54 protein-coding genes, 3 tRNA genes and 1 pseudogene (1 of these 58 cut by a window edge) are annotated in these 55,597 nt (G+C 71.3%); 21 read left to right on the top strand and 37 right to left on the bottom strand.

Annotated features, from left to right (window positions below; translation table 11 throughout):
• Both RM812_RS06685 and RM812_RS06680 read left to right on the top strand, forming a co-directional pair.
• A protein-coding gene (locus RM812_RS06685) for a MerR family transcriptional regulator (RefSeq protein WP_311571461.1) crosses the window boundary here: on the top strand, positions 1-155 show its 3' end. 202 nt of this gene lie to the left of the window's left edge; 155 of the gene's 357 nt are visible here — the last part of the coding sequence; its start codon lies beyond the left edge, outside the window; its stop codon occupies positions 153-155.
• A gap of 104 nt (positions 156-259) precedes the next feature.
• Positions 260-1,390 carry a dipeptidase gene (locus RM812_RS06680; RefSeq protein WP_311571460.1) on the top strand — a complete coding sequence of 377 codons (1,131 nt, stop codon included), beginning with the start codon at positions 260-262 and terminating at the stop codon, positions 1,388-1,390.
• A 12-nt stretch (positions 1,391-1,402) separates the two neighbouring features.
• Here the strand turns inward: RM812_RS06680 and RM812_RS06675 are convergent, their stop codons facing one another.
• Positions 1,403-1,795: a VOC family protein gene (locus tag RM812_RS06675; RefSeq protein ID WP_311571459.1), complete on the bottom strand. Its 393-nt coding sequence runs from the start codon at positions 1,793-1,795 to the stop codon at positions 1,403-1,405.
• 40 nt (positions 1,796-1,835) lie between these two features.
• Positions 1,836-2,195, bottom strand: coding sequence for a VOC family protein (locus RM812_RS06670; RefSeq protein ID WP_311571458.1), 360 nt, complete (start codon positions 2,193-2,195; stop codon positions 1,836-1,838).
• 111 nt (positions 2,196-2,306) lie between these two features.
• Here RM812_RS06670 and RM812_RS06665 point away from each other — a divergent pair, with 111 nt between their 5' ends.
• Complete coding sequence (locus RM812_RS06665; RefSeq protein ID WP_311571457.1) at positions 2,307-2,813, top strand: CGNR zinc finger domain-containing protein; 507 nt, start codon at positions 2,307-2,309, stop codon at positions 2,811-2,813.
• Positions 2,814-3,508: 695 nt separating this feature from the next.
• Entirely contained in the window at positions 3,509-3,742 is a 234-nt protein-coding gene (locus RM812_RS06660) for a hypothetical protein (RefSeq protein ID WP_311571456.1), read from the top strand.
• Positions 3,743-3,746: 4 nt separating this feature from the next.
• On the opposite strand, the gene RM812_RS06655 is transcribed toward RM812_RS06660, so the two are convergent.
• Entirely contained in the window at positions 3,747-5,090 is a 1,344-nt protein-coding gene (locus RM812_RS06655; protein WP_311571455.1) for a UDP-glucose dehydrogenase family protein, read from the bottom strand.
• Between the two features lie 179 nt (positions 5,091-5,269).
• Here RM812_RS06655 and RM812_RS06650 point away from each other — a divergent pair, with 179 nt between their 5' ends.
• From RM812_RS06650 to RM812_RS06635, 4 genes are all read left to right on the top strand, one after another.
• Complete coding sequence (locus RM812_RS06650) at positions 5,270-6,442, top strand: acyl-CoA dehydrogenase (protein WP_311571454.1); 1,173 nt, start codon at positions 5,270-5,272, stop codon at positions 6,440-6,442.
• Positions 6,443-6,642: 200 nt separating this feature from the next.
• Positions 6,643-6,993 (top strand): ArsR/SmtB family transcription factor, encoded by a 351-nt coding sequence (locus tag RM812_RS06645; RefSeq protein WP_311571453.1) that lies wholly within the window; start codon positions 6,643-6,645, stop codon positions 6,991-6,993.
• Entirely contained in the window at positions 6,990-7,262 is a 273-nt protein-coding gene (locus tag RM812_RS06640) for a hypothetical protein (RefSeq protein WP_311571452.1), read from the top strand. The genes RM812_RS06645 and RM812_RS06640 overlap by 4 nt, the downstream gene beginning before the upstream one ends.
• A gap of 74 nt (positions 7,263-7,336) precedes the next feature.
• Entirely contained in the window at positions 7,337-8,050 is a 714-nt protein-coding gene (locus RM812_RS06635) for a DUF4097 family beta strand repeat-containing protein (RefSeq protein WP_311571451.1), read from the top strand.
• Between the two features lie 75 nt (positions 8,051-8,125).
• Here the strand turns inward: RM812_RS06635 and RM812_RS06630 are convergent, their stop codons facing one another.
• The gene (locus RM812_RS06630) at positions 8,126-8,692 is read right to left on the bottom strand and encodes an acyl-CoA thioesterase (RefSeq protein ID WP_311571450.1); all 567 of its coding nucleotides are present in this window, start codon (positions 8,690-8,692) and stop codon (positions 8,126-8,128) included.
• Positions 8,693-8,812: 120 nt separating this feature from the next.
• Between RM812_RS06630 and RM812_RS06625 the strand changes: the two genes are divergently transcribed.
• Complete coding sequence (locus RM812_RS06625) at positions 8,813-10,099, top strand: LCP family protein (RefSeq protein WP_311571449.1); 1,287 nt, start codon at positions 8,813-8,815, stop codon at positions 10,097-10,099.
• A 30-nt stretch (positions 10,100-10,129) separates the two neighbouring features.
• On the opposite strand, the gene RM812_RS06620 is transcribed toward RM812_RS06625, so the two are convergent.
• Positions 10,130-11,653 (bottom strand): LCP family protein, encoded by a 1,524-nt coding sequence (locus RM812_RS06620; protein WP_449657839.1) that lies wholly within the window; start codon positions 11,651-11,653, stop codon positions 10,130-10,132.
• A gap of 152 nt (positions 11,654-11,805) precedes the next feature.
• Here RM812_RS06620 and RM812_RS06615 point away from each other — a divergent pair, with 152 nt between their 5' ends.
• Positions 11,806-12,852 carry a glycosyltransferase family 2 protein gene (locus tag RM812_RS06615; RefSeq protein WP_311571447.1) on the top strand — a complete coding sequence of 349 codons (1,047 nt, stop codon included), beginning with the start codon at positions 11,806-11,808 and terminating at the stop codon, positions 12,850-12,852.
• Between the two features lie 6 nt (positions 12,853-12,858).
• Here the strand turns inward: RM812_RS06615 and RM812_RS06610 are convergent, their stop codons facing one another.
• From RM812_RS06610 to RM812_RS06585, 6 genes are all read right to left on the bottom strand, one after another.
• On the bottom strand, positions 12,859-14,529 hold the full coding sequence (locus tag RM812_RS06610; RefSeq protein WP_311571446.1) for an LCP family protein: 1,671 nt from the start codon (positions 14,527-14,529) through the stop codon (positions 12,859-12,861).
• 73 nt (positions 14,530-14,602) lie between these two features.
• On the bottom strand, positions 14,603-16,351 hold the full coding sequence (locus tag RM812_RS06605) for an LCP family protein (RefSeq protein ID WP_311571619.1): 1,749 nt from the start codon (positions 16,349-16,351) through the stop codon (positions 14,603-14,605).
• 205 nt (positions 16,352-16,556) lie between these two features.
• Positions 16,557-18,230, bottom strand: coding sequence for an LCP family protein (locus RM812_RS06600; RefSeq protein ID WP_311571445.1), 1,674 nt, complete (start codon positions 18,228-18,230; stop codon positions 16,557-16,559).
• Between the two features lie 196 nt (positions 18,231-18,426).
• The gene (locus tag RM812_RS06595; protein WP_311571444.1) at positions 18,427-20,190 is read right to left on the bottom strand and encodes an LCP family protein; all 1,764 of its coding nucleotides are present in this window, start codon (positions 20,188-20,190) and stop codon (positions 18,427-18,429) included.
• Positions 20,191-20,432: 242 nt separating this feature from the next.
• Positions 20,433-21,662, bottom strand: coding sequence for an LCP family protein (locus RM812_RS06590; protein ID WP_394816425.1), 1,230 nt, complete (start codon positions 21,660-21,662; stop codon positions 20,433-20,435).
• A 501-nt stretch (positions 21,663-22,163) separates the two neighbouring features.
• Positions 22,164-22,928 (bottom strand): TIGR03089 family protein, encoded by a 765-nt coding sequence (locus RM812_RS06585; protein WP_311571442.1) that lies wholly within the window; start codon positions 22,926-22,928, stop codon positions 22,164-22,166.
• A 139-nt stretch (positions 22,929-23,067) separates the two neighbouring features.
• Here RM812_RS06585 and RM812_RS06580 point away from each other — a divergent pair, with 139 nt between their 5' ends.
• Positions 23,068-24,429, top strand: a complete 1,362-nt coding sequence (locus RM812_RS06580; protein ID WP_311571441.1) for a peptidoglycan recognition protein family protein — start codon at positions 23,068-23,070, stop codon at positions 24,427-24,429.
• Between the two features lie 104 nt (positions 24,430-24,533).
• Positions 24,534-25,616 (top strand): mannose-1-phosphate guanylyltransferase, encoded by a 1,083-nt coding sequence (locus RM812_RS06575; protein WP_311571440.1) that lies wholly within the window; start codon positions 24,534-24,536, stop codon positions 25,614-25,616.
• Between the two features lie 346 nt (positions 25,617-25,962).
• On the opposite strand, the gene RM812_RS06570 is transcribed toward RM812_RS06575, so the two are convergent.
• Positions 25,963-26,559 carry a TetR/AcrR family transcriptional regulator gene (locus RM812_RS06570; RefSeq protein ID WP_311571439.1) on the bottom strand — a complete coding sequence of 199 codons (597 nt, stop codon included), beginning with the start codon at positions 26,557-26,559 and terminating at the stop codon, positions 25,963-25,965.
• 98 nt (positions 26,560-26,657) lie between these two features.
• Here RM812_RS06570 and RM812_RS06565 point away from each other — a divergent pair, with 98 nt between their 5' ends.
• On the top strand, positions 26,658-27,290 hold the full coding sequence (locus RM812_RS06565; RefSeq protein WP_311571438.1) for an NAD(P)-dependent oxidoreductase: 633 nt from the start codon (positions 26,658-26,660) through the stop codon (positions 27,288-27,290).
• A gap of 10 nt (positions 27,291-27,300) precedes the next feature.
• Here the strand turns inward: RM812_RS06565 and RM812_RS06560 are convergent, their stop codons facing one another.
• The 9 genes from RM812_RS06560 to RM812_RS06520 all read right to left on the bottom strand — a co-directional run bounded on the left by RM812_RS06560 (position 27,301) and on the right by RM812_RS06520 (position 32,686).
• Positions 27,301-28,356, bottom strand: a complete 1,056-nt coding sequence (locus RM812_RS06560; protein WP_311571437.1) for a UDP-N-acetylmuramate dehydrogenase — start codon at positions 28,354-28,356, stop codon at positions 27,301-27,303.
• Between the two features lie 139 nt (positions 28,357-28,495).
• Positions 28,496-28,876 carry a DUF3291 domain-containing protein gene (locus tag RM812_RS06555; RefSeq protein ID WP_311571436.1) on the bottom strand — a complete coding sequence of 127 codons (381 nt, stop codon included), beginning with the start codon at positions 28,874-28,876 and terminating at the stop codon, positions 28,496-28,498.
• Positions 28,877-28,925: 49 nt separating this feature from the next.
• The gene (locus RM812_RS06550) at positions 28,926-30,407 is read right to left on the bottom strand and encodes an MFS transporter (protein ID WP_311571435.1); all 1,482 of its coding nucleotides are present in this window, start codon (positions 30,405-30,407) and stop codon (positions 28,926-28,928) included.
• Positions 30,408-30,506: 99 nt separating this feature from the next.
• Complete coding sequence (locus RM812_RS06545) at positions 30,507-31,082, bottom strand: TetR/AcrR family transcriptional regulator (protein ID WP_311571434.1); 576 nt, start codon at positions 31,080-31,082, stop codon at positions 30,507-30,509.
• Between the two features lie 123 nt (positions 31,083-31,205).
• Positions 31,206-31,658, bottom strand: coding sequence for a MaoC family dehydratase (locus RM812_RS06540; protein WP_311571433.1), 453 nt, complete (start codon positions 31,656-31,658; stop codon positions 31,206-31,208).
• 7 nt (positions 31,659-31,665) lie between these two features.
• Entirely contained in the window at positions 31,666-32,118 is a 453-nt protein-coding gene (locus RM812_RS06535; protein WP_311571432.1) for a MaoC family dehydratase N-terminal domain-containing protein, read from the bottom strand.
• A 122-nt stretch (positions 32,119-32,240) separates the two neighbouring features.
• Positions 32,241-32,405: a 50S ribosomal protein L33 gene (gene rpmG, locus RM812_RS06530; RefSeq protein ID WP_003948671.1), complete on the bottom strand. Its 165-nt coding sequence runs from the start codon at positions 32,403-32,405 to the stop codon at positions 32,241-32,243.
• Between the two features lie 89 nt (positions 32,406-32,494).
• A tRNA-Met gene (locus tag RM812_RS06525) sits at positions 32,495-32,567 on the bottom strand.
• Between the two features lie 46 nt (positions 32,568-32,613).
• Positions 32,614-32,686 (bottom strand) — tRNA-Thr (locus RM812_RS06520).
• 288 nt (positions 32,687-32,974) lie between these two features.
• Here RM812_RS06520 and RM812_RS06515 point away from each other — a divergent pair.
• Positions 32,975-34,243 (top strand): amidohydrolase family protein, encoded by a 1,269-nt coding sequence (locus tag RM812_RS06515; RefSeq protein ID WP_311571431.1) that lies wholly within the window; start codon positions 32,975-32,977, stop codon positions 34,241-34,243.
• Positions 34,244-34,365: 122 nt separating this feature from the next.
• Positions 34,366-35,022 carry an SDR family oxidoreductase gene (locus RM812_RS06510; protein ID WP_311571430.1) on the top strand — a complete coding sequence of 219 codons (657 nt, stop codon included), beginning with the start codon at positions 34,366-34,368 and terminating at the stop codon, positions 35,020-35,022.
• 22 nt (positions 35,023-35,044) lie between these two features.
• Here RM812_RS06510 and RM812_RS06505 read toward each other — a convergent pair whose 3' ends face one another.
• Positions 35,045-35,263, bottom strand: coding sequence for a hypothetical protein (locus RM812_RS06505; RefSeq protein WP_311571429.1), 219 nt, complete (start codon positions 35,261-35,263; stop codon positions 35,045-35,047).
• Between the two features lie 124 nt (positions 35,264-35,387).
• Positions 35,388-35,469, bottom strand: a tRNA-Tyr gene (locus RM812_RS06500).
• 263 nt (positions 35,470-35,732) lie between these two features.
• Between RM812_RS06500 and RM812_RS06495 the strand changes: the two genes are divergently transcribed.
• Positions 35,733-36,221 (top strand): YajQ family cyclic di-GMP-binding protein, encoded by a 489-nt coding sequence (locus RM812_RS06495; protein ID WP_311571428.1) that lies wholly within the window; start codon positions 35,733-35,735, stop codon positions 36,219-36,221.
• 119 nt (positions 36,222-36,340) lie between these two features.
• Here RM812_RS06495 and RM812_RS06490 read toward each other — a convergent pair whose 3' ends face one another.
• On the bottom strand, positions 36,341-36,607 hold the full coding sequence (locus RM812_RS06490; protein WP_217143371.1) for a GlsB/YeaQ/YmgE family stress response membrane protein: 267 nt from the start codon (positions 36,605-36,607) through the stop codon (positions 36,341-36,343).
• A 142-nt stretch (positions 36,608-36,749) separates the two neighbouring features.
• Here RM812_RS06490 and RM812_RS06485 point away from each other — a divergent pair, with 142 nt between their 5' ends.
• Positions 36,750-37,994, top strand: coding sequence for an APC family permease (locus tag RM812_RS06485; RefSeq protein WP_311571427.1), 1,245 nt, complete (start codon positions 36,750-36,752; stop codon positions 37,992-37,994).
• Positions 37,995-38,358: 364 nt separating this feature from the next.
• On the opposite strand, the gene RM812_RS06480 is transcribed toward RM812_RS06485, so the two are convergent.
• The 13 genes from RM812_RS06480 to RM812_RS06420 all read right to left on the bottom strand — a co-directional run bounded on the left by RM812_RS06480 (position 38,359) and on the right by RM812_RS06420 (position 50,926).
• A complete protein-coding gene (locus RM812_RS06480) occupies positions 38,359-38,949 on the bottom strand; it encodes an SMI1/KNR4 family protein (protein WP_311571426.1) in 591 nt (196 codons plus the stop codon).
• Between the two features lie 76 nt (positions 38,950-39,025).
• A complete protein-coding gene (locus tag RM812_RS06475) occupies positions 39,026-39,442 on the bottom strand; it encodes a YccF domain-containing protein (protein WP_311571425.1) in 417 nt (138 codons plus the stop codon).
• A complete protein-coding gene (gene htpX / locus RM812_RS06470; RefSeq protein ID WP_311571424.1) occupies positions 39,439-40,302 on the bottom strand; it encodes a zinc metalloprotease HtpX in 864 nt (287 codons plus the stop codon). Before htpX ends, RM812_RS06475 begins: the two co-directional genes overlap by 4 nt.
• 264 nt (positions 40,303-40,566) lie before the next feature.
• Positions 40,567-42,114: an NADH-quinone oxidoreductase subunit N gene (locus RM812_RS06465; protein WP_311571423.1), complete on the bottom strand. Its 1,548-nt coding sequence runs from the start codon at positions 42,112-42,114 to the stop codon at positions 40,567-40,569.
• Complete coding sequence (locus RM812_RS06460) at positions 42,111-43,685, bottom strand: NADH-quinone oxidoreductase subunit M (RefSeq protein ID WP_311571422.1); 1,575 nt, start codon at positions 43,683-43,685, stop codon at positions 42,111-42,113. The genes RM812_RS06465 and RM812_RS06460 overlap by 4 nt, the downstream gene beginning before the upstream one ends.
• 6 nt (positions 43,686-43,691) lie before the next feature.
• The gene (locus RM812_RS06455) at positions 43,692-45,686 is read right to left on the bottom strand and encodes an NADH-quinone oxidoreductase subunit 5 family protein (RefSeq protein WP_311571421.1); all 1,995 of its coding nucleotides are present in this window, start codon (positions 45,684-45,686) and stop codon (positions 43,692-43,694) included.
• The gene (gene nuoK, locus RM812_RS06450; RefSeq protein WP_311571420.1) at positions 45,683-46,075 is read right to left on the bottom strand and encodes an NADH-quinone oxidoreductase subunit NuoK; all 393 of its coding nucleotides are present in this window, start codon (positions 46,073-46,075) and stop codon (positions 45,683-45,685) included. Before nuoK ends, RM812_RS06455 begins: the two co-directional genes overlap by 4 nt.
• Positions 46,075-46,755: an NADH-quinone oxidoreductase subunit J family protein gene (locus RM812_RS06445; RefSeq protein WP_311571419.1), complete on the bottom strand. Its 681-nt coding sequence runs from the start codon at positions 46,753-46,755 to the stop codon at positions 46,075-46,077. Before RM812_RS06445 ends, nuoK begins: the two co-directional genes overlap by 1 nt.
• On the bottom strand, positions 46,752-47,444 hold the full coding sequence (locus tag RM812_RS06440) for a NuoI/complex I 23 kDa subunit family protein (protein WP_311571418.1): 693 nt from the start codon (positions 47,442-47,444) through the stop codon (positions 46,752-46,754). Before RM812_RS06440 ends, RM812_RS06445 begins: the two co-directional genes overlap by 4 nt.
• A gap of 2 nt (positions 47,445-47,446) precedes the next feature.
• Positions 47,447-48,415 (bottom strand): complex I subunit 1/NuoH family protein, encoded by a 969-nt coding sequence (locus tag RM812_RS06435; protein WP_311571417.1) that lies wholly within the window; start codon positions 48,413-48,415, stop codon positions 47,447-47,449.
• Positions 48,412-49,863: an NADH-quinone oxidoreductase subunit C gene (locus RM812_RS06430; RefSeq protein ID WP_311571416.1), complete on the bottom strand. Its 1,452-nt coding sequence runs from the start codon at positions 49,861-49,863 to the stop codon at positions 48,412-48,414. The genes RM812_RS06435 and RM812_RS06430 overlap by 4 nt, the downstream gene beginning before the upstream one ends.
• Positions 49,860-50,495, bottom strand: coding sequence for an NADH-quinone oxidoreductase subunit B (locus RM812_RS06425; RefSeq protein WP_311571415.1), 636 nt, complete (start codon positions 50,493-50,495; stop codon positions 49,860-49,862). The genes RM812_RS06430 and RM812_RS06425 overlap by 4 nt, the downstream gene beginning before the upstream one ends.
• Positions 50,486-50,926, bottom strand: a complete 441-nt coding sequence (locus RM812_RS06420) for an NADH-quinone oxidoreductase subunit A (protein ID WP_311571414.1) — start codon at positions 50,924-50,926, stop codon at positions 50,486-50,488. The genes RM812_RS06425 and RM812_RS06420 overlap by 10 nt, the downstream gene beginning before the upstream one ends.
• Positions 50,927-51,112: 186 nt before the next feature.
• Between RM812_RS06420 and RM812_RS06415 the strand changes: the two genes are divergently transcribed.
• The 4 genes and pseudogenes from RM812_RS06415 to RM812_RS06400 form a co-directional block, all read left to right on the top strand.
• A complete protein-coding gene (locus tag RM812_RS06415) occupies positions 51,113-52,333 on the top strand; it encodes a sensor histidine kinase (RefSeq protein WP_311571413.1) in 1,221 nt (406 codons plus the stop codon).
• Between the two features lie 365 nt (positions 52,334-52,698).
• The gene (locus tag RM812_RS06410; protein ID WP_311571412.1) at positions 52,699-54,066 is read left to right on the top strand and encodes a sensor histidine kinase; all 1,368 of its coding nucleotides are present in this window, start codon (positions 52,699-52,701) and stop codon (positions 54,064-54,066) included.
• Between the two features lie 307 nt (positions 54,067-54,373).
• Positions 54,374-55,033, top strand: coding sequence for a response regulator transcription factor (locus tag RM812_RS06405; protein WP_308408691.1), 660 nt, complete (start codon positions 54,374-54,376; stop codon positions 55,031-55,033).
• A gap of 314 nt (positions 55,034-55,347) precedes the next feature.
• A pseudogene (locus RM812_RS06400) lies at positions 55,348-55,597 on the top strand (2-oxoacid:acceptor oxidoreductase subunit alpha); the annotation flags it as partial.

Below are 55,597 nucleotides of genomic sequence, written 5' to 3'. Positions count from 1 at the left end.
GCATGCGGGAGGGGGACGGCGGGCCCTCGGCCGTCGCCACTCCGAAGCTGGTCGCCGAGCTCACCGCGGAACGCGCCCGCATCGACCGGACCATCGCCGACCTGCTCCGCTCCCGGGACACCCTGGACGAGGTGATCGACGCGGCCCGCGGCTGAGCGCGGGCCCCGGGCACAGTACCCCCGAACGCCCCGCCCACCAGGAAGCCCCCTCCGCTGCGTGCCACGGTGGCCGTAACGCACGACGACCGTACGGAGCCGCCATGGCAGACCTCCAGGACGACCTGCACACCGGTGCCGAGGCGGGCGAGCTCGACGGCCTGTCCGTGCCGCCTGTCACGGAGGTCCTCCCGCCGCAGCCCCACGCGCCCGTGTCCGACCCCGACGACGAGCCGCCGGCCCGGGCCCACGCCGTGCTGGCCGCCCACCCCGTCGCCGACGGTTACAGCGGACTGCCCTGGGCGCTCAAGCACCTTCCCTGGTACGACCTGGAGCTCGGCGAGAGCGCCGTCGAAACCGACGTGCCCCGGCTCCGCGAGGGGCACGTGGGCGCCCTGTTCTGGTCGCTGCATCTGCCCGAGGCCATCGCCGGGGACCGGGCCGTCGGCGCGACCCTGGAGCAGCTGGACCTGGTGAGGACGGTGGTGCGGGCGCACCCCGAGGGCCTGCGCCTGGCCCACGACGCGGGGCAGGCCATCGACGCCCGCAACTGCGGCCGGGTCGCCGTGCTGGCCGGCCCCGCCGCAGCCGCCGCCCTCGGCGACAGCCTCGGCGTCCTGCGCTCGCTGCACGCCCTCGGCCTGCGCGTCCTCACGCTGACCGGGGTGTCCTGGGCGAGCGGGGCGGGGCTGACCCGGTTCGGCGAGGAGGTCGTCCGCGAGATGAACCGGCTCGGCGTCGTCGCCGACCTCTCCGGGGCCTCGGCCGAGACCGTCCGCCGAACCTTCGCCGTGTCCAAGGCGCCGACGCTGTGCACCCGCTCCGCCGCCCGCGCCCTGCGCCCGCACCCCGCCAACCTCCCCGACGACCTGCTCGTCGAGCTGGGCGCGGCCGGGGGCCTGTGCATGGTGCCGCTGACCGCCGAGCAGACCGGGCCGACCGTCCGGGACGTCGCCGACCACCTCGACCACGTCCGTACGGTGGCCGGCCCGCAGAGCGTCGGTCTGTCCGGCACCTACGACGCCGGCACCGCCCACCCGCTGGAACTCGGCGACGCCTCCTGCTACCCCCGGCTCATCGCCGAGCTGCTGCGACGCGGCTGGGACGAGTCGGAGGTGGCGCTGCTGACCTGGGGCAACGTCCAGCGCGTCCTGCGGGGCGCCGCCTTCACCGCGCGGGCGGCACAGCTGCGGCGCCAGCCGTCGACGGCGACGATCGCCGAGCTCGACGGCTGACCACCGGCGGCGTCAGGTGTGCTCGATCCGGCACAGGCAGAACGGATGCCCCGCCGGATCGGCGTACACCATGAAGTCCTTCTTCTCCCGGTCCTCCAGGTCCAGCGGCCGGGCGCCCAGCGCGAGCACCTTCTCGTGCGCCGCGTCCATCTCCTCCCAGGTCGCCCCGCCGTCGAAGTCCAGGTGGAACTGCTGAGCGTTCCGGTCGGCGCGCGGCCACTCCGGCGGGGTCAGACCGGGCGCGCGCTGGAAGGCCAGCCGCGGCCCGCCCGGCACCTGGAGCACCACCCAGTCGGGGTCCTGCTCCTCGGGCGTGCCGCCCCCGACCCCCGCGTAGAAACGCGCCAGCTCGCGGGGCTCGGGGCAGTCGACGACGACGGAACGGAAACGTGCCGCGGGTGACATGGGGCTCCTCCCGGTGTCGGTGGGTCGGCGGGGTCCGCGCTCAGCCGGCGCAGAGGCAGAACGGGTGCCCGGCCGGGTCGGCGTAAACCCGGAAGGTGCGGGCGCGGTCCGCCGTGTCCAACGGCTTCGCGCCCAGTTCCAGTACCGCCTTCTCCGCCGCGTCCAGGTCCTTCACGTCGAGGTCGAGGTGGAACTGCTGCGAGTGGTCGGGCGCCGGCCACTTCGGCGGCACGAAACCGGGGGCGGCCTGGAACGCCAGCGTCTGCCCGCCCGGCAGCCTCAGGTCGACCCACTCGCCCTGGTCCTCGACGGTCCCGCCGAGCACGGCGGCGTAGAAACCGGCCAGTGCGCGAGGGTCGGGACAGTCCAGGACGACGACGCCCAGTTCGGCGACAGCCATGACTTCCTCCTTGAAGTCCGCGGTCTGTGGTCACCGGCATGGTTACCGGCAAAGTACGGGTAACCAGTAACGGTTACTGCATGCTCCCCTATTGGGGGTAACGTCGCAAGCATGAGTGAGAGATCGCCCGCACCGGGAGGTCTGGAGCTGGTCCGGACCCTGGTGAACACGCTGGACATCGAGACGGGCGCCGACTCGCTGGACACACCGGAGGGCCGGGCGTGTTTCGGCCTGACGGAGGACGACATCCCCGGGGCCCGAGCGCTGCGCGAGTCCCTGCGCGCCACCCTGCTCGCCCACGCCGGCCACCCTCCGCACCGCGCGGTGCCCCCGCTGGGCGAGCTGCTGGCCGGGGCCCCGCTGGTGGTGACGGTCGACGCGGCCGACGGCTCCGCCGCCCTCGTCCCGGCGAAGGAGGGCTCCCTGCCCGCCCGCGTCGCCGCCGCCGTCGCCGAGGCGCTGGTCGCGGGCACCTGGACCCGGCTGAAGGCCTGCGAGGCCGCCGACTGCCACTGGGCGTACTACGACCGCAGCCCGGCCGGACGCGGCCGCTGGTGCTCCATGCAGGTGTGCGGAGCACGCGCCAAGATGCGCCGGTACCGGGCCAAGGGGTCGTGATCCGCGGGCGGAGGTCACCGGCCGCCGGGCCGCCCCGTGGGGCAGAATGCGACGGGCGCCGGTTCGGCCGACTGAGCCTCGGCCGAACCGGCGTCACCCGTGGCGCCGTCCCACTGACAGGTGATCGGGTTCCGTGTCACAGTGGGCGTCCGGCTGATCCGGCAGACGCGGAAAGCGCCCGGCCCTCGGGGGGATGACATGGGTCCACAGGCACGCCCGTCCCGCGAGCACCGCGTGCGCGATGTGGTCCGCCAGGTGATCGCCGACCAGGCACCCGACGAACTGCCCTTGGTGGACGGTCTGTCCGGCCTCGACGACGTGACGGCCGTCCGTCGCCTGTCAGGCCGGGGGGCAGCGGTCGGAGCCCCTCGGATTCGGCGTGGGCGAGATCGCGGTGCTCATCACCCCGGTGGTCTGGCTGGCACTCGACCAGGCGGCCCGACGCCTCACGGACGGCACGGTACAGCGGTCGACCGCTCTGCTGCACCGGCTGTTCCGGAGAGACCGGGAACCCGTCACGGTGCCGCCGCTGACCCGCCCCCAGCTCGCCGAGGCCCGTCGCACGGTGCTGGACGTCGCCGGGCAGCGGGGCCTGCCCGCCGAACGTGCCGAGGAGATCGCCGACAAGGTCGTGGCCGAGCTGGCGCTGGCGGAGCCGGACACCCCGGGCGACGACGCGACGCCGGACACCCCGGGTGAACGGCGCCTACTTCCGGGTGCCCGACCCCGAGGCCCAGGCCTCCGGGCAGGCGCTCGGCAGCCTGGCGCAGAAGGGCAGAGTGGACTGCGAGCGCGCCCCCCGACAACAGGACGACGACCTCTTCATCACCGCGATGCGGGAACTGATCGCGGCCGGCAACAGCGCCGCGGCGGTCACCGACAGGATCACCGCGATGCTGCGCGAGGCGGGCTACGCGTCCTACCGGTGAGCCCCTACGCGGTCGGGCGCCCCATCGCCCGGTACGTCCACCCGGCCTTCCGCCACACCTCGGGGTCGAGGGCGTTGCGTCCGTCGAGGACGACCTTGGCCGACACGGCCTCGCCCAGCACCTGAGGATCCAGCTCGCGGAACTCCCGCCACTCCGTCAGGTGCAGCACGACATCGGCACCGCGCACCGCCTCCAGCGCGGAGTCGGCGTAGCCGAGCGTCGGGAACAGCCGGCGGGCGTTGTCCATGCCCTTGGGGTCGTACACCGTCACCTGGGCGCCCTGGAGGTGGACCTGCCCGGCGACGTTCAGCGCGGGCGAGTCCCGTACGTCGTCCGAGTCGGGCTTGAAGGTGGCGCCGAGCACCGCGACCCGCTTGCCCAGGAAGGGCCCGCCCCCCAGCGCCTGCCGGGTCAGCTCCACCATCCGGCCGCGCTGGCGCATGTTGATCGAGTCGATCTCGCGCAGGAACGTCAGCGCCTGGTCGGCGCCCAGCTCACCGGCGCGCGCCATGAACGCCCGGATGTCCTTCGGCAGACAGCCGCCGCCGAACCCGATGCCGGCCCGCAGGAACTTCCTCCCGATCCGGTCGTCGTACCCGATCGCCTCCGCCAGCTTGGCCACGTCGCCGTCGGCGGCCTCGCACACCTCCGCCATCGCGTTGATGAAGGAGATCTTGGTGGCGAGGAAGGAGTTCGCGGAGGTCTTCACCAGCTCGGCCGTCGGGAAGTCGGTGACGACGAACGGCGACCCCTCCTCCACCGGCGTCGCGTACACCTCCCGCAGCAGCTTCTCCGCCCGCTCGCTGCGCACGCCGACCACGATCCGGTCGGGGTGCAGCGTGTCCCGCACGGCGAAGCCCTCACGCAGGAACTCCGGGTTCCAGGCCAGCTCGGCGTCGCCACCGGCCGGCGCGTGCTCGGCGAGGTAGGCGGCCAGGCGGTCGGCGGAGCCCACGGGCACGGTCGACTTGCCCACGACCAGCGCGGGGCCGCGCAGATGCGGTGCCAGCGAAGCCAGCGCGGACTCGACGTACGACATGTCACAGGCGTACTCGCCGTGCTTCTGCGGCGTGTTCACGCACAGGAAGTGCACGTCGCCGAAGGCCGCGACCTCCGGGAAGTCGGTGGTGAAGCGCAGCCGCCCGCTGGAGCCCTCGAGTCCGGCGACGTGCCTGCGCAGCAGGTCCTCCAGCCCCGGCTCGTACATGGGGACCTCGCCCCGCTGGAGCATCTCGATCTTCTCGGGCACGACGTCCAGACCCAGCACCTCGAAACCGAGCTCGGCCATGGCCGCCGCATGGGTCGCGCCGAGGTAGCCGGTGCCGATCACGGTGATCTTGAGGGCCATGAGGTGCTCCAGAGGTGTACGGCTGAGGTGCGCGCCCGAGCATATCCGGGGCCGGGGAAGGCCTTCGGCCGGCTGTCGTCAAGCTCACCTATCCACGGACGCCGACGGGCTCTAAAATTCGTGTTACTTAACGGTAGTTAGCGTGCCCAGCATCACAGCGTCCTGGAGTGTGAGAAACCTTGGCCGGATCGGCTGACTTCGACCTGTACCGCCCGTCCGAGGAGCACGACATGCTCCGCGACGCCGTCCGCGCGCTGGCCGAGGCGAAGATCGCGCCGCACGCCGCCGCGGTGGACGAGGAGGCGCGCTTCCCGCAGGAGGCCCTCGACGCCCTGACCGCCAACGACCTGCACGCGGTGCACGTCCCCGAGGAGTACGGCGGCGCGGGCGCCGACGCGCTCGCCACGGTGATCGTCATCGAGGAGGTCGCCCGCGCCTGCGCCAGCTCCTCCCTCATCCCGGCCGTGAACAAGCTCGGCTCCCTCCCGGTGATCCTCTCCGGCTCCGAGGAGCTGAAGAAGAAGTACATGACCCCGCTCGCCAAGGGCGACGGCATGTTCTCCTACTGCCTCTCCGAGCCCGACGCGGGCTCCGACGCGGCCGGCATGAAGACCCGGGCTGTCCGCGACGGCGACCACTGGATCCTCAACGGCGTCAAGCGCTGGATCACCAACGCCGGCGTCTCGGAGTACTACACGGTGATGGCGGTCACCGACCCCACCAAGCGCTCCAAGGGCATCTCCGCCTTCGTCGTCGAGAAGTCCGACGCGGGCGTCTCCTTCGGCGCCCCGGAGAGGAAGCTCGGCATCAAGGGCTCCCCGACCCGCGAGGTCTACCTCGACAACGTCCGCATCCCCGCCGACCGCATGATCGGCGAGGAGGGCACCGGCTTCGCCACCGCGATGAAGACGCTGGACCACACCCGCATCACCATCGCCGCCCAGGCCCTCGGCATCGCCCAGGGCGCCCTCGACTACGCCAAGGGCTACGTCAAGGAGCGCAAGCAGTTCGGCAAGCCGATCGCCGACTTCCAGGGCATCCAGTTCATGCTCGCCGACATGGCCATGAAGATCGAGGCCGCCCGCCAGCTCACGTACGCCGCCGCGGCGAAGTCCGAGCGCGTCGCCGCCGGAGGTGGGGAAGGTGACCTCACCTTCCAGGGCGCGGCGGCCAAGTGCTTCGCCTCCGACGTGGCGATGGAGGTCACCACGGACGCCGTCCAGCTCCTCGGCGGCTACGGCTACACCCGTGACTACCCGGTGGAGCGCATGATGCGCGACGCGAAGATCACGCAGATTTATGAGGGCACCAACCAGGTCCAGCGGATCGTGATGGCGCGCAACCTGCCGTAACGGCTGACGGTTCGCATGGCCGAAGGGCGCCCGGTGCCGGGCGCCCTTCACTCTTTCCACCATCCTCGGACAGGCGGCTGCGCTGCCCGGCCACCCTGTGCCATGGGCGGTTTCCGTTGCGCCCGCACAGTGGTCAGGCCAGCTCCTGCTGAGCGCCGCTGGCACCTGCTAAGATTTGTTGGCAGGAGCAAGGAGTCTGTATGAATCTCTCGGATCTCACCGGAGACGAGTTGACGAAGGTGCTCGCCGCTCTGTCCAACCCGCATCGGCTGCGTGTCGTCGCGGCCGTGGCCAGGGAGCGCAACTACGTGAGCCGGCTCGCCCGGGAGCTCCACATCAGCCGGGCCCTGCTGCAGGTGCACCTGCGCAAGCTGGAGAGTGCCGGTCTGGTCACCTCCACGCTCGAGGTCTCGGAGGACGGAAAGGCGATGAAGTACTACGAAGTCGTGCCCTTCGCCCTGGACCTGACTCCACGCAGTGTCATCAGGCTCGCCGAGACGATCACCGTCGCGACCGAAGAAGAGGCCGGCCAGGCCAAGGGGGAACGATGAACCACATCTACGATCTGGACGGCATCATCATCACGCTCGGCGGCCTGCTGCTGCTCACGCCCGTGATCATCGTGGGCTTGCGCCAGCTCGGCAAGACACAGCGGGCCAAGGCCGTCCTCGCCCGTGAGCAGGAGTACCGGCGGCTCACGGAAATGGCCTTGACCACGCAGGAACTGCTGGACCAGAGGCTGACGGAGATCTCCGCCCAGCTCGGCGACATGCGAGCGCGGGTCGAGTCCATGGAACGCACCCTCAAGGACGTCGAGTGACCCGGAACAGGCGACGGCTCGTCGCCCCTCGCGCCACCGATGCCCTTCCCGTCGACCCTCACGCAGGAAGAACCATGTACTCGAAGCGCGTCAGAAACAGGTCCGGGCGCCATGTCCTGGTCGCCGCGTCGGTCGTCCTCGCCGGCGCCGCACTCACGGCGTGCAGTGAGAAGACCACGGTGGACGAGTCGCGGTACCGGGTCGACGGCAAGGTGACGTCCCTGCACATCACGTCGAACGGCGGTGACGTCGAAGTGGTCGCCGCGAACAGCTCCGTCATCGACGTCACCGAGCGGATCGAGTACGCGGACGAGAAGCCGCGCACCGAACACTCCGTACGCAACGGCGAACTCTCGCTGGACGCTCCTGGCTGTGGGAAGGGCGACGCCGGTGAGTGCAGCGTCGACTACACCCTCGCGGTCCCGCACGGAACCGTCCTGTCCGTGGACACGGGCGGCGGCGACATCACCGTGCGGGACCTGGCCGGGGCCGTGGACGCGAAGACCGGCGGGGGCAACATACGGATCGACGGGTCCACGGCGAAGAAGGTCGCCGCACACACCGGCGGCGGCAACATCGACGCCTCCTTCACCGCGGTTCCCGACCAGGTCGAGACCGAGTCGGAGGGCGGTGACGTCACGGTGCGGCTGCCCGCAGGCCCCTACGCGGTGGATGCCAGGACCGAGGGCGGCGACCGTCGGGTGGACGTGGCCGGCGATCCGTCCTCCGCGCACAAGGTGAAGGCCCACACGGGCGGCGGAAACCTCACCGTCGTCACCACCGGCTGACGCCGCACGGCAGTCGGCCGCCCGGGACAGCGGCTCCGGTTCGAGGTGTGCGTCCCCGACCGCCCGTCCCGGGGCTCAGTCCTCGAAGCCCTCCGCCACCCGACGCTCCCGCAGCTCCATGATCGCGCGGCGGCGGGCCAGACGGTGGGTGCGGCGGATCTGGGCCTCCTGGTAGCGGCGCCTGTCCTTGCCGGTCTCCGGGAGCACCGGCGGGACCGCGCGCGGCTTGCCGTCGGCGTCCACCGCGGCGAAGACCAGGTAGGCGGAGCCGACCTGGGTGGCGGGCGCTGACTCGTTCCAGCGTTCGGCCAGGACCCGGACGCCGACCTCCATGGAGGTGCGGCCGGTCCAGTTGACCTGGGCCTTCACATGGACGAGGTCGCCGACGCGGACCGGCTCGAGGAACGCCATCTCGTCCATGGACGCGGTGACGGCGGGGCCGCCGGAGTGCCGTCCGGCCACCGCGCCCGCCGCGTCGTCGACCAGTTTCATGATCACGCCACCGTGCACGGTGCCCAGGAGGTTGGTGTCGCTGTGGGTCATGATGTGGCTGAGGGTGGTGCGGGAGGCCGAGGTCGGCTTGCCCGGGATCTCCGGTGTCGCCGGCTGCGCGGCCGAGGCCTGTTCTGCCTGGTCTGTCATGGCCTCCACCTTATGCGGGGTGACATCCGAGTCGTTTTTGTGTCAGCTTGGCAACAGCGACGACCCTATTTCCCGACGACCCTTGTATGGCCCGCACTGCGGACCGGCACACTGGTGCGCATGAATGATTGGCCCGAGGGATGGTCCGGTGACAACCGCGCCGGCCGGTACGGACGCGGTAGCGCGAGCGCACAGCCCGAGAGCGCGCGCGTGATGCGGCAGGTCCGCCGCGGCGCGGCGCCGCCGCCCGGCTCGGGCCCGTCGGCGCCGCCGTACGGCGGCGGGGTGCCGCAGCAGCCGTCGTACGCCGACGGCCAGGGCCACGGCGGCCAGGACGGGTACGACAGCGGCTACAACACCGGCCAGGTCTACGGCAGCCCCGGTGGCCGCGGACCCGCCTCCGGCGCTCCGGGCGCGGGACGGCCCGCGCCGAACTGGCGCCGTCGCATCAAGTGGACGTCGATCACCCTGGTGACCGCGCTGGTCGTGACCACCGTCGGCACCTACTTCTGGGCCGACTCCAAGCTCAACCGCGAGGTGGACCTGTCGAAGGTCATCGAGCGGCCGGAGGCCGGCGAGGGCACGAACTACCTGATCGTCGGGTCCGACAGCCGCGAGGGCATGACCGACGAGCAGAAGAAGGACCTGCACACCGGATCCGCCGAGGGCAAGCGCACCGACTCGATGATGATCCTGCACACCGGGGACAACGGTTCGACGCTGATCTCACTGCCCCGCGACTCGGACGTGGAGATCCCGTCCTTCGTCGGCTCCGAGTCCGGCAAGACGTACAAGGGCACCGGACGGCACACGAAGCTGAACGCCGCGTACGCGGAGGACGGCCCCGAGCTGCTGGTGCGCACCATCGAGTACAACACCGGGCTGCGCCTCGACCACTACGTGGAGATCGGCTTCGCCGGCTTCGCGAACATCGTGGACTCGGTCGGCGGCGTCGAGATGGACATACCGCAGGACATCAAGGACACCAAGTCCGGCGCCGACTTCAAGAAGGGCAAGCAGACCCTGAACGGCGAGGAGGCCCTGGCCTTCGTCCGTACCCGGTACGCGCTGCCCGGCTCCGACCTGGACCGGACGAAGAACCAGCAGAAGTTCCTGTCGGCGCTGGCGAGTCAGGTGGCCACCCCGTCGACGGTCCTCAACCCGTTCAAGCTGTACCCGACCATGGGCGCCGGCCTGGACTCCCTCATCGTCGACAAGGACATGGGCCTGTTCGACCTGGCCGGGATGTTCTGGGCGATGAAGAGCGTCAGCGGCGGCGACGGCACGTCGATGAACATGCCGATCTCCGGCAACGTCGGCGGCAACGTGAAGTGGGACACCGGGAAGGTGAAGACGCTGGTCGAGCAGTTGAAGAACGACGAGAAGGTCACCGTCTCCGCCAACTGAGGCAACCGAGGCAACGGAGGCGCCGGCGGGTCACTGCTTGCCGGCCGTCTCCCCGCACACCACCTCGTCGCCCCGCACCACCGTGTCCGACTCCTGCGACGGGTTCGCCGGCTTCACCTTCACGACCTCCCTGAAGTCGGCCCCCGCGATCACCTTCAGCGTCGGGCCCTGGCCCGCGACCGGCCGCAGCTCACTGCCGGGCAGCGCGGCGCCCAGCGACTTCGCCGAGCGGTCCCAGCGCGGGTCGAAGGTGACGACGGTCCGCCCGACGGCGCGGTCGGCGGCGTTCCTCGGCGCCCGCGTGGTGCGGAACCCGGCCGCCGCCAGGCCGTCGTCCACCCGCTTGCCGAGCCCGGCGGTGTGCGTGCCGTTCTCGACCTGGACGCGGATCTGCGCCGGGTCCACCGGGACCAGTACCGGAGCCGGGCCCTTGGGCCGCGGCTTGTGCGCGGCCAGCGGCTCGTCCTCGCGCAGGGCGTCGAAGATCCGCTCGGACTTCGCGGGGTCCCACTTCAGGGTCGAGCCGACCCCCTTCACGGCGTAGCCCATCTGCCCGATCGGCACGGTGGTGAACTCGGAGGAGGACGGCGAGAAGTTCCGCATCGCCCGCCCGAGGGCCAGCAGCTCGTCGGTGCCGAAGCCCTTGTCGGCCCGTACCGAGCCGAGTACCGCCTGGGTGACCTCGCGGAACCTGAGCGGGTTCAGCAGGAGGCCCGAGGAGGTCGCCCGGTCGATCAGGGCGGCCAGGAAGCGCTGCTGGCGCTTCATCCGGCTCAGGTCCGAGGCCCCGTCCAGGTGGCGGGCGCGGACGTACTGCAGCGCCTGCCCGCCCATCAGCTTGTGGGTGCCGGGCCGCAGGTCGAGCCCCGTGTGGCTGTCCTTGAGGTGCTCGACGGTGCAGACCCGCACGCCGCCGAGAACGTCCACCGTCTTCATGAAGCTGGTGAAGTCGACCTCCAGATAGTGGTCGATCTTCACGTGGGTCATGTTCTCGACGGTGCGGATGGTCAGCTGCGGGCCGCCCTCGGCGTAGGCCGCGTTCAGCTTGAGGGGGTGCCCTTCGTGGTGTTCGCCGGTCGTGACGTCGGTGTGGCCCGGCGTCTCGGCGTACGAGTCGCGGGGCAGGCTGACCACGCTCGCGCGCTCCCGGTCCTCCGAGATGTGCACGATCATGATCGTGTCGGTGCAGTGGCAGGGGGCGCCGCCGAGCCGGTACCTGCGCCGCTCCTCCTCGCCGATCCGGTCGCGGCCGTCGGTGCCGACCAGCAGGACGTTCATGCCGTCCCCGGCGCGCGGCCGGTTCTTCATGTCCTTGAAGGCGTCGACCCGCGCGATGTCCGCGTCCAGGCCGGAGAGCACCGCGTGACCGATCCCGGCGGAGGCGAGCACCACCACCGACAGCGCGGTCACCACCCGCATGGCCCGGCGCCGTCTCTTCCTCCGTACGGGGGGTCCCGGCGGACGGGGGGAGGGCCGCGGTCCGCCGCGCTGGGGCGGAGGCCCGCCCCGGGGGGTGGAGGCCGGAACCCGGGGGGAGCGGGGCGGCGTGGGCAAGGTGACACCTCCGCGAGGACGGGCCCTCGGGTACGGGCCCCGAGGCCGGACGTGGGATCCGTGAGCACCGTAGGCCCATACGATCTGCTGCCCGGGGCCGTGACCCCCGCGGCGCGCACCCGTGTCCCCCGTTCGCGGTAACGTGAGCACCGATGAACGCCAAGTCCGACGTGCGGCTGCCCGCCGTTTCCGTGATCATGCCCGTCCTCAACGAGGAGCGGCATCTGCGCGGCGCCGTCCGCGCCATCCTCGCCCAGGAGTACGCCGGCGAGATGGAGGTCGTGATCGCCGTCGGTCCCTCCGCGGACCGTACGGAAGAGATCGCCGCCGAACTCGTCCGCGAGGATCCGCGCGTGCACACCGTGCCGAATCCCACCGGCCGTACGCCGGCCGCGCTGAACGCCGCGATCAAGGCGTCCCGCCATCCGGTCGTCGTACGCGTCGACGGGCACGGCATGCTGTCGCCGAACTACATCGCCACGGCCGTACGGCTCCTGGAGGAGACCGGCGCGCAGAACGTCGGCGGCATCATGCACGCCGAGGGCGAGAACGCCTGGGAGGACGCCGTCGCCGCCGCGATGACGTCGAAGGTCGGCGTGGGCAACGCCGCCTTCCACACGGGCGGCCAGGCGGGCCCCGCGGAGACGGTGTACCTGGGTGTGTTCCGGCGCGAGGCGCTGGAGCGGCAGGGCGGGTATAACGAGGAGTTCATCCGCGCCCAGGACTGGGAGCTGAACTTCCGCATCCGCGAGGCCGGCGGCCTGATCTGGTTCTCGCCGGAGCTGAAGGTGTCCTACCGGCCCCGGCCGAGCGTGCGGGCGCTGGCCAAGCAGTACAAGGACTACGGCCGTTGGCGGCACGTCGTCGCCCGCTACCACTCAGGCTCCATCAACCTGCGCTACCTCGCCCCGCCGACCGCGGTGTGCGCCATCGCGGCCGGGATCGTGGTGGGCGCCGCGCTGACCCCGTGGGGCTTCGTCATACCCGGCGGCTACCTCGCGGCGATCGTCGCCGGGTCGCTCCCGGCGGGCAAGGGGCTCGGGCTGAAGGCGCGGGCGCAGATCCCGGTGGCGCTGGCGACCATGCACATGTCGTGGGGCTGGGGCTTCCTGACCAGCCCGCGGTCGCTGGCGAAGCGGGTCATCGCGTCGCGGCGCCCGGCGGTCCAGCCGGACGCCGACACCGCGGGCACCCGGTGACGGTGCTCAGGACCAGGTGAACGCCGGGTTCACGTGCATGCAGGCGCTGTCGTCCGCGCCGTTGAGCGCCTCGGCCGACTCCGGGGTCCTGTCGTCGGCCACGGGCGCCTTGTACGCCGCACCCTCGCGCCAGTCGGCGCCCACGACGAGCGTGACGCCCGAGACGTCGGTCGACCGCTGCACCGAACCCGCCGGTATGCCCAGGGACTTGGCGACCCGGTGGGCGTCGCCCTCCAGGTCGGCGCTCGGGTAGCGGACGACCGTACGGTCCTCGCTCGGCAGCACCGAGGGGTCGGCGACGGCCTTGGCGAAGCCCTGCTCCACCAGCAGCGCGGCGACCGAGCTCGCGCGTCCGGGGGCCATGGCGAGGCGGTCGGTGCGGGTGCCGTTGCGCACCTGGACCGCGATGTCGTCGTCGGCGGCGGCCGGGTCGTCCGGGACCTTCTCCGTCTCCTGCGCCTTGTCCTTCTCGGTGTCCTTGCCGTCCAGCGCGATGTCCTCGCGCACCAGCCGGAAGAGCTGCTCGGCGTCCTCCGTCGGTTCCACGCGCGCGCCCACGTACCGGTTGGGCATCGTGGTCATGGTGATGCGCTCCGGCTTCACCTTGCGCAGTTCGGTGCTGAGGTCGTACAGCTTCTTGACGGTGTCCAGGCCCGGGTCGACCGTGAGCGCCCCGGTGGCCTCCTCCGCGAGCCTGCGCAGCTGGTTCGGGTTGCTCAGGGTCGCGTTCTCGCGCAGCATCCGGACCATCGAGTTCAGGTACATGTGCTGGGCTTTCGCCCGGGCCAGGTCGCTGCCGTCCTCGAAGCCGTAGCGGGTGCGCAGCCACTGCAGTGCCTGCTCGCCCTTGACCGGGTGCGTGCCCTTCTCCAGTTTCAGACCGGAGCCGTGGCCCTTGCTGTCGCGTGAGTGGATGTTGGCGTCCACGCAGACCGGGACGCCGCCCACGGCGTCCGCCATGGACACCACGCCCGCGAAGTCGACCATCACGAAGTGGTCGATGTGGATGCCGGTCAGCTCCTGCCAGGTGGCCACCGTGCAGCCGGGGCCGCCGTGTCCGAGGCTCTGGTTGGTCATCACCCGGCCCTCGCTCGCCGGGTAGACCTTCCCGTCGTCCGGGTCGGTGCACTTGGGGATCTTCACGAGGGTGTCGCGCGGCATGCTGACGACCGACATGTCATTGCGGTCGGCGGACAGGTGCACCAGCATCTGCACGTCCGCCAGCGGCGTGGAGCCGAACGTCTCGCGGGCGCCGCCGAGTTGCTGGTTCTCCTCGCTGTCGCGCGCGTCCGAGCCGATGACGAGGATGTTCAGCGGGGTCTGCCCCGCCGCGTTCGGTGTCGGCGCGGCGACCTTGTGGTCGCCCAGGTTCAGGACGTCCTTCTTGAGGTTGTCGTTGAGGTGCTCGTAGTAGAGGTAACCGGCGCCGGCCGCGGCGACCAGGGCCACGGCGAGCGTCACCGCGGTCCAGCGCAGCACACGGAGGCCCCTGCCGGGCCTGCGTCTGCCGGCTTCGGGACGGCTGTCGCCGTCACCGGCGCTGTCGCCGTCACCGGCGCTCTCGGCGCCCTCTGCGCTTTCTGTACTTCCTGTGCCCTCGACGGTCGTCTCATCGCGCTCGGGGGCGTCCGAGGCGCCCCGTTGCGTCTCCTGCCCCTGCGTACTGCTCCGCGTCACTTCCGCGTCCCTCCCCACCCGCGCCCCGCGCGGGTCGTCGCCGTCCTGCGAGACGTACGACAGGCCTGTCAGGTCAACTGGCGCACAGCTGTTCGTCGGCCGTGGACTTCTCCAGGTCCGGTGTCTTCACGGACGTGGCGTTGAGCTTGACCCCGGCGCCCTTGAAGTCCTTGCCGAGGGTGAGGGTCATGGTGGGCAGGCCCTGGGAGTTGACGACGCTCTCGCCGGGTTTCATGGCCGCGCCGGACAGGCCGAGGATCTCGGCGAGGGCGCGGGCCTGGTCGGCCTGGTCGGGGGCGTACTCGAGGGTCGTCCTGGCGACCTCCGCGTCGGCGTTGCCCCCGTTCTCCGACTTGGTGACGCCGGCCTCGGTCTGGAGGTACCGGAGCTCCGTCTGGGCGCTGCCGGCCGGGGCGCCGCCGTTGAGGACGCGGACGCGGACCTCGGAGGGGGCGGACTTCGCGCCCTTGAGGCGGGCCGCGACGGCGGCGGCCTCCTGCTTCTGCTGCTGCCTGACCTCGGTGAAGGATATGTCGTTCCTGACCATGTCGAAGACCTGGGGAGCCTTCGTCTCGTTCACGACCACCGTCGCCTTGACCTTCTCGGCGGGGTTGTCCACCACCGGCACCGTCGTGAACGTGATGTTCTTCGTCGGCACCTTCTTCAGCTCCAGGGCTATGTCCTTGAGCGTGCCCACGTTGCCGATGGCGCTGTCCACGGTCAGTGCCTTGGTGGCGGCCTCGGCCAGTTTCACCAGCTTGGTGGGGCTGGTGAGGGTGTCGCTGGAGGACATCTTCCGCATCAGCGAGCCCAGGAACTGCTGCTGCACCTTGATGCGGTCCAGGTCGCCCTCGTTGCCGAAGGCGTGCCGGGTGCGGACGAAGGCGAGGGCCTGCTCGCCCTCGACCTTGGACTCGCCCGCGGGCAGCACGAGATGGGACTTCGGGTCGTCGACGGCGTGCTCCACGCAGACGTCGACGCCGTCGACGGCGGTGGTCAGCGTCTTGACCGCGTTGAAGTCGGCCATCATGAAGTGGTCGACCGTGATGCCGGTCGCCTCCTTGACCGTGCGCATGGTGCAGCCGGCGTCCCGGCCGCTCTCGCCGAGACTCGTGTTGAAGCGGACACCCTGTGTCCCGGGTACGACCTTCGTCGTTCCGTCCTCCTGCTTCGTCGGGCAGTCGGGGACGTCGACGATCAGGTCGCGGGGGATGCTGAGCGCGGTGGCGTTGGACCGGTCCTTGGCGACGTGCAGCAGGATGTTGGTGTCGGCGTGTCCGACGCTGCCCTTGTCGCCGTAGCCCTCGTTGCCCTCGCCGGTGCGCTTGTCGGTGCCGATGATGAGGATGTTGAAGGCCTCGTCCTTCTTGAAGCTGCTGGCGCCGGCGTTACCGACGTCCGTCGTGGCGACGTTGCCCTCGAGATGCTTCAGGTAGACGTAGCCGCCGACGCCGGCGACGAGGACGACGAACGCCGTGGTGCCGCCGGTCCACAGCAGGGCCTTCTTCGCCTTCGACTTCTTCTTCGCGGGCCGGTGTCCGCGCCGCCCCGGTGCGGGCTCCTCGGGTGCCGGACGGCGGCGCCGCTGGGGCGGGACGTCGTGGCCGGGTGTGGCGGTGCGGCCCTTCGCCCTGCCGGCGGTGCCGTCGCCGTCACCGTCGTCGGCCGCGGTGGCGCGGGGGGCAGGTCTGCGCGGCCCCGGAACGGCCGACCGCGGTGCGGAAGGGGACAGCCGTAGTTCGTATTCGCCGGTGCGTGGATTCAGTACCCACTGGTCTGCGGGATCGACATCTTCTGCCCGCCCACGTCCTTGCGCGTCCACGGTCTCCCAGTCCTCCGTCGGGGCCACGCGGCACCTTCTGCCGGAAGGCGCACGATAAAGGGTCAACATGTGCACGACGCCAGGGCGGACCTCGCAGTGGAGGCACTGGCCCGCTCACACTATCCGCCCAGTTCAGCGTCGAACGACACCGGTGACAAATTCGGCGCCCCTACAACAGGGCAATCTCTCCTATTTTCATGAACGCCTACCATCGGTAGCGCTCGTACACGTCCATGCACTTACCGGTGTCCGAGCCGTTGAGGGCGTTGCTGTTCTTCGGCAGGTCTCCCGCATCGGGCGTCTTCTGTTTCGGATACGACGCTCCCGAGCGCCAGTCCGCTCCCACGACCAGCGTGACCCCGGACACGTCCGTCGACTTCCGTACCGCGCTCGCCGGAATTCCCAGTGCGTCGGCGACCCGCCGGGCGTCGCCCGCCAGGTCCTCGCTCGGGTAGCGGACCGTGGTCCTCTCCTCGGAGAGCGCCGCCGAGGTGTCCGGCGCCGCCTTGCCGAAGCCCTTCTGAACCAGGGCCTCGGCCACCGCGCCCGCACGGCCCCTGACCGGTCCGAGCGTGGTGGAGCGGGTGGCGTTCTGGACGAGGACGCCGATCTCGGAGTCGGCGGCGGCGTCGTCCGAGGGCTTCTCGGTGGTCTTGTCCCCGGTGGCGTCCTTGCCGGTGCCCTTCCCCTTGGTGCCCTTGTCGTCGAAGGGCACGTCGTCGCGGAGCATCGCCCACATCTTCTCCGCGTCGGCGCCGTCCGGGAGCAGGTGGTTCTCGTCCTGGTCGTCCTGGATGGTGGGCAGCGTCGTCATGGTGATGCGGTCCGTCGGTACGGTCTTCAGCTGCATGCCCAGGTCGTAGAGCTTCTTGGGCGTGCCGATCTCCTTGGAGACGCCCAGGGACTTCGTGGCCGCATCGGCCAGGTCCATCAGCCGGCCGGTGTCGGTGAAGACGTTCTGGTCCTTCAGGGTGCGGATCATCGAGTTCATGTACATGTGCTGGGCGTGGGCCCGCAGCGGGTCGCTGCCCCAGGCGTGGCGGGTGCGCAGCCACTGCAGGGCCTGCTCGCCCTTGACCTTGTGCGGCCCCTTTGTCATGTACAGGCCGGATCCGCCGTCCCTGCCGGGCTTCGGACGGTCGTCGACGTTCTGGTTGACGCAGACCTCGACGCCGCCGATGGCGTCCGCCATCGAGACCACGCCCGCGAAGTCGATCGTCATCCAGTGGTCGATGTAGACCCCGGTGAGGTTCTGCCAGGTGGCCAGGGTGCAGCCGGCGCCGCCGCGGCTCAGGGACGCGTTGATGATCGTGTTGGTCGCCGGGAACTTCTCGCCGCTCTTCGGGTCGGTGCACGCGGGGATGTCGACCCGGGTGTCGCGGGGGATGCTCACCACCGCGGCGCTCTTGCGGTCGGCGGACAGGTGGATCAGCATCTGCACGTCGCCCAGCGGCGGGTTGTCGCGGTGGTCCCTGCCGCCGCCCAGTGCCACGTTCGCGTCGGAGGCACGGCTGTCGGAGCCGATCAGCAGGATGTTCAGGGGCGTCTGTCCGGCCGCGTTCGGCTCGGTCCTGTGCGCCTTGGAGTCGCCGCTGTTGCGCTCGCCCTTCTCGATGTTGTCGCTCAGGTGCTGGTAGTAGAGGTATCCGGCGCCGGCCGTGCCGAGTATCAGGACCGCGAGGGTCGTCGCGGACCACCGGAGGGCGCGGTGCCGGCGTCCGGTACGCCGTCGACCGGACCGCCTGCCTTTCCCGTGTCGCGAGCCACCGTCCCCGCCCGTGCCCGGACCGTCCCCGTCCTCACCGCCGCCCCGACCGCCCCGGGCGTGCCGGACGGCTCCCGGCCGTGTTTCCTCCCCGTGCACACTGCTCCGCGTCATGTCCCTCTCCCCACCCTCGGGCCCGTGAACGTGCCCCTGCGCGCGATGTGTTCGCACAGTTGGACGTACGGGCGCCCTCGTTGGCTGTACGGCTGTCCCGACGGAATTACTTCCGTCCCGGCGGCGACCGGCCGTACGGTCGGCCGACCGCACCGGTGAACTGTCGTACTGACAGACGGGCGTGGGGCCCTTCAGGTCACTTCGCGCACTCGACCTTGTCCGCCGTGGACTTCTCGACCCCTTCGGGCGTCTTGCCGGACGTGGCGTTGAGCTTGACCCCGGCGCCCTTGAAGTCCTTGCCGAGGGTCAGGGTCATGGTGGGCAGGCCCTGGGAGTTGACGACGCTCTCGCCGGGTTTCATGGCCGCGCCGGACAGGCCGAGGATCTCGGCGAGGGCGCGGGCCTGGTCGGCCTGGTCGGGGGCGTACTCGAGGGTCGTCTTCGCCTGGTCCGCGGGTGCGTCGCCCGCGTTCTCGGACTTGGTGACGCCGGCCTCGGTCTGGAGGTACTGGAGCTCCCGCTGGGCGCTGCCGTCGGAGGCGCCGCCGTTGAGGACGCGGACGCGGACCTCGGAGGGGGCGGACTTCGTCCCCTTGAGGCGGGCCGCGACGGCGGCGGCCTCCTTCTTCTCCTGCTGCTTGACCTCGGTGAAGGAGACGTCGTTCCTGATCATGTCGAAGACCTCGGCTGCGGGCTGCTCCTTGAGGACGACCGTCGCCGGGATCTTCTCGGCAGGGTTGTCCCTCACCGGCACCGTGGTGAACGTCAGGTTCTTGATGTCGAGCTTGCCCAGCTCCAGACCCAGGTCCTTCAGCTTGACCATGCTGTCCAGCTTGGAGTCCACGGTCAGCGCCTTGGTGCCCGCATCGGCGAGCTTCAGCATCTTCGAGGGGCTGGTGAGCGTGTCGTTGGACTTCAGCTTGCGCATCAGCGAACCGAGGAACTGCTGCTGGATCTCGATGCGGCTCAGGTCGCCGCCGAAGCCCACGGAGTGCCGGGTGCGCACGAAGGCCAAAGCCTCCTCGCCCTCGATGGTGTGCTCGCCGGCGGGCAGGTTCAGGTGCGAGTCCGGGTCGTTGATGTCCTTCGCCAGACACACCTCGACCCCCTCGACCGCCGTGGTCAGGGTCTTGACGGCGTTGAAGTCGGCCACCATGAAGTTGTCGGGCGTGATGCCGGTCAGCTCGGTGACGGTCCGCATGGTGCAGCTGGGCGTACGGCCGTCCTGGCCGAGGCTGTTGTTGAAGCGGACCCCCTGCGTGCCGGGGATGATCTTCGTCGTCCCGTCCTCCTGCTGGGTCGGGCAGTCGGGGATGTCGACGATCAGGTCGCGGGGGATGCTGAGCGCGGTGGCGTTGGACCGGTCCTTGGCGACGTGCAGCAGGATGTTGGTGTCGGCGTGTCCGGCGCTGCCCTTGTCGCCGTAGCCCTCGTTGCCGGCGCCGGTGCGCTTGTCGGTGCCGATCAGCAGGATGTTGATCGCCTTGTCCTTCTGGAAGCCACCGGTGCTCGCGCCGTCGTCGGAGACGGACGTGATGTTGTCGTTCAGGTGCTCCAGGTAGAGGTACCCGGCCGCGGCGGTGCCGAGGACGACGAACGCCATCGTGCCCCCGGTCCACAGCAGGATCTTCTTGGCCCTCGACTTCTTCTTGGCCGGCCGCCGGCGCCCGCGCCCTCCCTGCGGAGGTTCCTCGGGCGCCGCGCGGCGTCTGCGCGCGGGTGCGTCACGGCCCGGGGCGGGGGAGGGGGCGGCCGCGGAGGCCTGGGCGTCGCGGCCGCGTGTCCCGCCGGGCGGGCCGGCTGCGGGGGATCCGCCGGGCGCTGCGCTGCGAGGGCCCGGGACCCTCGACTGCGGTGCGGAGGGGGTCAGTCGCAGTTCGTAGTCACCGGTCTCCGGATTGAGTACCCACTGGTCTGCGGGGTCGATGCCATCCGCCCGCCCACGGCCTTGCGCGTCCACGGTCGTTCGAATCCTCCGTCGGGGCCACGCGGCGCCTTCCCCTCAAGGCGCCCGGTCTCGCGTGCGCGACCCCGGATGGAGCTTCGTGGCCGGTCGCACGGATCGCTCACATTAACCGCCTGGTTCGCCGTGGGGCGACGCCAGTGACGTATCCCACTTCCCTTACACCTGGACAATCCGGCCCATTCCTTGGACAAGGGTCCGCACTCTTGCGCTCCTCTTGCGCCGTCTTGGACCACGCTTTACTCGCAGACGTCCTCCGCGGCGGTGTTTCCGCTGAACGTCGGTGCCGGGGAAACGCCGTTGGAGGGGGCGCGGGGAACGGGGGAACCGGTGCCCTCGCCCCCCTCGTCCACCGTGTCCCGCGGGGGTGCCGCCTCGATGGTCACGGGTGCGTCCGTCCGCAGACGGGTGAACAGCTTCTCCGCGTCGGGCTCCACGAGTTGGTCCCGATTGGCGTCGCCCGCGTACGACTCCCGGGGGACGGTCAGGAACTGCGTCCGTTCGGTGGGAATGTGGCGCAGTCCCCGTACGAGGTCGTACAGACCGCGCAGACTCGCGAGGCCCGGATCGGTCGTGAGGGACGAGGTGGCCGCGTCCAGGACGGGATACAGCTTCACCGGGTTCAGCAGGACGTGATCGCTCCGCACCTTGCTGACGAGCGCTCCCAGGAACCGCTGCTGCCGGTCCATCCGGTCGGTGTCGCTGCCGTCACCGAGCGACTTGCGGGCTCGGACGTAGCCGAGGGCCTGCTCCCCGTCGAGCGTCACGTGGCCCGCGGGCAGCCTCAGTTTGGCGTCCTTGTCGTCGACCGGTTTCCGCAGGCACACCTCGACGCCGTCGAGCGCGTCGACCATCCGCTTGAAGCCCTCGAAGTCGACGACCACGTGATGGTCGACACGGACGCCGGTCAGCTTCTCCACCGTGCGGACCGTGCACGCCGAACCGCCCGCCTCGTAGGCGTAGTTGAACTGCGCGAACACCGGCCGGGTGCGTGACCCGTCCCGGTGGCGGCAGCCGGGCACGTCCACCATCAGGTCGCGGGGGAGGGAGACGGCGGTGGCACTGTCCCGGCCCGCGGACAGGTGCAGCAGGATCGTGGTGTCCGACCGCTCGGTCCCGTTGTCCCGCCCGTAGCGCTCGTTGCCTTCACCGGAGCGCGAGTCCGATCCGATCAGCAGTACGTTCTGCGCGCCGCGGACCAGCGAGGTGGGCCGCTCCTTCTCGTACCGGGCGAGCTCCGCCGCCGCCGCCTCGTCCGACGTGATGTTGCCGTCCAGCTTGGCGTACACCGCCCACCCGACCCCCACGGCACCGGCGGCCAGCACCACGACGACGACGCCCGAACGCCGCCACCGCCGCCTGCGACGCCGCCGCCGCAGCCCGGCCCCGGTCGCGGACGCCCCTTCCCCGGGCCCGGAGCTCCGCTTGCCGCCGCCCCCCACGGAGGGCGCGTCCGCGTCGTCGCTCACGTCTCCCTCCGTCCCGCACACGTACGTCCCTACGACCATGACCCGAGCGAGCCCGGGACGCGGAACGGGACTGAGCCGAACGGGGGCAGCCGGCGGGCATTCGTGCGGCCCCGGCCTGCGGGCAGGCACGCCGCCCCAGCCTGCGTCCAGCCGTGCCGACCCAGCCTGCGCCCAACCGTGCGGCCCCAGCCTGCGGGCAGCCGTGCGGCCCCAGCCTGCGTCCAGCCGTGCCGACCCAGCCTGCGCCCAACCGTGCGGCCCCAGCCTGCGGGCAGCCGTGCGGCCCCAGCCTGCGCCCAGCCTGCGTCCAGCCCTGCCGACCCAGCCTGCGGGCATCGTGCCGCCCAGGGCGGCACGGGTGGGCGCAGGCGGCACCCCGTCAGCGCCGGGCTCGCGTCCCACCCCGCCCCCACCCCGACGCCGGGCGCCGGATCAACGCAGGGCCCCTCCCCGCACCCCCGCCCTCACCTCGACGCCGGTCACCAACAACCCGCAGCCACCTCACCGCGCCGTGGCCGAAACCCGCTCCGCCTCGATCCGCTGGTCCACAACCCCCGCCCCCGCCTGCTCCAGATGCCGGCACAACACCACCGACCCCCCGCTTGCCAACGGCCCGTACAACCCCGCGCTCAACCCCTCCCACGTGTCGTACGGCAACCCCGACAGAATCCGCGCCCCCGGCCCCGTCAGCCCGAGCCCCGACGCCTCCGCCCGAGCCCGCTCCACGACCTCCGCCCCGCTGAACTCCCGCCCGGCCACGATCAGCGCCGGCTCCTCCGGATCCACCGGCGCGTACGGCACGAACCGGTCGCCCTGCCCCGGCACCTCCACCGCGTAGTCGACGAAGCCCTCCGGCGGCCCTGGCACGAACCGCCCCCCGAGCGGCCGCAGCGCCAGCGCGATCCGCGCACCCGAGCACGCCCGCGCCGCCTCCAGCGACCGGGGCTCCGGCCCGCTCACCACCACGTCGGCCGCCGCGGGATCCCCCGCCACGTCGGCGACGACACCCACCGACGCGCACGCCAGCAGCCACACCGCCGTCTGCCAGTGCGCGGGCAGCAGCAGCGAGACCCGGTCGCCGGGTTCGACGGACAGTTCGTCCTGGAGCAGGTTCGCGGTCTTGGCCACCCAATTGGCGAAGGTGGCCACGGACAGTTCGACGCGTTCGCCGGTGGCGTCGTCGTAGAAGGTCACCAGGGGGCGTCCCGGGTCCGCGGCGAGCGCGGAACTCAGCAGGTCGGCAGGGGTGCGGTCGGTCGCGTTCACCCGCGCAAGCGTACGCGGGCCCACGGACGCGCACCGAGCGGACGGCGTACCGCACGGCCACCGGATCGGACGAAAACAACCTACGGCACGTCAGTTCGCAAATGGACACATTTGTCTGACGGTGTCCAGGATCAGGGGCATGCGTGGATTCCTTGCTTCCTCGATCGGTGTCACCTGCGCGGCAGCTCTGGCCGTCCCGCTCGCCCCGCCCACGGCGGCGGCCACCACCCCGGCCCCGCACACGACCACGGCGGCGGCGCGGGCCGAGGCGTACGCCCCCGGCAGCACCCAGTCGCTGCCCCTCGTCCCGCTCGCCCGCGACCGCACCCCCGACACCGCAGAACAGGGCGTTCCCCGGCGCCACGTACGGCCCTTCTCGCTGGTCGGTGTCATCTGGGACGACCCGGCCACCGAACTCCACGGCCGTGTCCAGGTCCGTACGCGCGCCGCCGCCGGCGGTGCCTGGTCCGCCTGGCAGGAGCTGGAGACCCACGCCGCCGACCACGCCGCCGATCCGGACACGCCCGAGAGCACCTCGGGCCGCGTCCGGGGCGCCACCGCACCCCTGTGGGTGGGCGAATCCGACGGGGTGGAGGTACGGGTACGGCCGGAGAGCAACCCCGCAACCACCGCCCACGCCCCCGCGACCACCACCCGCACCCGCGAGGCCACCCGAGCCGCCCCGGCCGCGCCCCCGCTCCCCACCGGCCTGCGCCTGGAACTCGTCGACCCCGGCGAGGGCACCCCGCCCGCCGCGGGCCCTGGTCCGGGGGAGGGCCCCCGCACCACCGCCATGTCCGCCGAGATCCCCGCCCTGGACCGCGCCCGGACCGAGGCGGAACTCCTCGCCCAGGGCGCCGCCGGCGCGCTGAGCGCGCAACAGAAGGCCAAGCCGCGCATCGGCCCCCGCCCAAGCATCACCACGCGCCGCGGCTGGGGCGCCGACGAGAAGCTGCGCGAGAAGAAGTTCGTGTACACGAAGAAGGTCAAGGCGGCCTTCGTGCACCACTCGGCCACCGGCAACAACTACCGCTGCTCCCAGGCCCCGTCAGTCATTCGCAGTATCTACCGCTACCACGTCAAGAGCATGGGCTGGCGTGACATCGGCTACAACTTCCTCATCGACAAGTGCGGAAGGATCTACGAGGGTCGGGCCGGGGGCGTGTCCAAGGCGGTGCTGGGCGCGCACACCCTGGGGTTCAACTCCCACAGCATGGGAATCGCCGTCCTCGGCACCTACAGCTCCAAGAAGCCGTCGTCCGCCGCCGTCAAGGCGATCGCCCGGCTCACCGCCTGGAAGCTCGGTCTCCACGGCATGAATCCGCGCGGAAAGACATACCTGAAGTCCGGGGGTGGCAATCTCTACCGAAAAGGTAAGAAGGTACGACTGAACGTCATCTCCGGTCACCGCGACGGCTTCGCCACGAGCTGCCCCGGCAAGAAGCTCTACGCCAAGCTCCGCTCGGCCCGCTCGACGGCGGCCACATACCAGGGCCGCTGAGGGCGGGACACCGTACGGTCACCGAAGGCGCCAGGGAACGGTCTGCATACACTGGCCGGCCGAAAGACAGTTCGGCCGGTCCCGGCAGGAAGCAGAGACGACAGGTGACAGAAGCGATCCTCCTGGTCGGCGGCAAGGGCACGCGGCTGCGTCCGCTCACGGTGCACACCCCGAAGCCGATGGTCAGGGCGGCGGGCGTGCCGTTCCTCACGCATCAGCTGGCGCGCGCGAAGGCGGCGGGCGTCGACCACATCGTGCTCGCGACGAGCTACCTGGCAGACGTCTTCGAGCCGTACTTCGGCGACGGCTCCGCACTGGGCCTGCACCTGGAGTACGTCACGGAGGAGGAGCCGCTCGGCACGGGCGGCGCGATCCGCAACGTGGCGTCCCGGCTGCACTCCGGTCCCGAGGACCCGGTGCTGATCTTCAACGGCGACATCCTGACGGGCCTGGACATCGGCGCGCTGGTCCGCACCCACGAGACGACGGGCGCGGACGTCTCCCTGCACCTGACGAAGGTGACGGACCCGAGGGCGTACGGCCTGGTCCCCACGGACGACACGGGCCGGGTGCTGGCCTTCCTGGAGAAGCCCCAGACCCCCGAGGAGATCGTCACCGACCAGATCAACGCGGGGGCGTACGTCTTCCGCCGCTCGGTCATCGACACGATCCCGGCGGGGCGCCCGGTCTCGGTCGAACGCGAGACGTTCCCGGAGCTCCTGGCCACCGGAGCGCACCTCCAGGGCATGGTCGACTCCACGTACTGGCTGGACCTGGGCACCCCGGCCGCCTTCGTACGCGGCTCGGCGGACCTGGTCCTGGGCCGCGCCCCGTCCCCGGCGATACCGGGCCGCTGCGGCGACCGGCTGGTCCTGCCCACGGCGCGGGTCGCGCCCGACGCCAAGCTGGCCGGCGGCACGGTGGTCGGCGAGGGCGCCTTCGTGGCGGAGGGCGCGCGCGTCTTCGGCAGCACGATCCTTCCCGGTGCCGTCATCGAACCGGGCGCCGTCATCACCGACTCCCTCATCGGCACCCGCGCCCGCGTCGGCACCCGCTCGGTCCTCACCGACACGGTCATAGGCGACGGTGCCGTCATCGGCGCCGACAACGAGCTCCGCTCCGGCGCCCGCATCTGGTGCGACGCCCACATCCCCCCGGCGTCCCTGCGCTTCTCGTCGGACGCATAACACCATCGACTCAGCCCCCACGCAGCCACCGGCAGCCGTACGCCCGCAGCTACCGGCAGCCGTACGCCCGCAGCTGCGGGCAGCCGTACGCCCGCAGCTGCGGGCAGTCGTGCCTCCCCCAGTGCCTGAACAGCCTGGGAGGTACCCCCAGGGCGGCACGGGTGGGCGGTGGGGGTCCCCCCGCTCATGGGGGTCCCCCCGCTCGAGCGAAGCCGAGAGTGGGGGAGAAGCCGAGAGTGGGGGAGGCACCCGTAACGCCGGGCCGCGCACCCCACCCCGGCGCCCGCACCCACGCCGGGCGCCAGGCCCACACCCCGCCGCGCAGCGACCCGCGCCGCTCGCCACCTCAGCAGAGCCCCACCCGCAGCGCCCGCGCCACCCGCCGGGCGAAGTCATCGACCGGCGGCCGCGTGCCGTCCCGCGTCGCGTCGTACGCGAACGCTCGCTGCGCGCACGCCCCCAGCAGCAGCGACGCCGCGGCGAACGTGTCCGCGTCGGCCCGGACCCGGCCCGCGCCCTGCTCGGCGCGCAGGTACGTGTCGAGCCCTTCGATCGGCAGATGCGGCCCGGTGCCCATCTCCCGCATCACGTCGTCGTGCCGCCGCTTGAGCCGCGTCTCGGCGTACAGCGACGCGGCGATCGGGAAGCTCTGCTCGTAGAAGAGCGTGGCCCGACGGGCGATCTCCGTGAGGTTCTCCTCGAGGGAGGCTCGGCCCGGCTCGGCGGCGAGGCCGTGCAGCAAGGGGGTCAGCCGCGGCAGCCGCTCCGAGAGGACCCGGATGAACAGGTCCTCCTTGCTCGCGAAGTACTTGTACAGCGCGGCCTCGGAGCAGTCGGCGCCCTTGGCGATCTCCTTGGTAGTGGCCCGGGCGAGCCCCACGGTCAGCATCAGCTCGTAGGCGGCGTCCAGGATGCGTTCCCGGGCCGGCTTGGCGGACGGCATGGCTGCTCCAGTCGGGCTTGACCAGCGGGTGATTGCTTACTCAGAGTAGAGGAGACGGGGGTGAGTGAGTACTCACCCACCCGAGGGAGGAGTACGCCATGAATCTCACCGTCTTCGGTGCTACGGGAGGCGTCGGCCAGGAGGTCGTCCGCCAGGCGCTCGGCGCCGGACACCAGGTCACGGCCGTCGTACGCGACCCCGCGCGGTTGTCCGTGACCGGCGAGCGCCTCGAGGTGTTCCGGGCGGACCTGAGCGACCCGGCGGCGCTGCGCCCGGCGGTGGCCGGCCGGGACGCCGTGCTGTCCGGGCTCGGGGCCCGTCGGCGCGCCGACGCCGGGGTCGCGAAGAGGCTGACCCGGACGGTGCTCGACGCGATGGAGGCGGAGGGCGTGCGCAGGCTGCTGGTCGTCAGCGCCGCTCCGGTCGGGCCCGAGCCCCAGGACGCGGGGCTGCTGGACCGGAGCGTGCGCGCCGTCGTCTCCGCGGTCCTCAAGGACGTCTACGCCGATCTGCGCGCCATGGAGGCGGAAGTGGCGCACAGTGCCACGGACTGGACGGTCGTCCGGCCGCCGCGGCTGCAGAACAAGCCGGTCTCCGGGCGGTACCGGAGGGTGGTCGGCGGGTTCCCGTCCAAGGGCCGTTTCCTGGGTCGCGCCGACGTGGCCCACGCCATGCTCGCGATGACCGAGGACGCGGGGACGGTGAAGCAGGGCGTGGGCGTGGCCTACTGATCGGCTTCGGCTAGAGGCTGACGCCGACCGTCACCGGTTCGTTGACCAGCGTGACGCCGAAGGCCTCGCGGACGCCGCCGACGACCTCACGGGCCAGCGCGAGCAGGTCCTCGGTGGTCGCCTCGCCGCGGTTGGTGAGGGCGAGGGTGTGCTTGGTGGAGATGCGGGCGGGGCCGGTGCCGTAGCCCTTGGTGAAGCCGGCCTTGTCGATCAGCCAGGCCGCGGAGGTCTTGACACGGCCCTCCCCGGCCGGGAAGGCGGGCGGCTCGACGCCCTCGCCGAGGCGTTCGTCCACGCGCGCGCGGAAGGCGGCGAACTCCGCGTCCGTGAGGATCGGGTTGGTGAAGAACGACCCGGCCGACCAGGTGTCGTGGTCCTCGGGGTCCAGGACCATGCCCTTGCCCGCGCGCAGCTTCAGCACGGTGTCACGGGCGGTGGCGAGCGGCACCCGGTCGCCCGGTCCTACGCCGAGGGCACGGGCCGTCTCGGCGTAGCGGAGGGGTGCGGAGAGGCCGTCGGCGTCCTCCAGCTCGAAGCGCACGCGCAGGACCACGTATCGCTCGGGCTCGGCCTTGAAGCGGCTGTGGCGGTAGGAGAAGGCGCAGTCGGCGTTGGCCAGGGTGACCGTCTCTCGGATCCGGCGGTCGTACGCGGTCACCTCGGTGATCGTGGAGGCGACCTCCTGGCCGTACGCCCCGACGTTCTGGATGGGGGTGGCGCCCGCCGAGCCGGGGATGCCGGCCAGGCACTCGACGCCGGCCAGTCCGGCCTCGACGGTGCGGGCGACGGCGTCGGTCCAGATCTCGCCGGCCGCCAGCTCCAGCGTCGTGCCGTCCAGGGAGAGGCCGCGCGTGGCGATGTGCAGGGCGGTGCCGTCGAAGCCCTTGTCGCCGATGACCAGGTTGGATCCGCCACCGATGAGCAGCAGGGGCGTGCCGGTGTCGTCGGCCTCGCGGACGGCGGCGATCACCTCGGCGTCGGTCGTGGCCGTGACCAGGCGGGTCGCCGGTCCTCCCAGCCGGAAGGTGGTCAGCGGGGCGAGGGGGGCGTCGTGGAGTTCCTGCACGCGCTCAAGACTACGAGACGGCACCGGCAGCCCCGGGCAGCGGGAAACGCCCCGGCCGGTCGGCCGAGGCGTTCTGGTCCGGGTGGAGCCCGGTGCTCGTGCGGTGGGCGGTACCGGCGGGCATCCCACGCGCGCGGGGTCACGTCAGGCGTCGGCGTACCTCCGCCCAGCTCACCGGCGGTTCGTCGCTCGTCGCCGACCAGGTGACGAACCTCGCGTCCCGCATCTGCGCGGACAGGCCGCGGGAGGTCGGGGCGTGGGTGCCGGAGTGGGCGAAGGTCTTGAGGGCCTCGGGCGACTCCCAGGCGGACAGCGTCCAGAACGTGCGCTTGAAGGGCTCCGCCTTCAGGGAGGCGCCGTACGCTCCCCGCGCGCCCCTGACCTGCCGCCACACGCCCGGCGTGCGTGCCAGGAACTTCAGTGCTCCCCCCAGGGTGCGGGTCTCGAAGCGGGAGGCGAAGACGTGGACCTCGGTGGCCTGCGGCGGCCGGTTGGGCACGGTCCAGGGAAGAGTGGGCATGTCGGGCTCCTTTCGTTTCTCACGGGTCGCTTCTCGGCCGTCGCGCGGGTCAGCGGGAGGCCGTTCGGGCCGTGGTGACGAGCGCCGGTTCGGCGGCCGGGGCGACCTTCGTCCCGGCCCCGTCCTCGGCCGAGGGGCCGCCCCGGCGGCGGGCCGGGATCAGCAGGGCCGCGACGCCCCCGAGGGTCACGATCCCGGCGCCCACCGCGACCGCGGGCCGCAGCCCGTCGACGAAGGTCTGCGCGGACTCGTAGCCGCCCTGGGTCGCGAAGACGGAGGACATCACCGCGATGCCGAGCGCGCCGCCCACTTCGCGCAGCGCGTTGTTGGCGCCGGAGGCGACGCCCTGCTCCTTCGGCACGACGCTGGACATCACCAGGGCGGAGGCCGGGGCGAAGAACAGGGCCATACCGATCCCGCTGATGATCAGACCGGGCAGTTGGACGGCGTAGGAGGCGTCGGCCGTGATCACGGAGGCGAGGTAGCCGAGACCGGCCGCCTGGAGGAAGAGTCCGGCGGCGACGACCGGGCGCCCTCCGATCCGGTCCGAGAGGATGCCGGCGATCGGCGCGACCAGCATCGGCATGCCGGTCCAGGGCAGCATGCGCAGGCCCGCCTCGGTGGGCGAGTAGCCGAGCACGCCCTGCATGTACTGGCTGAGCAGGAAGATCGAGCCGAACATCCCCAGGAACATCAGCAGGCTCGCCGCGTTGATGCCGGCGAAGGCGCGGGAGCGGAACAGCCGCATCGGGAGCATGGGGTTCCGGGCGCGGGTGCTGTACAGGACGAAGCCGGCGAGCAGGGCGGCGCCGGCGGACAGGGCGGACAGCACCACGGCACCGGTCCAGCCGTCGACGGGCCCGCGGACCAGGCCGTAGACGATGCCGAAGAGGCCGCCGCTGGCGAGCAGTGTGCCGGGGAGGTCGAGGGGACCGCCGGCGCCGTGCGACTCGGCGAGGCGGAGGCGGGCGAGCGGCAGCAGGGCGATGCCCAGCGGAACGTTCAGCCAGAAGATCCACTGCCAGGAGATGTGCTCGGTGAGGCTGCCGCCGACCAGCGGACCGGAGGCCACGGCCAGCCCGTTGACCGCGCCCCAGATGCCGTACGCCATCCCACGCCGCTCGGCGGGCACGGCGGCCGTCAGCAGGGTCAGCGTCAACGGCATCATGATCGCCGCGCCGACGCCCTGGACCGCGCGGGCGGCGATGAGGGAGTCGATGCCGGGCGCCATGGCCGCGGCGGCGGAGGCGCCGGTGAAGACGGTGAGGCCGACGAGGAAGAGCCGGCGGCGGCCGAAGCGGTCGCCGAGGGCCGCGCCGAACATCAGCAGGACGGCGAAGGTGAGCGTGTAGGCGCTCACGGTCCATTCCAGGTCATGCAGCGCCCCGCCCAGATCCTCGCGGATGGAGGGCAGGGCAGTGGTGACGACGAGATTGTCCAGGGCCGCCATGAAGCCGGCGACGCTGGTGATGACGAGGGCCCAGACCGCTCCCCCGCCGCGTGAACTCTGACGTGCGCTCTGTTGTGACATCTCTCCCCCAGAGGGCGTGCACTGCTGTTGGATTAGTAATTGATCACTAACTTTTGAGGCCATGAGTATGCGCCGCACGGCCGGAGCACGCCGGGGGACCTACGAGGCGTCGTCCGGGTTCCGCTTGACCCGTGCCGACAGGTAGAGCCCCTCCCAGATCCGGTGCTCCGGCGGGAAGCCCATGCCGGCCAGGGTGTTGATCAGCATGCCGTACGCCATGAAGCTCGTCGTCTCGCCGATGTCGCCGCCGAGCGGCAGGTGCACGGTGTCCCAGAGCTCCATCCAGCCCTTGCGCACCATCTCGCCGAACTCGTGATCCCCGGCGGCCTCGGCCGCCGCGACCGTCACGTACGTCTGCAGCTGCATCTGCAGCCGCTCGGGCTGCTCGGTGATCAGGCGCGCATAGGCCTCTGCCATGGCACGCAGCGCCTCTTCGCCGTGCAGCCCCTCGGACGACTCCTCGAAGACCCGGCGCATCTCCTGAAGGCAGCGTTCGGCAACCGCGAGGAAGATCGCCTTCTTGCCCGGGAAGAGCCGGAAGAGGTACGGCTGGGAGACTCCCACCCGCTTGGCGATGGCCTCCGTGGACGTGCCGTGATAACCGCCCCTGGCGAACTCGCTCATCGCCGCGCGGATGACGCTTTCACGTCGCTCCTCGGCGCTCATCCTGACCATGGACGTAAGTTAGTACTCAATCACTAACTACGTCAAGGGCGGTCGACGCACGGCATCAGGGGGCCATCGGGGGGCGCGTAAGGGGTGCTCTTCCGGGAGGGCACCCCTTACGCGATGGGCAGGTCAGCCCAGTCGTACGACGGCCCGGGACATGCCGAGGACCTTCTGTCCGGCGCTGGTGGCCGTGAGGTCGACGCGGACCTTGTTGTCGTCGAGCTTCGCCGCGACCTTGCCGCTGACCTCGATGACGGCACCCTGGTCATCGTTGGGGACGACGACGGGCCTGGTGAAGCGGACGCCGTACTCGACGACCGCCGCGGGATCACCGGTCCAGTCGGTCACCACGCGGATCGCCTCGGCCATGGTGAACATGCCGTGCGCGATCACGTCCGGCAGACCGACCTCCTTGGCGAACCTCTCGTTCCAGTGGATCGGGTTGAAGTCGCCGGAGGCACCCGCGTACCGCACGAGCGTGGCGCGGCTCACAGGGAAGGACTGAGCGGGCAGTTCGGTGCCGACCTCGACGTCGCTGTACGCGATCTTCGCCGTCGCGGTACGGGTCAGGGGATCCGTCATGGGATGCTCACGCCTCCTCGGCCGCGCGGGCCACGAGCTTGGTCCAGGCGGTCACGACGTGCTCACCGGCCTCGTCGTGGACCTCGCCGCGGATGTCCAGGATGTCGTTGCCCGCCATCGACTTGATCGCCTCGATGGTCGAGGTGACCGTCAGCCGGTCGCCGGCCCGCACCGGACGGACGTACGCGAACTTCTGGTCGCCGTGCACCACCCGGCTGTAGTCCAGGCCGAGCTGCGCGTCCTCGATGACCTGACCGGCCGCCTTGAACGTGATCGAGAACACGAAGGTCGGCGGTGCGATCACATCCGGATGGCCGAGCGCCTTCGCGGTCTCCACGTCCGTATACGCCGGGTTGGCATCCCCCACCGCCTCCGCGAACTCGCGGATCTTCTCCCGGCCCACTTCGTAGGGCGCGGTCGGCGGATAGGTCCGCCCCACGAACGACTGGTCGAGCGCCATGGGCTCGCAACCTCCTGCTGCTTCTCTGCGTGCGGCTGTGGGTGCCGTCCTGGGCACCGCTGAACCAAACGACGCGAGGCCGCCCCCCAGTTTCGGGGAACGGCCTCGTGTACGAGCCTGATTTATCGCGTTTCGCGGTGCGCGGTGTGCGCGTTGCAACGCGGGCAGTGCTTCTTCATCTCCAGTCGGTCCGGGTTGTTACGCCGGTTCTTCTTGGTGATGTAGTTCCGCTCCTTGCACTCCACGCAGGCCAGCGTGATCTTCGGGCGGACGTCGGTGGCAGCCACGTGAGTGCTCCTTGACGAACGGATTGATGGTATTAACGCAGGAAAGAGTAGCCGATTGAAGGACCGACCCCGCAATCGGCTACTAAGAGTAGCGGTGACCGGACTTGAACCGGTGACACAGCGATTATGAGCCGCTTGCTCTACCGACTGAGCTACACCGCTGTGATGCGATCGGGCCCCGCCTTGCGACGGGAACCTCTCACACCAGAGCCCCAAAACGGAATCGAACCGTTGACCTTCTCCTTACCATGGAGACGCTCTGCCGACTGAGCTATTGGGGCGAGCGATGAAGACATTACACGGTCGCCCGCCGTTCGCCCAAATCCGTTTCGCCGCCCCTGCCCCGTCCCGTCCCCGGGCCTCCCCGATCGCCCGCCCGTACCGCCCCGCCGCGCGCCCGTACGGCTTCGGCCGCGCGCGCCCGTACGCTCCCCGGCGGGCCCCGCGGCGGACCGCATCGGTACGACTATTGCGCTCCTCCGCGCCACCGGCTGATCACCGTCCTAGGCTCGACTCACTCTGCGTGATCTTGCGTCCCCACTGCGCAGCCCCGAGCCCAGAGGAGCGCGATGCCCGACAGTCAGCCGCAGCCGCCCCACTCTTCCTCCCCCTCGGGTCCCGCCGGCCGCGGCTCACTCCTGCTCTCCGGGGCGCGGCTCGCCGACGGCCGGACCGTGGACGTACGGCTGCACGACGGGCGCATCGAGGCGGTCGGCACCGCCGGCAGCCTGACGACGGCCCGCCCGCCCGGCACCGGCACCCGCGTGGACCTCAGCGGCTATCTACTCCTCCCCGCCCCCGCAGAACCCCACGTCCACGGCGACACGGCGCTGACGGCCGACGCCCCGGGCCCCGTCTCCTACGACCCCCAGGACGTCCAGCGCCGGGCCACCGAGGCCGCCCTGCTCCAGCTGGGGCACGGGGCCACCGCGCTACGGGCACACGTGCGCGTGGGCGACGTTCCGGGACTGGGCGCCCTGACCGCCGTACTGCGGGCGCGGCGCACGCTGCGCGGACTGGCCGAGCTGACCACCGTGGCGATGCCGAGGGTGCTGACCGGAGCGGCCGGGGCGGACGGGCTGGCGATGCTGCGGGACGCGGTCAAGATGGGCGCCGACGTGGTGGGCGGATGTCCGGACCTGGACCCCGACCCGGCGGGGTACGTGGAGGCGGTCCTGACGATGGCCGGCGAGCACGGCCGCCCGGTCGACCTGCACACCGACGCCGCCGACCCGGCGCGGCTGGCCCGGCTGGCGGCGATGGCGGGCGGGTTGCGCCCCGGAGTGACCCTCGGCCCCTGCCACGGCCTGGGGCGGCTGCCCGCCGACGTGGCCGCCCGGGCCGCGGACCGGCTCGCGGCGGCCGGAGTGACGGTGGTGTGCCTGCCCCAGGGCGCGTGCGGTGCCCTGGACCACCGCGACGGCACGGCTCCGGTACGGCTGCTGCGGGCGGCCGGGGTGCGGGTCGCCGCCGGCAGCGGCGCGCTGCGGGACGTGTCCAACCCGGTCGGGCGCGGTGACCCCTTGGAGGCGGCGTTCCTGCTGGCCTCGCGCCACGGGCTGCGCCCCGAGGACGCGTACGACGCGGTGAGCGCCGCGGCCCGGAGGGCCCTGGGTCTGCCCGAGGTGCGGGTGGAGGCGGGCTTCCCGGCCGAACTCCTCGCGGTGCGCGGGGACCGGCTTGCGGGAGCGCTGTCCCTGGCGTACAGCAGGATCGTGGTGCATCAGGGGCGCGTGGTGGCGCGGACGAGCGCGGTACGCGAGTACGGCGACTCGACGACCGCGACGGACCTGGACCTGCCCCGGCAGGGTCGCGGGGAGCGTGGTGACCGCCCCTGACGGGAGCGCGACGAACGGCCCCGAGGGTGCACCCGCGTGGGCCGGCGGAGTCCGGTGGTACGGGGTGGAAAGCGGCCGAAGCCGTACGGCGCGGGCGGCCGTCGGGGCGTACGGTCGAAGACATGCGCATTGTCATCGCTGGGGGTCATGGTCAGATCGCGCTGCGGCTGGAGCGGTTGCTCGCCGCGCGCGGTGACGAGGTGGCGGGCATCATCCGCAAGGCCGAGCAGGCCGACGATCTGCGCGCGGCCGGCGCCGAACCGGTCGTGCTCGACCTCGAGTCGGCCTCGGTCGAGGAGGTCGCGGAGCGGCTGCGCGGCGCGGACGCGGCGGTCTTCGCGGCGGGCGCGGGCCCCGGAAGCGGGGCGGCCCGCAAAGAGACGGTGGACAAGGCGGCGGCGGTCCTCTTCGCGGACGCGGCGGTCCGGGCGGGGGTGCGGCGCCTCGTCGTCGTGTCGTCCATGGGCGCCGACCCGCATCACCAGGGGGACGAGGTCTTCGACGTCTACCAGCGCGCCAAGGGCGAGGCCGACGCGTACGTGCGCTCGCTGGGCGAGCTGGACTGGACCATCCTGCGCCCCGGCGTGCTCACGGACGACGCCGGTACCGGCCTGGTCCGCCTGGAGGCACACACCGGCCGCGGCCCGGTCCCGCGCGACGACGTGGCCGCCGTCTTGGCCGAACTGGTCGACACCCCGGCCACCAACGGCCTGACGCTGGAGCTGATCAGCGGCTCCACGCCGGTGTCGGTGGCGGTGAAGTCGGTCGCCGGGAACTGAGGCCGGCGCGGGGCGCGAACGGTCAGAACAGGGGCAGCTGGCCGGGAAAGTCGGGGACGACGTACCCGTCCAAGGACGGCTGCACCGCACCCAGTTGTGCCGGTCGACGCGAACCCGGGCAGGAGACGAGATCGCCGCTGCCCCTCGCACCGGGCGGGTCATGACGCGCGTACCGCCCCGCGACGACGGCGATCTCGCGACGGCACTCGGGGCAGGTTCTGCGACGGGATGACGAGGCCATGGCACCAGTCTGCCCGGAACACGGGCACCGAGCCGGACCTGTGATCCCCCCTCCCGGCCCATGAAACGACAAGAGGCCCCGTGACCTGCTGTTCGGGCAGGTCACGGGGCCTCTCGTTCCCGTGTGGCGGCGCCAGGATTCGAACCTGGGAAGGCTGAGCCGGCAGATTTACAGTCTGCTCCCTTTGGCCGCTCGGGCACACCGCCGGGGTTCGCTGCCCTTCGAACCGCCTTTCGGCGGTGCTCCGTGGCAACGACGTAAACAATACCTGATGTGGAGGGGTGCTTCGCCACCCGATTGATCGCCGCTCGGGGGGCGGGGGGTGGCTAGGCTTGTCCGGATGCGGCCGAGGAACCCTGCCGGGCTCGGAGGCCGCCGACGAATGCCGGCACGGACCCGATACGCGGCCCGTCACGCACGCACATACCACGCACCCAGGTACAAACCCACATACAAGGAGCCACAGGACATGGCCGACTCCAGTTTCGACATCGTCTCGAAGGTCGAGCGGCAGGAGGTCGACAACGCCCTCAACCAGGCCGCCAAGGAGATCTCGCAGCGCTACGACTTCAAGGGCGTGGGCGCCTCCATCTCCTGGTCCGGGGACAAGATCCTCATGGAGGCCAACTCCGAGGACCGGGTGAGCGCTGTCCTCGACGTCTTCCAGTCCAAGCTGATCAAGCGCGGCATCTCGCTGAAGGCCCTGGACGCGGGCGAGCCTCAGCTCTCCGGCAAGGAGTACAAGATCTTCGCGACGATCGAAGAGGGCATCTCCCAGGAGAACGCGAAGAAGGTGGCCAAGCTCATCCGCGACGAGGGCCCCAAGGGAGTGAAGGCACAGGTGCAGGGCGAGGAGCTGCGAGTCTCCTCGAAGAGCCGGGACGACCTGCAGACCGTGATCGCCCTGCTGAAGGGCCAGGACTTCGACTTCGCGCTGCAGTTCGTGAACTACCGGTGACCTGCTGAGCAACGGCACGGACGGCACCATTTCACGGCGCGGGACAGTGCTCACGAGAAGGGCGGGTACCTGACCGACGGTGCCCGCCCTTCTCGTCCGCCGACGGCACGTGCAGCGTTTCAGTCGCGCGAGTTGCCGAACAGGAGCCGGTAGGCGACCAGGAGGACCAGGGAACCGCCGATCGCCGCCGCCCAGGTGGCACCGTCGTAGAAGTCCTTGCTGATCGGGTGGTCCAGCCAGCGGGCCGATATCCAGCCGCCGATGAAGGCGCCCGCGATGCCGATGAGGGTGGTGCCGACGAGCCCTCCCGGGTCGCGGCCCGGCAGCAGGAACTTGGCGATGGCTCCGGCCAACAGTCCGAGGATGATCCAGCTGATGACGGTCATGCCGTGACCCTGCCCTTTCTCCCTGTGCCCGCGCTGTCCCAGTGCTGTGGGCTCGTTCCTCCGCGCGTGTGTTCATGTCCTCTTGGCGGAGAGGACGTTCCGAGTGCGCCGTGTGGTTGCGCTGATCAGTAGGGTGCGACGCATGACACCTGCGGGTTCGGAGCTGCGGCGCACCCTTGGCGTCGGCGATGCCGTGGTCGTGGGGCTCGGCTCGATGATCGGCGCGGGGGTCTTCGCGGCCCTGGCACCCGCGGCCCGCGCGGCCGGGTCCGGGCTGCTGCTCGGTCTCGCCGTGGCCGCCGTCGTCGCCTACTGCAACGCCATGTCATCGGCACGGCTGGCCGCCCGGTATCCGGCCTCGGGCGGCACGTACGTCTACGGGCGCGAGCGGCTCGGGGTGTTCTGGGGGTACCTGGCGGGCTGGTCGTTCATCGTCGGCAAGACGGCCTCCTGCGCTGCCATGGCGCTCACCGTGGGTGCGTACGTCTGGCCGGAGCAGGCGCACGTGGTGGCGGTCGCGGCCGTGGTGGCGCTGACCTCGGTGAACTACGGCGGCATCCAGAAGTCGGCCTGGCTGACGCGTGTGATCGTGGCGGTCGTCCTGGTCGTCCTCGCTTCCGTGGTGGTGGTGTGTCTGGGGTCCGGTCGGTCCGACGCCGGGCGGCTGGACATCGGGCTGTCGGGCGGCGTAGCGGGGGTCCTGCAGGCAGCCGGTCTGCTGTTCTTCGCCTTCGCGGGATACGCGCGCGTCGCGACCCTCGGCGAGGAGGTGCGCGACCCGGAGCGCACGATCCCCCGTGCGATCCCGCTGGCCCTGGGCATCACTCTGGCGGTGTACGGGTGTGTCGCGGTGGCTGTCCTTTCCGTGCTGGGCGCGGGCGGTCTCGGGCAGGCGCCGGCGCCGCTGGCCGACGCGGTACGGGCGGCGGGCCTGCCGGAGCTGGTGCCGGTCGTGCGGGTGGGTGCCGCGGTGGCGGCGCTGGGCTCGCTGCTTGCTCTGATCCTGGGCGTTTCGCGGACGACGCTGGCCATGGCACGGGACCGTCATCTTCCCGGGGCGCTGGCCGCGGTGCATCCACGGTTTCAGGTGCCGCACCGTGCGGAGCTGGCCGTGGGTGCGGTGGTGGCGGTCCTGGCCGCCACTGTGGACGTGCGGGGCGCGATCGGCTTCTCCTCCTTCGGGGTGCTGATGTACTACGCCGTGGCCAACGCGTCGGCCTGGACGCTGAACCCGTCGAGGACGGCACGGGTCGTACCGGCGCTGGGTCTGGTCGGGTGCGTGGGGCTCGCGTTCTCGCTTCCGGCGGTTTCGGTGGGCGTGGGCGTGGGTGTGCTGGCGGTGGGTGTGGTGGCGTACGGAGTGCGCCGACGGGGGGCTTCGCGGTAGGCGGCTGCGGAGCGGTGGGGCCTGCGCGTCCCGGCCCGCCTCGGGCCGCCGTCGAGGGGCCGACGCGGAGGGTTCGGGTGTACTCCGGCTGTACACGGACTCCGTTGTGCGGGGTTCGTTGCGCGGAGTCCGTTATGCGGAGTCCGTTGTGCGAGATCCCTTGCCTGCGGTCGTCCGTGCGTGAGTATGACTGGCGTGAAGGTCGCCGTGCGGGTGCCTGATCGGCAGGGGTCCGCCGGGCGTGAACCGTCCCCCGGGTCGGGCCGTGCCGCACGCGGGCCCGGCGGGCCGCCCGCCCCGACGTGTGGCTCGGCGCCGCGGGACTGTCGGCCCTCGGCGCCGCGGGCCTGTGGCCGACTGCTTCTCAGGAGGCCTGTGCGGGCGCTGTGCCGGTCGTGTGCCTTCCGGCCGTACGTATGGGGAAGTCGGGCCACGGGTCCGGCTCCGGTCCTTCGTGGACCTCCTCGTACCAGCCCGTGCCGTCGACCCAGGCGCGCAGCCAGTCCGTGAGGCTCGGCGCGTCGACGTACCAGGCGTGGTCGGCGTCTCCGGCGTTGGGTTCGAAGAGCAGCACAGTGGCCTGGGGCGAGCGGCAGTCCACGCAGGCGTACATCGCGCAGCCCCAGTGGGATATCGGCAGGACGCCCTCGGGCCACGGCCAGTCGGGGTCCTTCAAGCCGTCTTCGCGGTTGGCCAGGTACTGGGCGACGGCGGCGGGCTCGCCGGCGGGTGAGCTGTCGAGCAGGGGCAACAGGCCGTACTCCGGGCCGAATCCACCGTCCCCTATCCGCAGGTAGAGCTCGGCGAGCAGCGTGGGGAGCGAGAAACCCAGGGCGGCCTCGGCGCGGGCCAGCGTCGCCCCGTCGGCGGGCTCGGGCAGGGAAGCCCAGCCCCACGGGCGGGTGTTGCGTGCCTTGGTGGCCACCCGTGCCAGCAACTGCTCGATCTCGGTCATGGGTTCATGATGCAGGTCGCCACTGACAATCGAGCGGGCCTGTGGACAACCCGTCGCCTGTGGAGAACGACGGCTCCTACCAGCCGGTCCTCTGCGTGGTGCCGGTGGCCGTGAACGGCCGGTCCGTCCGCACGATCTCGCGGCCCAGCGGGAGCAGGGAGACCGGGATCAGCTTGAAGTTGGCGATGCCGAGCGGGATGCCGATGATCGTCACGCACAGGGCGATACCGGTGACGATGTGGCCGATGGCCAGCCACCAGCCGGCGAGGACCAGCCACAGCACGTTGCCGATGCAGGAGGGGGCGCCCGCGTCTCGGCGCTCGACCGCCGTGTACCCGAAGGGCCACAGGGCGTAGACGCCGATGCGGAAGGCGGCGATGCCGAACGGGATGCCGATGATCGTGACGCAGAGCAGGACGCCCGCGACCAGGTAGCCGAGGAACAGCCAGAAGCCGCTGAGTATGAGCCAGATGATGTTGAGGATGGTCTTCACTGCTGTCGACCTGCCATCTTTTCGAGTCGGGCGATCCGTTCCGCCATCGGGGGGTGGGTGGAGAACATCTTCGACAGCCCCTGTCCTGGCCGGAACGGGTTGGCGATCATCATGTGACTTGCGGTCTCGATCCGGGGCTCCGGAGGCAGCGGAAGCTGTTTCGTGCCGTGCTCCAGCTTGCGCAGGGCGCCGGCGAGGGCGATCGGGTCGCCGGTGAGCTGGGCGCCGGAGGCGTCGGCCTCGTACTCCCTGGAGCGGCTGATCGCCAGTTGGATGACGGTGGCGGCGAGCGGTCCCAGGATCATGATCAGGAGCATGCCCAGCAGACCGGGTCCGTCGTCGTCGTTGGACCGCCCGACGGGGATCAGCCAGGCGAAGTTGACCAGGAACATGATCACTGAGGCCAGGGCGCCCGCGACGGAGGAGATCAGGATGTCGCGGTTGTAGACATGGCTGAGCTCGTGCCCGATGACGCCGCGCAGCTCTCGCTCGTCGAGCAGACGCATGATGCCCTCGGTGCAGCACACGGCCGCGTTGCGCGGGTTGCGGCCGGTCGCGAAGGCGTTCGGTGCCTCGGTCGGCGAGATGTACAGGCGGGGCATGGGCTGGCGGGCCTGGGTGGAGAGCTCGCGGACCATGCGGTACAGCGCCGGGGCCTCGAACTCGCTGACCGGGCGGGCGCGCATCGCGCGCAGCGCGAGTTTGTCGCTGTTCCAGTACGCGTACGCATTCGTGCCCAGGGCGACGAGGACGGCGACGACGAGCCCCGCTCGGCCGAAGAAACTGCCGATGACGATGATGAGCGCGGACAGTCCCCCGAGGAGTACTGCGGTCCTGAGCCCGTTGTGCCGGCGGTGCACGGTACGCCCTCCAAGTGGTGCGGCAGGGGAACCCTTCGCTTGCTGGTCTCGCTCGCTGTGGTTGCTTCCTGGTCTCCAGTGCCACCGGTGCCGTGGGTGACACGTCCAGTGGACCCTTCCGTACTGGTCAACGCCAGGCGAGGGCCACCAGTTCCCCGGGGCCTGCGGCGGCACGCGTCCTCCGTACGGGTGACGGTCGGCGTGCGGGGCACGCGCGCGTGCAAGGCAGGTACCGCCCACTCGCGCGCTGGGGACGGATGTCGCTCAGAAAAGGCCGGAGTCGGCGAAGCGCAGGATCAGCTGGGGTGCTCCGGACAGGGCCACGGCGAGGACCGCGGTCAGGGTGATCGCGGCTGTGACGGGGGCGGGAACGCGGTGCTTGACGGTCGCGCCCTTCGGCGCGCGGAACAGCAGCGCCGTCCATTGAAGGTAGTAGAACAGCGCGATGACGACGTTGACGGCCATGACGACGGCCAGCCAGCCGAGGCCCGCGTCGACGGCCGCGGAGAAGACCGTGACCTTGGCGAAGAGCCCGATGACGCCGGGCGGCAGTCCGGCGAGGCAGAGCAGGAAGAACGCCAGGAGCAGGGCCGTCAGCGGGTTGGACGCGTACAGGCCGCGGTAGTCGGCGACGCGGTTCGAAGACTTCGTACGGCCCACGAGAGCGGCAACGGCGAAGGCGCCGAGGTTCACCGCGGCGTACATGAGGGCGTAGGCGACGGTGGAGCCGATCGACCGCTCGGGGTCGGCGGAGTACGCGGCGGCGGCGATCGGCACCAGGAGGTAGCCGGCCTGGCCGACGGACGACCAGGCGAGCAGGCGTACCGCGCTGTACGCGCGCGTGGCCTGCTGGCGGAGGGCTCCGACGTTGCCGACGGTCATGGTGAGCGCTGCCAGTGCCGCGAGGGCCGGTCCCCAGACGTCGGCGTAGGACGGGAGGGCGATGACGGTGACGAGGATCAGGCCGGAGAAGCCGACCGCCTTGCCGACCACGGACAGGTAGGCCGCGATCGGCAGGGGCGCGCCCACGTAGGTGTCGGGCACCCAGAAGTGGAACGGGACGGCGGCCGTCTTGAAGGCGAAGCCGACGAGGGTGAGGACGACGCCGGTCTGGGCGAGCGTGGTGAGCTGGCCGTCGACGTGCTGGATGCGGTCGGCGACCTGGGTGAGGTGGAGGGTGCCGGTGGAGGCGTACACGAAGCTGATGCCCATGAGGCTGACCGCGGTCGCGGTGACCGAGGACAGGAAGAACTTCAGGGCCGCTTCGGAGGACCGGCGGTCGCCCTGCCGCAGGCCCACGAGGGCGAAGGCGGGCAGGGAGGCGACCTCCAGGGCGACGATGAGGGTCGCGAGGTCGCGGGAGGCCGGCAGGAGCGCGGCACCGGCCGCCGAGGAGAGCAGCAGGAACCAGAACTCGCCCTCGGGGAGTCCCCGGTCGGCGTCCCGCACGGCGGTGACCGACAGCAGGGCGGTCAGGAGGGCACCGCCGAGAACCAGGAACTGGATGGCGAGGGTGAAGGTGTCCGCGGTGTAGCTGCAGACATCGGCATCGCCGGTCAGGCAGAACGTGGAGCGGTCGCCGTCGATCAGGGGCAGCAGCATGAGGGCGGAGGCGGCGAGTCCGGCAACCGAGATCCAGCCGAGCAGGGACTTGCGGGCGTCCTTGACGAACAGGTCGGCCACGAGGACGGCGAGACCGACGACCGCCGTGATGGTGGGCGGCGCGATGGCGAGCCAGTCGACGGACTGGACGAGGTTCTGGGCCGGCGACTGCGAGAGGGTCTCGCCGAGAGACTGGGCCGGGGAGCTCATCGGGTGCCTCCTGAGAGGAGCTGCTGCACGGCCGGGTCGGTCAGCCCGAGGAGGGTCCTGGGCCAGAGCCCGGCGACGACGGTGAGGGCGACGAGCGGGGTCCAGGCGGCGAACTCGTACGTGCGTACGTCGGTGAGCATCGGGGCCTCCTGCGGTACCGCGCCCATGCAGACGCGGCGGACCACGATCAGCATGTACGCGGCGGTCAGCAGCGTGCCGAAGGCGGCGACGGCCATGAAGGTGAGGAACGCCGGACGGCTGAGGTCGTCGTGGGGGTCGAAGGCGCCGAACAGGGCCAGCATCTCGCCCCAGAACCCGGCCAGACCCGGCAGTCCGAGCGAGGCGACCGCGGCGAAGGCGAGCAGGCCGCCCAGGCGCGGTGCCTTGCCGTACAGGGCGGCTCCGGTCTCCTCGGAGAGGGTGTCGAGGTCGGTGGTGCCGGTGCGGTCCTTGAGCGCGCCGACGACGAAGAAGAGCAGGCCGGTGATGAGGCCGTGGGCGATGTTGGCGAACAGGGCGCCGTTCACGCCGGTCGGGGTCATGGTGGCGATGCCGAGCAGCACGAAGCCCATGTGGCCCACGGAGGAGTAGGCGATGAGGCGCTTGAGGTCGCCCTTCGCGCCCTGTTTGGCGAGGGCCAGGCAGGCCAGGGAGCCGTAGATGATGCCGACCACGGCGAACGCGGCGAGGTAGGGCGCGAAGGTGCGGAAACCGTCCGGCGCGACCGGGAGAAGGATGCGGACGAACCCGTACGTACCCATCTTCAGCAGGACGCCGGCCAGCAGGACCGAGCCGACGGTCGGCGCCGCGGTGTGGGCGTCGGGCAGCCAGCTGTGCAGCGGCCACATCGGGGTCTTGACCGCGAGCCCGATCCCGATCGCCAGGACGGCGACGACCTGCACGGATGTGGTCAGCGACCGGCCGTTGTCAGTGGCGAGTGCCACCATGTCGAATGTGCCCGCCGTGATTCCGATCAGGAGCAGGCCGAGCAGCATGACGACGGAGCCGAGGAGCGTGAAGAGGATGAACTTCCAGGCGGCCCCGGCCCGTCCCTCGCCGCCCCAGCGGGCGATGAGGAAGTACATCGGGATGAGGACCATCTCGAAGGCGAGGAAGAACAGGATCAGGTCGAGGACGGCGAAGGTCGCGAGGGTGCCGGACTCGAGGACGAGCAGCAGCGCGACGAATGCCTTCGGGGACGGGCCCGAGGGCATCTTGAAGTACGAGTAGAGCGCGCAGAGGAAGGTCAGCAGCGCGGTCAGGACCAGCAGGGGGAGGGAGATGCCGTCGATGCCGAGGTGGATGCGCACGTCGAGTGCCGGGATCCAGCTGATGTCCGTGCTGGCCTGCATCTTCGACGGATGGTCGTGGTCGAAGCCGAGCACGAGGACGATCGCGGCGATGAGCACGGCGCCGGTGACGGTGACGCCGTGCCGCAGCACGGCCTGGTCGGGGGACTTCCCCTTCAGCCCGGGCGGGGCCGGCAGGAGGGCTGCGACGGCGCCCAGGAGCGGGCCGACGACGAGGAACGCAAGAAGGAACTGCATCACGGACTCGTTGATATCGATCACGCCTGCTCACGCTCCCGTGGCGACGAGGACGGCGGCGACCGCGAGGACGACGGTGCCGGCGAGCAGCGCGCTCACATAGGTCTGCACATTGCCGGTCTGAGCGCGTCGTACGGCGGCCCCGAGCCAGCGGGTCAGGGTGCCCGCCCCGCGTACGTAGGTGTCGACGACCTCACGGTCGAGGAACCGGACGAGCCTCGCGCCGTCCTGGACCGGGCGGACGAAGAGGGTCGTGTACACCGCGTCCAGGTGGAAGCCGACGGCCGCGTGCCGGTGCAGCGGGCCCAGCAGGAGCCGTCCGGGGTCCGACGGGTCGGTGGCGTAGGCGATGTCTCCGTAGGCGGGCTTGTGACTGGCGATGGCCTCGGCCTCCACCAGCGCGGCGTCGCCCTCCGGGTGGGCGGCGACGGCGCCCAGCGGTGTGCGGTCCGCGAGGGCCGTGGTGTGGCGCCAGGCCGCGTAGGTGACGAGGCCGCCGGCCAGGGCCACGCCCGTACCGAGCACCGAGGTGGTGAGGGTGGGGGTGAGGTCCTGGCCGTCGAACCAGTCGGGCAGCAGGCGGAAGGCGAGTCCGCCGAGGGCGAGTGAGGGGATGGCGAGCACCCAGAGCACGGTGTTCATGACCACTGGCTGCCTACCGTGGTCGGGGGCCTCGGCACCCCGCCCGCGGAAGGCCAGCAACCACAGTCGGGTCGCGTACGCGGCGGTGAGCAGGGCCGTCAGCAGACCGGCGACGAGCACGGTCCAGCCCGCGGCGCCGGGCGCGTGTTCCGTGTGGCCGGTGGCGACGTGCTCCGCGACGCCGAGGACGGACTCCTTGGAGAAGAAACCGCTGAAGGGCGGGATCGCGGCGAGTGCGAGCAGCGCCACGGTCATCGTCCAGTAGGCGTCCGGGACGCGGTCGCGCAGGTGGTGCATGCGGGACATGGCGGCCAGCGAGTTGGTGCCGACGGCGTGGATGATCACGCCGGCGGCGAGGAACAGCAGCGCCTTGAAGGCGCCGTGGGTGAGGAGGTGGAAGACGGCGGCACCGCGGTCGCCGGCGGCGAGGGCGCCGGTCATGTAGCCGAGCTGGCCGATGGTCGAGTAGGCGAGGACGCGCTTGATGTCGTCCTGCGCGAGCGCGGCGAGCGCCGAGCCGACCATCGTGACCGCGGCCATGACGGCGAGGACGACCATCGCGGCCCGTGAGGCCTCGAAGAGCGGAAGGAGCCGGGCGACGAAGTAGACACCGGCGGCGACCATGGTCGCGGCGTGGATCAGGGCGGAGACGGGCGTGGGGCCCGCCATCGCGTCGGGGAGCCAGGTGTGCAGCGGGAACTGCGCCGACTTGCCCGCCACGCCGGCCAGCAGCAGCAGGGCGATCAGCGTCGGATGGTCGAGCGAGCCGCTCGCCACCGCGTCGAGGACCTTGGTGATGCGGAAGGAGCCCGCGTCGGTGGCCAGCGCCAGCAGGCCGATCAGGAAGGGGACGTCACCGAGCTTGGTCACCAGGAAGGCCTTGAGGGAGGCGGCGCGCGCCTCCGGCGTCTCCCAGTAGTGGCCGACCAGGAAGTACGAGCAGATGCCCATGATCTCCCAGCCGACCAGGAGCACCATCAGGTCGCCGGAGTAGACGACGAGGAACATCGCGGAGGTGAACAGAGAGACGAGAGCGGCGTACGAGGCGTAGCGCGGGTCGTCGCGCAGGTAACCCGTCGAGTAGATCTGCACGCAGGCGGCGACGCAACCGACCAGAACGGCGACGAGGGCGGCGAAACCGTCGATGTGCAGCGCGAGTTCGATGGGGACCGAACCGGTGGGCGTCAGCTCCGTTACGGCGTCGACGGTCCGGCCACCGCCCTGGCGTGCCGCGAGCAGCACGGCGAGGACGAGGGCTGCCAGGGTCGGCAGGACGGCGAGCGGGCGGACGAAGCCGGGCGCGGTGCGGCCCAGCAGGAGACCGGCGGCTGCCCCCAGGAAGGGGAGGAGGGGGACGAGTACGGCGAGGGTGGTCGTGGTCACGCGGTGGCCTCAGCCTTCTCGGCGGCCGTCCCGGTCGCGGAGGTGTTGGTGTCCGGACCGTCCGGCTCGTGACCCTCGGCTGTGTCGCGGAGCTTGTCGATGTCCGCGGTGCCGTGGTTGCGGTGGACGGCGAGCACGATCGCCAGGCCGATGCCGATTTCAGCGGCCGCGATGGCGATGGTGAACAGGGTCAGGGCCTGGCCGGAGTGCAGGGTTTCCTCGGCGGCCTTGCTGAGCCAGACGTCGAAGGCGACCAGGTTGAGGTTGACGGCGTTCAGCATCAGCTCGACCGACATCAGGACCAGGATGGCGTTGCGGCGGGCGAGGACGCCGTACAGGCCCGTGCAGAACAGGAGGGCGGAGAGAACGGCGGGATAGGCGAGGTGCATCAGCGGACACCACCCTTGTCCGTACCGTTCGGGGCGCTCTCGCGGTCGGTGTGAGCCACTCGGTCGGCGTCGGCTGTCCGTGCCCCGTCGGCCGTCCGGTCGGCCTTGGCCTTGCGGGACAGGACGATGGCGCCGACCAGGGCGGCGAGGAGGAGGACGGAGAGGGCCTCGAAGGGGAGGACCCAGTTCTGGAAGAGGCTCGCTCCGGTGACGGCGGTGGAGCCGGCTGCCGGGCCGTCCAGGTCGATCCAGGTGGTGCGGAAGGCGTCGACGACGACCCACACCAGGGCCGCCGCGGCGGCGACGGCCACGGTGAGGGCGGCCCAGCGATTGCCGGAGTCGGCGTCCGGGGACCGGCCGATGGGAGCTCTGGTGAGCATCAGACCGAACAGGATGAGGACTACGACGGCACCGACGTAAATGAGGACCTGCACCCAGGCGATGAACTCGGCGGTGAGCAGGAGGTACTCGACGGCGAGTCCACCGAGGGCGACCACCAGCCACAGGGCGGCATGGACGAGTTGCCGGGTGGTGACGGTGACGACGGCGGCGCCGAGGGTGACCAGGCCGACGAGGAGGAAGGCGATCTCCACGCCGGTCGGGGAGAGGAAGCCCTGGGATTCGGCTGCCGTGGTCGTGGCGCCCGCGGCGAGGCGGGTGACGGTCGCTGCGAGAGTCATTCCCGGCCTTCCTGCTCCGGCCCCGGCCGATCCGGTCCCGGCTGCCCCGGCTGGTCCGGCCCCGGCTGGTCGGTCTGCTGCTTCGAGTCCCCCATCGTGCGGGTGGGCTGCTCGGCGGCGCGGGCCTGTTCGTCGGCGTGCGATGCGGTCGCCCGGGCCGCCTCCTGCTGGGCGGCCAGCTTGTCGGCGGTCTTGCGTGCGGCGGCGAGCTCCTTCGGTTCCTCCGCACCGGGGTCGAGCGCGGGTGGTGCCGGAACCGTCCACATCCACTCGCGGAGCTTGTCGCGTTCGTGGGTGAGGTCGCGGATGTCGGTCTCGGCGTACTCGAACTCAGGTGACCAGAACAGGGCGTCGAAAGGACAGACCTCGATGCAGATACCGCAGTACATGCACAGGGAGAAGTCGATGGCGAAGCGGTCGAGGACGTTGCGGCTGCGGTCGCGCCCGCCGGGGGTCGCCGCCGGGACCGTCTCCTTGTGGGAGTCGATGTAGATGCACCAGTCCGGACACTCGCGGGCGCACAGCATGCAGACCGTGCAGTTCTCCTCGAACAGGCCGATCACGCCGCGGGTGCGGGGCGGGAGGTCGGGCTGGGTGTCCGGGTACTGCTCGGTGACGGTCTTCCTCGTCATCGTGCGGAGGGTGACGGCCAGGCCCTTGGCCAGGCCGGAGCCGGGAACGGGGGACATGGTTACTGGATCACCACCTTGACGATGCCGGTGAGGGCGATCTGGGCTAGGGAGAGGGGGACGAGAAGAGTCCAGGACAGTTTCTGGAGCTGGTCCTCACGCAGGCGCGGGTAGGTCACGCGCAGCCAGATCACGACGAAGGCGAGGACGGCCGTCTTCAGCAGGGTCCACACCCAGCCGAGGCCGTCGGCGCCCCAGGGACCGTGCCAGCCGCCCAGGAACAGCACGGTGGTCAGTCCGCACAGGACGACGATCCCGGCGTACTCGGCGAGGAGGAACAGAGCGAAACGCAGGCCGGTGTACTCGGTGTAGGCGCCGAAGATGATCTCCGAGTCGGCGACCGGCATGTCGAACGGGGGCCGCTGCAACTCGGCCAGCCCGGCGACGAAGAAGACGATCGCGCCCACGATCTGCCAGGGCAGCCACCACCACTCGAAGGCGTCGAGGATGCCGACGAGCGAGACCGTGCCCGCCGCCATGGCGACGGAGGCGGCGGTGAGCAGCATCGGGAGTTCGTACGCGAGGAGCTGGGCGGCGGTGCGCAGGCCACCGAGGAGGGAGAACTTGTTGGCGGAGGACCAGCCGGCCATGAGCGAGCCGAGGACGCCCACGCCCATGACGGCGAGGACGAAGAAGATGCCCGCGTCGACGACCTGGCCGACCGCGCCCTCACCGGGGCCGATCGGAATGGCGAGGAGGACCAGGAGGTACGGCAGGAGGGCTACGGCGGGGGCCAACTGGAAGATACGGCGGTCCGCGTCGGCGGGGACCACGTCCTCCTTCTGCGCGAACTTCACGCCGTCCGCGACGAGCTGGGCCCACCCGTGGAAGCCGCCCGCGTACATCGGGCCGAGGCGGCCCTGCATGTGGGCCATCACCTTGTGCTCGGTCTGGCCGACGATCAGGGGGAAGGTGAGGAAGACGACGAAGACGACGAGGAGGCGCAGGGTGACGTCGAGCGCGTCGTTCACTGCGGGCCTCCTGGGGAGTTCGGACGGCTTCGGGGGTTGCCGGGGTCGTCGGGGTTGCCGGGGTCGTCGGGGTCGTTTCGGGTTTCTGCGGCTTTGGCTTCGGCCGTCTCAGGGCTCGAAGTCGGCTCGGCGTCCTGTGCGGACTCCGGCTCGGCGTCCTGTCCGGTCGGCAACGACTGACGTCCGGACTCCGGCTCAGGCCCCGGCTTCGGCTCTGGTCCCGGCGCGCGCTCCCGCTCCGGCTCCGGCTCTGCCTTGGCGCCCGGGATCCCGTCCGGCCGGCGTTCCGTTCCGGGGCGCGGCTCGGTCTCGGCTGCCTCCTCGAACGCCGGTCGGGCGTGGTGCCACGGGGCGTCCGGGCTGCGCGGTGTCGAGGGCGCCGTCGACGAGGCCGGTTCCCCGGCGCGCGAGGACGCGGCAGCCGTGTCGCCGCCGCCCTGGGCGGCGGGGTCGGTACCGGGGCGGTCCGGCTGCCGGGCGTCGGAGGCGGGCCGTTGGCTCGCCGAGCCCTGCGCCGCACTCCGGTTACGCCGGGAACCGGCGGCGGTGGTGCCGTCCGCCGGTGTGCCCGACGTCGGCGTGCCCGGCGTCGGCGTGCCCGTCCGCTGGGACGCCGAGCCGCCGCTCGCGCTGCGCGCACGCCGGGGCGCCGGGGCGGCCGAAGGCTCCCTGGTCGGCGACGTCTGGCTTGCCGAGCCCTCCGCCGCCGTACGGGAGCGGCGCGGGGCGGACGGCGCCTCGGTGCCGGGTGCCGTCTGACTGGCGGAGCCCTCGGTCACGGTCCGGGCCCGACCGGCCGGGCGGTCTCCCGCCGCGCGGACCGGACGCTCACCCGCCGCACGCCCCGCCCCGCGGGCCGGGCGAGCCGGAGCGGGGGGCAGTTGGCCCTTCAGCGGACCCCACTCATTGGGGTCCGGGACGCCCGGTGGCAGCATCTGGCGGCGACGGGGGCCGCCGTGCTCGGACTCGCCCGGTTCCTTGGCCCCCGGCCAGGCCTTGGCGACGCGGGCGGCGAGGACGAAGTCCTTCCGCAGAGGGTGCCCCTCGAACCCCTCCGGCAGGAGCAGGTGGTCCAGCGCGGGGTGGTCCTCGAAGTCGACGCCGAACATCTCGTGGGTCTCGCGCTCGTGCCAGGCCGCGCCCGCGTACACCGCGACGGCGGTGGGCAGGACCGGGGACTCGTGCGGGACCGTCGTACGCAGCAGCAGTCTGCGCACCGGTCCCAGAGCCACGACGTGCGCCGCGACCCGGAACCCCGTGCCCGGTTCGTCGACCGCGCTCAGCCAGTCGAAGTACGTGCAGCCCAGCCGGTCACGCGCGGTCTCCAGGGCGGAGATCCAGGACTCGGGCGGCACGTCCACGGTCAGGACGTCGTACGACTCCTCGGCCGTGGCCTCCGTCCCGAAGAGTTCCCCGGCGTCGGCGGGCAGCCAGCCGACCACGGTCATCGAGCCTCCCCCGAGTCCGGTGCCCGGGCGGCGTCAGGGGCCGGGGCCGCCTCAGCGGCCGGCGGTCGTACCAGGCCGCTCTGCAGCGCGTCCGCCGACGGCCTGGGCGAGGTTCCGTACCGCTCCCCCAGCGACTCCCGGGCGATCTTCTCCTGGAGCTTGAGGATCCCCTGGAGCAGCGCCTCGGGGCGCGGCGGGCATCCGGGGACGTAGACGTCGACCGGGATGATCTGGTCGACGCCCTTCGTCACGGAGTACGAGTCCCAGTAGGGGCCGCCGCAGTTGGAGCAGGCGCCGAAGGAGATGACGTACTTCGGCTCGGGCATCTGCTCGTACAGGCGCTTGACGGCCGGGGCCATCTTGTCGGTCACCGTGCCCGAGACCACCATCAGGTCGGCCTGGCGGGGTCCCGGAGCGAAGGGGATGACGCCGAGCCGGATGAAGTCGTGGCGGGCCATCGACGCGGCGATGAACTCGATCGCGCAGCAGGCGAGGCCGAAGTTGAAGACCCACAGCGAGTACCGGCGGCCCCAGTTCAGGACGACCTTCATCGGCTCGGGGGCGAGGCGCGCGAGCGGACCCAGCCTCTTGGGTTCCGGGAGCAGCACGGGCTCGGAGGGGTTCACGTCCATGACAGGACGCCCTTCTTGTATGCGTACAGCAGGCCCACGGCCAGGAAGCCGAGGAAGATGAACATCTCCACGAGGGTCGTCGCGCCGTAGCCGGGATCGGCGAAGACCGTCGCCCAGGGGAAAAGGAAGATCGAATCGACCGCGAAGATGACGTAGAGGAACGCGTAGACGTAGTAGCGGACCTGCGTGTGCGCCCAGCCCTCGCCGACGGGGTCGACACCGCACTCGTACGTCAGCAGTTTCTCGGGCGTCGGGACCACGGGCCGCAGCAGGCGCCCGGCCCCGAAGGCGACCGCGACGAAGAGCACGCCGACGACGGCGAGCAGTCCGACGACCGAGTAGGACTGGAAATAGTCCGCGGCGAGCCCGACGGTCGCATCGGCGACGGTCACGTCACCGGCGGTCACGTCGCCGACGGTCGGTTCCGGCACGTCCGTCCCTCGCTCCCTGTCCTGAACGCTGCTGTTCGACGGTCTGTACGCACGGGAGTCTATGCCTGATAAAGAGACGGTAAGCAGTCTGCTGCACGTGGAGACGCGGGGGGTGGGGTTTTCCTCAGTTGATCCCGGCGGTCCACCTCATGGCGCGGAGCCGCGCCGCACGGCACGCTGACTCGTATGACCGAACGCCTCGCGACAGCGACCCCCGCCGGGACCACCGGCGCAGCGACCGGCGACCGCCCGCCACCGGCCCGTTTCGCCTTCGACCGGCACACCTGGAAGGAGATCGCCCATCTGTTGGCGAATCTCCCGGCGTCGCTGCTCGGATTCACGTACGTCGTGGCGGCGCTGCTCGTCAGTCTCGGGTTGACGGTGACGGTGATCGGATTCCCGCTGCTGGCCGCCGGGCTGCTGGGCGCGCGGCAGTTGGGCAAGCTGGAGCGGGCGCGGGCCCGGGCCCTGCTCGGCGTACGGGTGGAGGAGCCGAGCCGGCTGCCGTTTCGGCGCGGGAGCGGGTTCCTCCCGCAGTTGTGGATGGCGTTGAAGGACCCGGTGGGCTGGCGCACCGTCCTGTACGACTTCATCCGCCTGCCCTGGGGCGTCCTCACCTTCGCCGTCACTCTGACGTCGCTGTTCGTGCTGTGGCCGGTGCTGCCGTTCATCGCGCGGGGACTGGCCAACGCCGACCGCGCGATGGTGCGCGGGTTGTTGTCACCGTCCGACGAGCTTGAACGGCGGATCGCCGAGCTGGAGACGGACCGGGGAGTCGTCGTCGACACGGCGGCCGCCGACCTTCGGCGCATCGAGCGCGACCTGCACGACGGGGCGCAGGCCCGCCTGGTCAACCTGGCCATGGGGCTGGGCCTGGCCAAGGAGAAGCTCCTGGAGGATCCCGACGCGGCGGCGGCCATGGTCGACGAGGCGCACGGTGAGGTGAAGCTGGCCCTGCAGGAGTTGCGGGACCTGGCGCGCGGCATCCATCCCGCCGTCCTGACCGACCGCGGCCTGGACGCGGCACTCTCCTCGGTCGCCTCCCGCTGCACCGTGCCGGTCAAGGTGGCCGTCGACCTGGCGGAGCGTCCCGCGGCGGCCATCGAGGGCATCGCCTACTTCACCGTCTCGGAGCTGCTCCAGAACATCAGCAAGCACAGCGGCGCGAGGTCCGCCTCCGTGGAGGTGTGGCGGTCCTCGGACCGGCTCCTCATACGGGTGGAGGACGACGGCCGCGGGGGCGCGCGTCTCGACGGCGGTACGGGGATGAAGGGCCTCGCCGACCGGCTGAGCGCCGTCGACGGCCTGTTCGTCGTCGACTCGCCGGAGGGCGGCCCGACGGCGATCACGGCGGAGCTGCCATGGCGGAACCGTACGGCAGCCGACGCCACGCCCCTCGCGAGGTGAGCAAGGCACATGTAACGAGATGGCGGAGCACCCGTGCGCGACGTGACGGGGCACGCGTGCGCGACGTGACGGGGCACGCGTGCGCGACGTGACGGGGCACGCGTGCGCGACGTGACGGGGCACGCGTGCGCGACGTGACGGGGCACGCGTGCGCGACGTGACGGGGCACGTGGAGAGGAGGGACCACCCGCCCGCGCGGCCCGGGCGCACCACTCCCCGCACCACTCCCGCACCGTCCCCACCCCCCCTAGGTAGGGAAAACCCCCCTCCGGAGACGCCGACGAGCTCCATGGCCCGTGGGCATGTGGTCGAGGAGGGTGGAGTTACGAGAGCACAGCCGTAGGACGAGGAGAAGGACGGCGCCGATGGCCACGGAATACGGACAGAGTTACGGGCTCGGGAGCGGGCCCGGCTTTCCCGGGGACGCCGGAGCACGACACCACCGGCTGCCGGCGGGGCTCCGCGCACCGTTCGAGGCGCGCAGCCTGCGGGAATTCGGTTATGTGCTGCTGAGCCTGCCGATCGGCATCCTGCTCTTCACGTACGCCGTCACGATGGTGTCGCTGGGGGCGGGCCTGCTGGTGACGTTCCTGGGTGTCCCGGTGCTGGCGGCGGCACTCGCCGGCTGCCGGGGCCTCGGGACGCTGGAGCGTGCGAGGGCCCGTGCCCTGCTCGGGCTCCGAGTGGCCGACCCGGAGCCACTGAGGGCGCAGAAGCAGGGCTTGATGGGGTGGATAGGCGCCGTACTCAAGAGCGGCACGTCCTGGCGGAGCCTGTTGTACGCGGTGCTGCAGTTCCCGTGGTCGGTGTTCTCGTTCGTCGTCGCCGTGAACTTCTGGGTCGTCGGGTGGGCGATGCTGACGTACCCGCTGTGGTTCTGGGTCTTCCCGATGTACGCCGGGCAGGACGGAATCCAGCTGTACGGCGACGAGACGCACCGTGTCTACCTGGACAACCCCTTCGAGATCGCCGTGACCGCGCTGGTCGGGCTGCTGATCACGCTGGCCACGCCGTGGATCGTCCGGGCCCTGACGATGGTGGACCGAGTGATGGTGCACGGACTGCTCGGACCCTCGCGGCTGGCGACGCGGGTCGTGGAGCTGGAGTCGGACCGGGGAGTCGTGGTCGACACGGCGGCCGCCGACCTGCGGCGCATCGAGCGCGACCTGCATGACGGGGCACAGGCCCGCCTGGTCAGCCTGGCCATGGACCTGGGGCTGGCGAAGGAGAAGCTGAGGGAGGACCCGCAGGCGGCGGCGCGCATGGTGGACGAGGCGCACGGTGAGGTGAAGACCGCGCTCCAGGAGCTGCGGGACCTGGCGCGCGGTATCCATCCCGCCGTCCTGACCGACCGCGGCCTGGACGCGGCACTCTCCTCGGTCGCCTCCCGCTGCACCGTGCCGGTGCGGGTGGAGGTCGACCTGGCGGAGCGGCCGGCGTCGGCGATCGAGGGGATCGCCTACTTCACGGTGTCGGAGTTGCTTCAGAACATCAGCAAGCACGCGCGGGCCACGTCGGCCGCCGTGGAGGTCTGGCGGGTGGAGAACCGGCTGATGCTCCAGGTCGTGGACAACGGCGTGGGCGGGGCGGACGTGTCTGCCGGGTCGGGTCTGGCGGGACTGGCGGACCGGCTCGACGCGGTGGACGGAATCCTCGTGGTGGACTCGCCGGCCGGTGGACCGACGCGGGTGACGGCGGAGCTGCCGTGGCGGAGCGAACCGGCCCACAGGTGAGTCACCACCGGCACGGCACGGCACCCCGCCGCGCCGTGCCACGCGTCGCGGTGCCATGCCGTGCCATGTGCGTCTCGGCGTCACCCGTCAGGACTCGGCGTAACTCGGTGTGAACCAAACCGGCCGTCGAGCGGCCGAGCCCGCCCTGATACCTCGCTCTTCCTTCCCACTTCCCGTTGCCCGCACGCATCCGGCCCCCGATGCTGGGATGCTGGACCTGTCGCACGGACGGTTCGTGGACGCGGCGTGGGCCGCGCGAGCCGTGCGGTGGGCGGGCTGTGGGGGGCCGAAGATCGTGGAGGACAGGGTGCGGGTGGTCATCGCCGAGGATTCAGTGCTGCTCCGAGAGGGGCTGACCCGGTTGCTGACCGACCGCGGGCACGAGGTCGTGGCCGGTGTCGGCGACGGTGAGGCACTGATCAAGACCATCACCGAGCTGGACGCGCAGGGCGAGCTGCCGGACGTGGTCGTGGCGGACGTACGGATGCCGCCGACGCACACCGACGAGGGCGTGCGGGCTTCGGTGCAGCTGCGCAAGGCGCACCCCGGTCTCGGCGTACTGGTGCTGTCCCAGTACGTGGAGGAGCGCTACGCCACTGAGCTGCTGGCCGGTTCCAGTCGCGGCGTCGGTTATCTGCTCAAGGACCGGGTGGCCGAGGTCCGGGAGTTCGTGGACGCGGTGGTGCGTGTGGCCCAGGGCGGTACGGCCCTGGACCCGGAGGTGGTCGCGCAGTTGCTCGGCCGCAGCCGCAAGCAGGACGTGCTCGCGGGGCTCACCCCGCGTGAGCGGGAGGTCCTGGGACTCATGGCCGAGGGCCGGACGAACTCCGCCATCGCCAGGCAGCTCGTCGTGAGCGACGGAGCCGTCGAGAAGCACGTCAGCAACATCTTCCTGAAACTCGGGCTGTCCCCGAGCGACGGAGATCACCGACGCGTGCTGGCCGTACTCACGTACCTCAATTCCTGACTCGCCCGTCTCACCTCATGACTCGCCTGTCTCAGTACCTGACATCGGCGGCGCACGCTCCGTGAAGAGCGGCCGGGCCCGGCCGCTCGGATGCTCATCCGAACGAATGAGAAACCGAGGTACGGCCAGGGTGCGTCTTCACGAGCACCGGAGGGTGGGGAAACCGTGCAATGCCAAGGCGGCTGGGCCGTCTCGAAGTCGTGTCCATCATGCGAATGTCCACCGGAAGTCAACCCCTGCGGACGTAGGGTTGATCCCGGGATGGTCGGTGGAAGCCAGTCCCCGGACAGCCGCGTCGAAGGAGGTCCAGTTCAGTGACCAGCCAGGTCAGCAGCGCAGCGGAGCAGGCCGACGGAAGCGTCGTGGGAGAGCAGCGCAAACCGGTCGGCGCGAAGGATGTCCGACGGCTGGACCGGGTCGTGATCCGGTTCGCGGGGGATTCGGGTGACGGTATGCAGCTCACCGGTGACCGTTTCACCTCGGAGACCGCGTCCTTCGGGAACGACCTGTCGACGCTGCCGAACTTCCCGGCCGAGATCCGGGCGCCCGCCGGGACGCTGCCGG

The organism is Streptomyces lancefieldiae (genome assembly GCF_031845825.1).
GTDB classification, from domain to species: domain Bacteria; phylum Actinomycetota; class Actinomycetes; order Streptomycetales; family Streptomycetaceae; genus Streptomyces; species Streptomyces lancefieldiae.
The sequence above is the reverse complement of the archived record's forward strand: the minus strand, read 5'-3'. Positions and strand labels throughout refer to the sequence as shown.

Coding starts and splice junctions, on each gene's coding strand:
- RM812_RS06600 (WP_311571445.1), bottom strand. CDS start 18,230: ATGACGCGGAGCAGTGTGCACGGGGAGGAAACACGGCCGGGAGCCGTC.
- RM812_RS06640 (WP_311571452.1), top strand. CDS start 6,990: ATGAACCACATCTACGATCTGGACGGCATCATCATCACGCTCGGCGGC.
- RM812_RS06635 (WP_311571451.1), top strand. CDS start 7,337: ATGTACTCGAAGCGCGTCAGAAACAGGTCCGGGCGCCATGTCCTGGTC.
- RM812_RS06615 (WP_311571447.1), top strand. CDS start 11,806: ATGAACGCCAAGTCCGACGTGCGGCTGCCCGCCGTTTCCGTGATCATG.
- RM812_RS06465 (WP_311571423.1), bottom strand. CDS start 42,114: ATGAGCTCCCCGGCCCAGTCTCTCGGCGAGACCCTCTCGCAGTCGCCG.
- RM812_RS06485 (WP_311571427.1), top strand. CDS start 36,750: ATGACACCTGCGGGTTCGGAGCTGCGGCGCACCCTTGGCGTCGGCGAT.
- RM812_RS06675 (WP_311571459.1), bottom strand. CDS start 1,795: ATGTCACCCGCGGCACGTTTCCGTTCCGTCGTCGTCGACTGCCCCGAG.
- RM812_RS06665 (WP_311571457.1), top strand. CDS start 2,307: ATGAGTGAGAGATCGCCCGCACCGGGAGGTCTGGAGCTGGTCCGGACC.
- RM812_RS06555 (WP_311571436.1), bottom strand. CDS start 28,876: ATGCCCACTCTTCCCTGGACCGTGCCCAACCGGCCGCCGCAGGCCACC.
- RM812_RS06550 (WP_311571435.1), bottom strand. CDS start 30,407: ATGTCACAACAGAGCGCACGTCAGAGTTCACGCGGCGGGGGAGCGGTC.
- RM812_RS06655 (WP_311571455.1), bottom strand. CDS start 5,090: ATGGCCCTCAAGATCACCGTGATCGGCACCGGCTACCTCGGCGCGACC.
- RM812_RS06630 (WP_311571450.1), bottom strand. CDS start 8,692: ATGACAGACCAGGCAGAACAGGCCTCGGCCGCGCAGCCGGCGACACCG.
- RM812_RS06535 (WP_311571432.1), bottom strand. CDS start 32,118: ATGGCGCTCGACCAGTCGTTCGTGGGGCGGACCTATCCGCCGACCGCG.
- RM812_RS06580 (WP_311571441.1), top strand. CDS start 23,068: ATGCGTGGATTCCTTGCTTCCTCGATCGGTGTCACCTGCGCGGCAGCT.
- RM812_RS06480 (WP_311571426.1), bottom strand. CDS start 38,949: ATGACCGAGATCGAGCAGTTGCTGGCACGGGTGGCCACCAAGGCACGC.
- RM812_RS06515 (WP_311571431.1), top strand. CDS start 32,975: ATGCCCGACAGTCAGCCGCAGCCGCCCCACTCTTCCTCCCCCTCGGGT.
- RM812_RS06415 (WP_311571413.1), top strand. CDS start 51,113: ATGACCGAACGCCTCGCGACAGCGACCCCCGCCGGGACCACCGGCGCA.
- RM812_RS06425 (WP_311571415.1), bottom strand. CDS start 50,495: ATGGACGTGAACCCCTCCGAGCCCGTGCTGCTCCCGGAACCCAAGAGG.
- RM812_RS06510 (WP_311571430.1), top strand. CDS start 34,366: ATGCGCATTGTCATCGCTGGGGGTCATGGTCAGATCGCGCTGCGGCTG.
- RM812_RS06670 (WP_311571458.1), bottom strand. CDS start 2,195: ATGGCTGTCGCCGAACTGGGCGTCGTCGTCCTGGACTGTCCCGACCCT.
- RM812_RS06445 (WP_311571419.1), bottom strand. CDS start 46,755: ATGACTCTCGCAGCGACCGTCACCCGCCTCGCCGCGGGCGCCACGACC.
- RM812_RS06440 (WP_311571418.1), bottom strand. CDS start 47,444: ATGTCCCCCGTTCCCGGCTCCGGCCTGGCCAAGGGCCTGGCCGTCACC.
- nuoK (WP_311571420.1), bottom strand. CDS start 46,075: ATGCACCTCGCCTATCCCGCCGTTCTCTCCGCCCTCCTGTTCTGCACG.
- RM812_RS06565 (WP_311571438.1), top strand. CDS start 26,658: ATGAATCTCACCGTCTTCGGTGCTACGGGAGGCGTCGGCCAGGAGGTC.
- RM812_RS06495 (WP_311571428.1), top strand. CDS start 35,733: ATGGCCGACTCCAGTTTCGACATCGTCTCGAAGGTCGAGCGGCAGGAG.
- RM812_RS06430 (WP_311571416.1), bottom strand. CDS start 49,863: ATGACCGTGGTCGGCTGGCTGCCCGCCGACGCCGGGGAACTCTTCGGG.
- RM812_RS06680 (WP_311571460.1), top strand. CDS start 260: ATGGCAGACCTCCAGGACGACCTGCACACCGGTGCCGAGGCGGGCGAG.
- RM812_RS06540 (WP_311571433.1), bottom strand. CDS start 31,658: ATGACGGATCCCCTGACCCGTACCGCGACGGCGAAGATCGCGTACAGC.
- RM812_RS06645 (WP_311571453.1), top strand. CDS start 6,643: ATGAATCTCTCGGATCTCACCGGAGACGAGTTGACGAAGGTGCTCGCC.
- RM812_RS06570 (WP_311571439.1), bottom strand. CDS start 26,559: ATGCCGTCCGCCAAGCCGGCCCGGGAACGCATCCTGGACGCCGCCTAC.
- RM812_RS06505 (WP_311571429.1), bottom strand. CDS start 35,263: ATGGCCTCGTCATCCCGTCGCAGAACCTGCCCCGAGTGCCGTCGCGAG.
- RM812_RS06625 (WP_311571449.1), top strand. CDS start 8,813: ATGAATGATTGGCCCGAGGGATGGTCCGGTGACAACCGCGCCGGCCGG.
- RM812_RS06490 (WP_217143371.1), bottom strand. CDS start 36,607: ATGACCGTCATCAGCTGGATCATCCTCGGACTGTTGGCCGGAGCCATC.
- RM812_RS06545 (WP_311571434.1), bottom strand. CDS start 31,082: ATGGTCAGGATGAGCGCCGAGGAGCGACGTGAAAGCGTCATCCGCGCG.
- RM812_RS06410 (WP_311571412.1), top strand. CDS start 52,699: ATGGCCACGGAATACGGACAGAGTTACGGGCTCGGGAGCGGGCCCGGC.